Genomic DNA, 49,032 nt, shown 5'->3' on the forward strand with positions numbered 1-49,032 from the left:
CGATGTCGGCTCATCGCATCCTGGGGCTGTAGTCGGTCCCAAGGGTTGGGCTGTTCGCCCATTAAAGCGGTACGCGAGCTGGGTTCAGAACGTCGTGAGACAGTTCGGTCCCTATCCGTCGTGGGCGTAGGAAATTTGAGAGGAGCTGTCCTTAGTACGAGAGGACCGGGATGGACGCACCGCTGGTGTACCAGTTGTTCTGCCAAGGGCATAGCTGGGTAGCTATGTGCGGAAGGGATAAGTGCTGAAAGCATCTAAGCATGAAGCCCCCCTCAAGATGAGATTTCCCATAGCGTAAGCTAGTAAGATCCCTGAAAGATGATCAGGTTGATAGGTTCGAGGTGGAAGCATGGTGACATGTGGAGCTGACGAATACTAATAGATCGAGGACTTAACCATATAATATGTAGCAAATGTTATCTAGTTTTGAAGGAATATGCCTTCATAGTTTGGTGATGATGGCAGAGAGGTCACACCCGTTCCCATACCGAACACGGAAGTTAAGCTCTCTAGCGCCGATGGTAGTTGGGACCTTGTCCCTGTGAGAGTAGGACGTCGCCAAGCAACTAAAAACACAAGTCATTTGACTTGTGTTTTTTTGTATTGTTAAAAAGAATAGGAAAGAAGTAATGGTAATACAAACACGTTGCCCAAGAGTTAATCATATTATATAAAAGATGGGTGTATATTTTTCTGTAAATTGTTAAGGATTAGAAGTATAAAATAGGTTCACTTAAATAGGGAGGGAAGGTTATGAAATTACAAAGTGAAGTTTGTATTGTTTGTGAGACAAAAAGAAAAGAAGGTATATATGTTTATAATAATTTAATATGCTATGAATGTGAAAAGGATATGGTGAATACAGAGACAGATGATCCGAAATATATACATTATTTAAAGCAGCTTCGAAAATTAGAAGTATCATATTTTTAAATAGGCATATGCCTATTATTTTTTTTGTTCTGTATAATAGATAGAGAATGAATAATAAGGAAGAGATGTAGATGAATCAAAATCGTATGCCTTTATATGAGGCGTTAATAGAGTTTAAAGAAAGAGGGCCGTTATCCTTTCATGTTCCAGGTCATAAGAATGGTTTAAACTTCCCTCAGGAGGCAATAAGAGAGTTTAAAGATATTCTATCTATTGATGTAACTGAGTTAGCAGGACTAGATGATTTGCATAGTCCGTTTGAATGTATAGATGAGGCACAACAATTATTGGCTGAAGTTTATAATACAAAGAGGAGCTATTTTTTAATTAATGGTTCAACAGTCGGGAACTTAGCAATGATTTTGTCTTGTTGCGGGGAACATGATATTGTTCTTGTACAAAGAAATTGCCATAAATCAATTATTAATGCTTTAAAACTTGCGGGAGCAAATCCCATTTTTTTAGATCCATGGATTGATGAAGCTTATAACGTACCGGTGGGAGTTCGTAACGAAATTATTAAGAAAGCAATTGAAAAGTATCCAAATGCGAAAGCACTCATTTTAACGCATCCTAATTATTATGGTATGGGTATGGATCTAGAGGCAAGCATCGCTTTTGCACATGCACATAAAATCCCTGTTTTGGTAGATGAGGCACATGGGGCACATTTGTGCTTGGGAGAACCATTCCCGAAGTCAGCATTAACATATGGTGCAGATATTGTAGTTCATTCTGCACATAAAACATTACCCGCAATGACAATGGGTTCCTATTTACATATAAATAGTCACTTAGTAGACGAAGAGAAGGTTACTACTTATTTAAGTATGCTACAATCTAGTAGTCCATCGTATCCAATTATGGCTTCCTTGGATATAGCACGCTTTACAATGGCGCGTATAAAAGAAGAAGGTCACAGTGAAATTGTTGAGTTTTTACGAAGATTTAAGGAACAATTACGTTCTATTCCCCAAATCGCCATTTTAGAATATCCGTTGCAAGACGAGTTAAAGGTCACCGTACAAACTCGTTGTCAGTTATCAGGGTACGAATTACAGTCTGTATTTGAAAAGGTCGGTATATATACAGAGATGGCTGATCCGTACAATGTCCTATTTATTTTACCCTTACAAGTAAATGAGGGATATATGAAGGTTATAGAGATGATCCGAGTAGCATTGCAACATTATGAGGTGAAAGACAAGAGGGAATCTATTCGTTATACTTATAAAGGTGAATTCTCTCTTTTACCGTATACGTATAAACAACTAGACGGATATGAAACAAAGATAGTATCTATAGAAGAGGCTGTTGGAATGATAGCGGCGGAAATGGTGATTCCGTATCCACCTGGAATTCCATTGATTATGTATGGAGAGAGAATTACTTCAGAGCATAAAGAGCAAATTATGTATTTAGAGAGAGCAGGAGCTCGTTTTCAAGGGAATACGAAATATATGAAAGTGTATGATATAGAAAGTAGGTTTTAGGATGAAGGGATTATTTGTAACAATTGAGGGCCCAGAAGGTTCAGGTAAAACAACGTTAATTAAAAGCTTATTGCCATATTTTGAACAAAAAGCACAAAAGGTAATGGCGACAAGGGAACCAGGCGGTATTGCAATTTCTGAGGACATTAGGACGATTTTACATAAACAAGAATATACGATGATGGAAGCACGTACAGAAGCGCTTCTTTATGCTGCTGCGCGCAGACAACATTTAGTAGAAAAAGTTATGCCAGCACTTAATGAGAACTACCTCGTGTTATGTGATCGTTTTATAGATAGCTCTTTAGCATACCAAGGCTATGCAAGAGGATTGGGTATGGATAAGGTATTTGAAATAAATCGTTTCGCAACAGAGGACTGTATGCCTAGTTTAACAATTTATCTAGACATTGAGCCTGAGGTTGGTTTGGCTCGGATTGAAAAAGATGCAGGACGTGAAGTAAATCGACTAGATATGGAAGATATCTCTTTCCATAAACGTGTGCGCGAAGGGTATTTACAAGTTGTAGAACGTTTCTCGGATCGTATTGTATTGGTAAATGCTGATCAGCCGATGGAAAAACTTATAGAAGAAGTTGTTCAGCTTATAGAAGATAAATTGTTATAATAGAAGGAAAGAATGAAATAAGTGAGGTATGCATTATGACGAAGACGTGGGAGCAGCTTTCTGCTATACAACCCATCGGTGTAAAAATGTTGATGAATAGCATTGCAAAAGAGCGTATATCCCACGCTTACTTGTTAGAGGGAGGGAAAGGGACAGGAAAGTTTGCGACAGCAATTCAAATGGCAAAGAGTTTCCTCTGTTCTGAGCGAAATGGGGTAGAGCCCTGCCATGTATGTACAAACTGTAAGCGAATTGATTCAGGTAACCACCCTAACTTACATATTGTAAAACCAGACGGATTATCTATTAAGAAGCAGCAAATTCATGATTTACAAGAAGAGTTTTCAAAAACAGGATTAGAAGCAAATAAAAAATTATATATTATTGAGCATGCAGATCGTATGACAGCAAATGCGGCAAATACACTTTTGAAATTTTTAGAAGAACCAAGTACTGATACAACTGCTATTTTACTTACTGAACAAAGTCATCAAATTTTAAATACGATTTTATCTCGTTGCCAAGTTGTTACGTTTAGACCGTTACCTACGGAATCTTTAATTAGAAGATTACAGGATGAAGGGATTACAGCATCTTTATCGACACTTGCTGCTCAACTTACAAATAGTTTTGATGAAGCTTTAGCTTTATGTAGTGATGAATGGTTTGCACAAGCACGAGCTTTAGTGATAAAATTATGTGAAGCGCTCGAAAAAGATAAAACCTCTATTTTTTTTGTACAAGAAAAATGGGGAAAACACTTTGGAGAGAAAGAACAATTACAGCAAGGTTTAGATATGTTACTCCTTATTTATAAGGATTTATTATATGTTCAACTTGGAGAAGAAGATCGTCTTGTTTTTCATGAGCAGAAAGAGATGTTTGAATCGTTTTCCTATGCTCAGAAGCGCATTGTATCAGCTCTCTTTAATATATTAGAGGCAAAAAATAGAATCAACGCTAATGTAAATGCGCAGCTTGTGTTCGAACAGTTAGTGTTGCGGTTGCAGGAGGGATGACCGTTTTGTATGATGTAGTAGGTGTTCGCTTTAAGAAGGCCGGGAAGGTATATTACTTTGATCCAAATCAGTTCGATATCTCTGAAAATGAGTTTGTCATTGTAGAAACGGTAAGAGGTATTGAATACGGAAAAGTAGTTATTACCAAAAAACAAGTTGATGAAAACGACGTTGTATTACCGCTAAAAAAGGTTATTCGTATTGCAAATGAAAATGATCGTACCATTGTTGAAGAGAACAAACATGCTGCCAAAGAAGCATATCAAGTCTGTCAACAAAAGGTAGTAGAGCATAATCTTGATATGAAACTTGTAGATGTAGAGTATACATTCGATCGTAATAAGATTATTTTCTATTTTACTGCGGATGGTCGGATCGATTTCCGCGAACTAGTGAAGGACTTAGCCGCAATTTTTAGAACAAGAATTGAACTAAGACAAATTGGTGTTCGTGATGAAGCGAAGATGCTAGGTGGTATTGGTCCATGTGGTCGTATGCTTTGTTGTTCTACTTTTTTAGGGGATTTTGAACCTGTATCCATTAAAATGGCAAAGGATCAAAATTTATCATTAAATCCTGCAAAAATCTCTGGTTTATGTGGTCGCTTAATGTGTTGCTTAAAATATGAGAATGATGAATATGAGGCAGCAAAGGAACAACTTCCTGATTTAGATCAACGTATACAAACCCCGCATGGTACTGGCCGTGTTATCGGATTAAATATTTTAGAAAGATTAATTCAAGTGGAACTAGTAGACAAGGAACGGATAGTAGAATATACGTTAGATGAGTTAGTAAATAAAGGGGTCGTTTCGAGTCAAACCACAGATTAATGAGGTGGGTGCTTGTGGAGAAAAAAGATATTTTTGAATCGGTTTCTAGTATGGAAGAGCAAATTGGACATTTATACAAACAGTTGGGAGAGTTAAAACAGCATCTTGCAGAGTTGTTGGAAGAAAACCAGCATATAAAAATGGAAAATAACAATTTGCGACACCGTTTTGAAGAAGTGCAGAATAAAGAAAAACAAAAAACTCAAAAACGTAAAGAAGTGAAGCCAAAAACAGATATTGGTGAAGGCTATGACAATTTAGCGAGACTGTATCAAGAAGGTTTTCATATTTGCAATCTACATTATGGAAGTGTACGTAAAGAGGGAGATTGTTTATTCTGTCTGTCATTCTTAAATAAAAAGTGAAATTACCTTTCCAATTATAATTGGAAAGGTAATTTTTTATACATGAAATAGGGTAGGTTAAGGGTAAGAAAAGGAGCAGTATATGAATTTATATGAAGATGAACGTTTAGATTACTTATTAGCACAAGACATGAAGATTATACAAAGCCCATCAGTATTTAATTTTTCTTTAGATGCCGTTTTACTTGCAGATTTTGCATGGGTACCAATTCAAAAGGGGAATTTACTTGATTTGTGTACAGGTAACGCGGTTGTTCCCCTTCTATTAAGTACAAGAACAAAAGGAAATATTACTGGTGTGGAAATTCAAGAACGCTTATATGATATGGGAGTAAGAAGTGTTCAATACAATGGGTTGGAAGAAAGAATTCACCTCATACATGGAGATTTGAAAGATATGCCAGAGAAACTTGGGCGTCATCAATATGATGTTGTTACATGTAATCCACCATATTTTCAAACACCTCAAACTTCAGAGAAAAATATGAATGAACATTTAGCGATAGCTCGTCATGAAATTATGTGTACATTAGAAGATGTTGTATCTGCAAGTAGTCAGTTAGTAAAACAAGGTGGGAAAGTAGCGTTTGTACATCGTCCAGGGCGATTACTAGACATTGTCACATTAATGCGTAAATATAAAATTGAACCAAAGCGTGTGCAATTTGTTTATCCTAAGGTTGGAAAAGAAGCAAATACATTGTTAATTGAAGGAATTAAGGATGGAAATGCAGATTTAAAAATTTTACCACCTCTCGTTGTATATGAGAACAATAACGAATATACAAAGGAGCTACGTTCAATTTTATATGGAGAAGAATAAGCATTTTTTTTATGTGGTAGAGTGCTCTGATGGAAGTTATTATGCTGGATATACAAACCATATAGAAAAGAGAATTCAGACTCATAATAGCGGCAAAGGAGCTAGGTATACACGCGCCAGGCTTCCTGTCGTTTTAAAATATGTAGAGACCCACAATGATAAGCGTACAGCTATGCAAGCGGAGTATTACTTTAAGCAATTAACGAGAAAACAAAAAGAGGCATATATGCAAAAAGGAGAACGCTATGTGGCAACAAAAAAGCTTTCAACAAAATGAAAAGGGAGTTTTATATTTAGTACCAACTCCTATTGGAAATCTAGAAGATATGACATTTCGTGCAATCCGAATTTTAAAAGAAGTTGATTTAATTGCTGCTGAAGATACGAGACAAACGAAAAAACTTTGTAATTATTTTGAAATTGAAACACCTGTCACGAGTTATCATGAGCACAATAAAGAAGTAAGTGGGAAGAAACTATTAGAGAAATTAGAGGATGGAAAGAATATAGCACTTGTTAGTGACGCTGGTATGCCGTGTATTTCTGATCCAGGTTACGATATTGTTGTTGAGGCAGTAGCTGAGCAATACCATGTAATTCCGCTTCCTGGAGCAAATGCAGCCCTTACAGCATTAATTGCATCCGGCCTTGAAACACAGCAGTTTTATTTCTATGGTTTCTTGCAGAGAAACAAAAAGGAACGGAAGATGGAGTTAGAAAAGCTTCGTTATGTACAAACTACAATGATGTTTTATGAAGCGCCTCATCGTTTAGATGATACTTTAATTTCGATGCAGGAAGTGTTGGGAAATAGAGAGATTGTATTATGTCGAGAGTTAACGAAAAAATTTGAGGAATTTATTCGAGGAACAATCGAAGAAGCAATTGAGTGGACGAAGCAAAATGAAGTACGTGGTGAGTTTTGTATTTTAGTAGCAGGTTCAACAGAAGAACCAGCTCCAGAAGAACAATGGTGGGAATCTCTTTCGGTATATGATCATATTGAACACTATATAAATGAAAAAAGTATGAATTCAAAAGAAGCGATTAAAACAGTCGCTAAAGATCGAGATTTGTCGAAAAGAGATGTATATCAAATCTATCATGTCGATAAAAAATAAGCTTCTCATAATTGAGAAGCTTATTTTGCTGTTTCGATATAATCTTGAAGTTCGTTTAAGATTTGCTCAGCGCCTTCTTTGCTTAAGATGATTTTACCTTCAGCTAAAGAAAGGTTACCGTCAGATACTTCACCAGTTACTTGGCAAGTCATGTTTGGTTTATATTTCTTTAAGATGATTTTTTCGTCATCAACATAGATTTCAAGAGCGTCCTTTTCTGCAATACCTAAAGTACGGCGTAATTCGATTGGAATTACTACACGACCTAATTCATCAACTTTACGAACAATACCAGTAGATTTCATAATTTTTTTCCTCCTAAATAAATAGTTTATAAGTTTCGAGTCTATTTTTAGATTCGTCATTTTTCGACAAAATACCCTATGGACATATGATACCAATCATTTACATTTCCGTCAATTCTTAAATTCTATATTTTTTAAAAAGATTTATAGATTTCTTATTTCTTATATATAATAGATTGAGAGGAAATTCCACAATTATTTACGATATTTTCTGAAAAAATAATAAATTTAAAGTGGAGATTGTATATTTTTTTGAAATATGAGCAATAGATGATAAAGATATTGAGCATTAAGACCTAAATTTAAAATTAGGTTGGCGTAAAGAAGATAAATTAGATTTGGGCTGCTCGTAAAAGCCTAATTAATGTGGGCTAATAATTAGTGGGGAGGAACAAAAACCCTACTGATTAAAGTTTCACTTTATATATGAGTTTTTGATATACTGTTTATAAATACATATGAGGTTATTCGGGAGGTCCAAAACAATGACAGAGGAAAATAAGTCCTTTTATATTACTACCCCAATTTATTATCCAAGTGGAAAATTACACATTGGACATGCTTATACGACAGTAGCAGGAGATGCGATGGCACGATATAAGCGTATGCAAGGTTATAATGTGCATTATTTAACAGGAACTGATGAGCATGGACAGAAGATCCAAAAGAAAGCAGAAGAGTTAAATATTACGCCACAGGCATATGTTGATAACATTGTTTCAGGAATTAAAGAGCTTTGGGAGAAGATGGATATTTCTTATGATGATTTTATTCGTACAACTGAAGATCGTCATAAAGATGTTGTCGAAAAAATCTTTAAGCAATTAGTAGATCAAGGTGACATTTATCTTGATGAATATGAAGGTTGGTATTCTGTACAAGATGAGACGTTCTATACAGAGCATCAATTAGTAGATCCAATTATGGAAGGCGACAAAGTAGTTGGAGGAAAAAGCCCAGATAGTGGTCATGATGTAGAACTTGTTCGTGAAGAATCTTATTTCTTTAGAATGGGTAAATATGTCGACAGACTATTAAAATTCTATGAAGATAATCCACATTTCATTCAGCCGGAGTCTCGTAAAAATGAAATGATTAATAATTTTATTAAACCAGGATTAGAAGATTTAGCAGTTTCTCGTACTTCATTTGACTGGGGAGTTCGTGTTCCTGGTAACCCAAAACACGTTATTTACGTATGGGTTGACGCATTATCTAACTATATTACGGCGTTAGGTTATGGAACAGCAAATGAAGAGAAATATAAAAAATTCTGGCCTGCAGATGTGCATTTAGTTGGGAAAGAAATTGTTCGTTTCCATACAATTTATTGGCCGATAATTTTAATGGCATTAGATTTACCTCTTCCGAAGAAAGTCTTTGCTCATGGCTGGATTTTAATGAAGGATGGAAAGATGAGTAAGTCAAAAGGAAACGTAGTAGATCCAGTTACATTAATCGATCGTTACGGATTAGATGCATTACGTTATTACTTACTTCGTGAAGTTCCATTTGGATCTGATGGCGTATTCACACCAGAAGGATTTGTGGAGCGTATTAATTTCGACTTAGCAAATGACTTAGGTAATTTATTAAATCGTACAGTAGCTATGATTGATAAGTACTTTAACGGAGAAATCCCTGCATTTAAAGCAAATGTAACGGAATTTGATGAAACGTTAGTAGCGTTTGCACAAGATACTTTGAAAAAAGTAGAAGAAGCAATGGAGAATATGGAGTTCTCTGTAGCGTTAGGATCTATTTGGCAATTGGTTAGTCGTACGAATAAATATATTGATGAAACACAACCATGGGTATTAGCAAAAGATGAGAATGATCGTGAAAAGTTAGCTTCTGTAATGGCTCACTTAGCAGAAGTACTTCGTCAAACAGGTATTATGCTTATGCCATTCTTAACAGTAGCACCAAGCAAGATGTTTGCTCAGCTTGGCCTTACTGATGAAGCTCATAAATCTTGGGAAAGTCTATCTACAATTGGCTGCATTCCAGCTGGAACAAAAGTAGAAAAAGGAAACCCAATTTTCCCTCGTTTAGAAATGGAAGTGGAAGTAGAGTACATTAAAGAACAAATGAAAAGCTCTGCTCCTAAAGTAGAAGAGAAAAAAGAAGAAGAACCGAAGGCAGAAGAAATTACAATTGATGATTTCTTTAAAGTAGAATTACGCGTAGCTGAAGTACTATCTGCTGAACCTGTGAAAAAAGCAGACAAGTTGTTAAAAATTCAACTAGACTTAGGCACAGAAAAGCGTCAAGTTGTTTCTGGAATTGCAAAATTCTATTCACCGGAAGACTTAAAAGGTAAAAAGGTTATTTGTGTAACAAACTTAAAACCTGTAAAATTACGCGGTGAATTATCGCAAGGTATGATTTTAGCGGGTGAAGAGAATGGCGTATTGTCATTAGCATCAATTGACCAAAATCTACCAAATGGTACAAAAATCAAGTAATTAAGACAAGAAAAGAGATGTTTCACGTGTAACATGTGTGAAGCGTCTTTTTTCTTTTTACACTCTCTATTTTTGCATTAAGATTGTAGTATTGTTATCGTTAAGTTATTAAAGAACTTATTTTTGTAGAATAAACTTGATTTCAATATAAAAGGAGTTATGTATTATGTTGTTTGATACACATTCACATTTGAATGCAGAGCAATTCGAAGGAGATTTGCAAGAGGTTATTGCCCGAATGAAAGAAGCGGGAGTTACTTATACAGTTGTTGTTGGTTTTGATGAAGTAACGATAAAAAAGGCGATGGAATTAGCTGAAGCCTATGATTTTATTTACGCTGCGGTTGGGTGGCACCCAGTTGATGCAATCGACATGACAGAAGAACATTTAGCTTGGTTAGAAGAACTTGCTTCTCATCCTAAAGTCGTTGCACTTGGAGAAATGGGCTTAGATTATCACTGGGATAAGTCTCCAAAAGAAATACAGAAAGAAGTATTCCGTAAACAAATTGCATTAGCGAAAAAAGTAAAATTGCCGATTATTATACATAACCGCGATGCAACTCAAGATATTGTTGATATTCTAGAAGAAGAGAATGCAGCTGAAGTAGGAGGCATTATGCATTGCTTTAGCGGCAGTGTAGAGGTAGCAGAGCGATGTGTTGATATGAACTTTTTAATTTCGTTAGGTGGACCAGTTACATTTAAAAATGCTAAGAAGCCGAAAGAGGTTGCTACGGAGATTCCATTAGAGAAATTGTTAATAGAGACGGATTGTCCGTATTTAACGCCGCACCCATTTCGAGGGAAACGAAATGAACCGAGTTATGTAAAACTCGTAGCAGAAGAAATTGCGAATTTAAAAGGAATTTCTTATGAGGAAGTAGCAGAAATGACAACTAAAAATGCAAAAGTTTTATTTGGTGTTGAATAAAAAGAACGGGGGAACCTGTTCTTTTTTATTTTGAGAAAAACTAGTAGAAGTGATGAAGAAAATAAATGTGAATGATGAAGTGTTACAATAAGGACAGAGAACAAAGATTTTTCTATTCTATTTTTTAAAATATAAGAATGGGGAAAATAATAATGGAAAAGTCGTCATTTTTTTGTTTTACTAAGTAGAGACGAAATGAGTGTGGAGGCAAGCATGAAAATAAAAGAGATTATCGTTGTAGAAGGTAAAGATGATACAGTTGCGATTAAGCGTGCTGTTGATGCGGATACAATTGAAACGAACGGTTCAGCAATCGGTGATCATGTTATTGAGCAAGTTAAATTAGCGCAACAAAAAAGGGGCGTTATTATTTTTACAGATCCGGATTATCCTGGAGAGCGTATTCGAAAAATTATTTCTGACAAGGTTCCTGGCTGTAAGCATGCCTTTTTACCGAAGGAAGAAGCGCTTGCTAAAAGGAAAAAGGGTGTCGGGATTGAACATGCTTCTAATGAGTCGATTCGCCGTGCTCTAGAGAATATACATGAAGAAATGGAAGCTTACACAAGTGAAATTAGTTGGAGCGATTTAGTCGATGCAGGCTTAGTGGGCGGAGAAATGGCAAAGAGCCGCAGAGAAAGAATGGGTAAGCTATTAAAGATTGGTTATACAAATGCAAAACAGTTACATAAACGATTACAGATGTTTCAAGTTTCAAAGGAATCATTTGCAGAAGCTTATAAGCAAGTAATACAGGAGGAAAAAAAATGAAGGATATCGCAACGCCAAATCGTACAAAAGACATTGTTGAAAAGTATGGATTTTCATTCAAAAAAAGTTTAGGACAAAACTTTTTAATTGATACAAATGTATTAAATCGTATTGTCGATCATGCAGAAATTGGTTCAGAAAGTGGTGCAATTGAAATTGGACCAGGTATTGGTGCATTAACAGAGCAATTAGCGAAGCGTGCTAAAAAAGTAGTGGCTTTTGAAATTGATCAAAGACTATTACCAATTTTAGATGAGACGTTAGCGCCATATGGTAACGTTACAGTTATTAATAAAGACGTACTAAAAGCAGATGTACATGAAGTATTTAATGAGCAATTTGAAGAAGGACAAGATGTAATGGTAGTAGCTAACTTACCATACTATATTACAACGCCAATTTTATTTAAATTGCTTGAAGAAAAGTTACCAGTTCGTGGATTTGTTGTTATGATGCAAAAAGAAGTTGGAGATCGTTTAGCTGCTAAACCTGGAACGAAAGAGTATGGTTCTTTATCGATTGCCATTCAGTATTATACAGAGGTTGAAACAGTTATGACTGTACCGCGTACAGTGTTTGTACCACAGCCAAATGTTGATTCTGCAATTATCCGCCTTCTAAAGCGTCCTAAACCGGTTGTAGAGGTGAAAGATGAAACGTTCTTCTTTGAAGTAGTACGAGCAAGTTTCGCACAGCGCCGTAAAACTTTAATGAATAATTTATCAAATAATTTAAATGGTTTCCCGAAAGATAAGGAGTTATTGGATCGAATTTTAACAGAAGTAGGAATTGATCCAAAGCGAAGAGGCGAAACGCTATCTATTGAAGAGTTTGCAACATTAAGTAATGCATTAGTTCTTCATAAATTATCATAAGAATATGAAAGGGACAGTTCAAGTTGAACTGTCCCTTTTGTCACCTTTCTCTCTCTAAATTCATACTTTAAAAACAGGTAAGATGGCCTAATGAGTTTGGAGGTAGGAGAATGGTTTTACATGTTGGAGAATTAGTGGAACGATATTCTCATAAGAGGGATATTCTTTTTCGTATTATAGAAATAAAAGGCGAGATAGCTATATTGTTTGGAGAGGAAATTAGACTGGTGGCGGATGCGCCACTTGAAGATTTAATTAGTATAGATCAAAGAGAACATAAAAAAAGGGTGAAGCGTGAGAAAGAAACAATGGAGCGCACGTACCGTTTGTTTCAACAAGATTATGTGCTGATGAAACAAAGGCATGAACATACTTCAACTGGTGGATATACAAGTGAGGTGAATTATTTTCAAATGCCGGGACGTGTATTGCATATAGATGGAGACCCTTTATATTTGCGCAAGTGCTTAGATTTATATAATAAAATTGGCGTTCCTGTTCAAGGTATTCATTGTAAAGAAACGGAGATGCATGAAAAAGTAGTAGACTTAATAGATCACTTTCGCCCAGACATTCTCGTTATTACAGGGCATGATGCATATACAAAATCAAAAGGAGTGAAGGGAGATTTAGCGGCATATAGGCATTCAAGGCATTTTGTACAGGCTGTTCGTGAAGTGCGAAAAAAATATCCATCATTGGATCAACTTGTTATTTTTGCTGGGGCATGTCAATCACATTTTGAGGCACTAATTCGTGCAGGGGCCAATTTCGCTAGTTCACCATCTAGAATTAATATTCATGCACTAGATCCTGTATATGTAGTTGGTAAAATTAGTTTTACTTCATTTATGGAGAGAGTCAATGTATGGGATGTCGTACGTAATACAATTACTGGTGAAAAGGGACTAGGTGGAATTGAAACGAGAGGGATTTTACGAACGGGATTACCTTTTCAACATTATGAAGAGTAAGCAGGGTACATATGTATCTTGCTTTTTTGTATGGAAGGATTTAAATGAATTTGGATAAAAAGAGGCAAGAACGTACAGACTACGTAATGATACTTTTACAATATAGTATTTCTTCTATCTATTCAAACGCAGGATGATATTAGCTGTGAATCGCGGTTAATAATTAGGATAGATATATCGTGCTTTAAGTGTTCAATCTAAATTACAGCGAGGTGTAGCGAAGTATATGTCAAAACGTTTAGATGAAATTAAAAGCGAATTAGATCACCATCTTGGACAGCGACTTATGTTAAAAGCAAATAGTGGAAGAAGAAAAACTGTGGAGCAATCAGGTGTACTAGCAGAAACATACCGTTCCGTTTTTGTTGTACAATTGGATCAACAAGAAGATGCGTTGCAACGTGTATCTTATAGTTATGCAGATGTTTTAACAGAGACAGTAGAGTTAACATTTTATGGAGACCCTCATAATGAGGTCATTTTATAATCCGTATATCATTACATATATTCCCAGAAATGAAAAGCTATATTATTTTGCATACTAACTATACCGTAGCAAAATAAGGAGGGACTCTGCATTGAGTAGACGAAGAGGTGTCATGTCAAACCAATTTAAAGAAGAGCTAGCAAAAGAGCTTGGCTTTTATGATGTTGTTCAGAAAGAAGGATGGGGCGGAATTCGTGCGAAAGATGCTGGTAACATGGTGAAACGTGCTATAGAAATTGCAGAACAGCAATTAATGAAACGAAACCAGTAGTTGTAAGATACTTTCTATGCTACGGTAGCCGAGGAGACATTCCTCGGCTTTTTGTACTCTAAAAGGTGCCATCATTTTACATAAGTAGTTTCATTCTGAATGCTTTTCGTTATAATTAGGGAAGTGTCATCGTCTTACTATAAATTTATGGTAAAATAAACGATAAAAGATTGAGTACATAGAGTGGGTGAATAGATTGAAGCTACTAGTGAAAGCACCAGCAAAGATTAATCTGTCGTTAGATGTACTGGGAAAAAGACAAGACGGATATCATGAAGTGAAAATGATTATGACAACCATTGATTTAGCAGATCGTCTAGAACTAACGGAATTAGCAGAAGACCGTATTGAAATTTTATCCCATAATAGGTATGTCCCAGACGACCAACGAAATTTAGCTTATCAGGCAGCGAAATTATTAAAAGAGAAGTTTAATGTAAAAAAAGGTGTATCTATTACTATTGAAAAAACGATTCCAGTAGCAGCTGGATTAGCAGGTGGAAGTAGTGATGCAGCAGCGACATTACGTGGTCTTAATAAATTATGGAATTTAGGGCTTACAATTGATGAGTTAGCAGAGCTTGGCGCAGAAATTGGATCAGATGTATCGTTCTGTGTATACGGCGGCACAGCAATTGCCACTGGAAGAGGAGAGAAAATTGAGCATATAAAGACTCCGCCTTCTTGTTGGGTTATTTTAGCGAAACCACATATAGGTGTATCTACTGCTGATGTGTATGGAAATTTAAAGTTAAATCGAGTTACACATCCAAATGTAGATAAAATGGTTGATGTCATAAATTCTGGTGATTATAAAGGAATTTGTGATACTGTTGGTAACGTTTTAGAAGATGTAACATTTGGAATGCATCCTGAAGTTGCCCGTATTAAATCACAGATGAAGCGATTTGGAGCGGATGCTGTATTAATGAGTGGAAGTGGTCCAACTGTATTTGGACTTGTACACCATGATTCACGAATGCATCGCATTTATAACGGATTAAAAGGATTTTGTGAACAAGTCTATGCGGTACGTTTATTAGGAGAGCGAGAAACGCTTGAATAAAGACGTATAATACGTTATGATTTGTTTAGAATATTCGTGATTTGAGGTGAGAGTATGAAAATTAGAAGAAGTACAAGATTAGTCGATATGACTTATTACTTGCTACAAAACCCTCGTCAGCTAGTATCTCTCACTTTTTTTGCTGAAAGGTATCAATCGGCTAAGTCTTCCATTAGTGAAGATTTAGTTATTATTAAGCAAACGTTTGAACAACAAGGGGTCGGCACATTGCAAACGATACCAGGAGCAGCAGGAGGAGTGAAATATATACCGTATATAAGTGAAGAAGAGGCAGATCTAATTATTGATGAGCTTTGTGGCTTATTTGAAAACCCAGATCGTATTTTGCCTGGTGGTTACTTATACATGACAGATTTATTGAGTAATCCTCGCCATATTAATGGCGCAGGTCGTTTGTTTGCTTCTGTTTTTGCTAGGCAACCAATTGATGCAGTTATGACGGTGGCAACGAAGGGGATTCCACTTGCTTATGCAGTGGCAAATTACTTAGATGTACCAGTTGTAATTGCAAGAAAAGATAATAAGGTAACAGAAGGTCCGACTGTTAGTATTAACTATGTGTCGGGTTCTTCTAAACGAATTCAAACAATGACGTTAGCAAAACGCAGTCTTCCAGAAGGGTCGAATGTTTTAATTATTGATGACTTCATGAAAGCTGGCGGAACAATTCAAGGTATGATGAGTATGTTAGAAGAGTTCAAGGCTAATGTTGTTGGTATTGGTGTATTAGTAGAATCCACAGATATTGAAGAACGACTAATTAATAATTTTGTATCATTAATTCGTCTATCGGAAGTTGATGTGAAAGAAAAAACGATTCAAGTGGAAAAAGGGAATTATTCTCTTGCACCATTTGATGAAGGGCTTGTAGAGGCGGAATAAAAGATAGAGCAGATAGCTCTATCTTTTTTTATTTTATTTATAGATTATAAAATAGATGGACAAACTGCCTTTCGTACACTATTTTTAAAGAGTAAAATAAATAATAAAAGGGTGAAAAGTATGAAAGTTGTTCAAACAAGCAAGGCACCACAAGCAATTGGACCTTATTCACAGGGGATTATTGTAAATAACATGTTCTATAGCTCAGGACAAATCCCATTGACGGCAAATGGGGAGCTTGTAACAGGAGATGTAACAGTACAAACAGAACAAGTATTTCAAAATTTACAAGCGGTATTAGAGGAAGCAGGTGCTTCATTTGATACAGTCGTAAAAACAACAGTATTTTTAAAGGACATGGATGATTTTAATGCTGTAAATGAAGTGTATAGCTCTTATTTCTCTACTCATAAACCAGCTCGATCTTGTGTGCAAGTAGCAAAATTACCGAAAGATGTTTCCGTTGAAATTGAAGTAATTGCCCTAGTTAAGTAACCTTTTGTAAGCGATAACCTCCGCTAATCTCTATATTCAACTACATTAAAAATTTTTATCTTAAAAATTTTTAAAAAATTAAAGGGAAAATAGAAAATTTGTGGAATTTATACAAATATATCGCTTATTTAGAAAAGGGTGGTGAACACAAGATGGAAGTGACTGACGTAAGATTACGCCGCGTAAACACAGAAGGCCGCATGAGAGCAATTGCCTCTATTACTCTAGACCATGAATTTGTTGTTCATGATATTCGTGTAATTGATGGTAATAATGGATTATTTGTAGCAATGCCAAGTAAACGTACTCCAGATGGAGAGTTCCGTGACATTGCACATCCAATTAATTCTGGTACACGCTCTAAAATTCAAGATGCGGTTTTAACAGAGTATCATCGTTTAGGCGAGTTAGAAGAGGTTGAGTTTGAAGAAGCAGGTGCTTCGTAAAATTCGAATGAAAAGGGCTTTTAACAAAAAGCCTTATAATTTTGTAGCAAACTCCTGTAAGCATTTACAGGGGTTTGTTTTTTTTGTTTTATATTTGGAAACTTCATAATTTATTAACATAAAAAGAAGAAACTACTAATTTTTTCAAAATCATTTTAAATAGTATAGCTTATTTCTTAAAAAAGATACTAAAGAGTAAAACATCTTATAAGAATTATGGTAAAATTTAATAGTTAAAATGTGTTTCTTGAAATATATGATGATTTAGGATAATATCTTTAATGGATAAATAGGTTGCGATGGAGGGTCTATATGTCAAACAGATTTGCAGTGATTCTAGCTGCAGGTAAAGGCACACGTATGAAGTCAAAGCTATACAAAGTGCTGCATCCTGTATGTGGAAAACCTATGGTACAACACGTAGTCGATCAAGTATCTCAATTAGGATTGCAGAAACTTGTAACGGTTGTTGGACATGGTGCTGAAATGGTACAAGAACAGCTAGGGAACGTAAGTGAATTTGCATTACAAGCAGAACAACTTGGTACAGCACATGCTGTAGATCAAGCTGCAAGTGTACTTGCAAATGAAGAAGGAACAACTTTAGTTATTTGTGGTGATACGCCTCTAATAACTGCTGAAACAATGGAAGCATTACTTCAGCAACATAAAGAAGCAGGAGCAATGGCGACGGTGCTAACAGCATACATAGAAGAGCCTGCTGGATATGGCCGTATTGTTCGTAATGAGAATGGTCATGTTGAAAAGATTGTTGAGCATAAAGATGCAAATGAGAAAGAATTAGCTATTAAAGAAATCAATACAGGTACGTATTGTTTTGATAATAAGGCTTTATTTGCTTCACTTTCTAAAGTTTCAAATGATAACGTGCAAGGTGAATATTACCTTCCAGATGTTATTGAGATTTTAAAAAATGAAGGTCATATCGTATCAGCTTATCAAACAGAGCAGTTCGATGAAACGTTAGGTGTTAACGACAGAGTCGCTCTATCGCAAGCGGAAATTATTATGAAAAACCGTATCAACCGAAAGAACATGGTAAATGGTGTTACAATTATTGATCCAAGTAACACTTATATTTCTGCTGATGCAATTATCGGTAGCGATACAGTTCTTCATCCAGGAACAATTATTGAGGGGAACACTGTAATTGGTTCTGATTGTGAAATTGGACCGCATACAGTAATTCGCGATAGTGAAATTGGAGATCGTACGACAATTCGACAATCTACTGTACATGATAGTAAGCTTGGTACGGAAGTATCGGTTGGTCCATTTGCACATATTCGCCCAGATTCAGTTATTGGAGACGAAGTACGCGTTGGAAACTTCGTGGAAATCAAAAAAACTGTCTTTGGTAATAGAAGTAAAGCTTCACACTTGAGTTATATCGGGGATGCACAAGTTGGAGAAGACGTGAATCTTGGTTGTGGTTCAATTACGGTGAACTATGACGGTAAGAATAAATTCAAAACTGTGATTGGTAATGGGGTATTTATTGGATGTAATTCAAACCTTGTTGCTCCAGTAACAGTTGAAGATGGTGCTTATGTGGCGGCAGGCTCTACAATTACAGAGAATGTTCCATCAAAAGCATTATCGGTAGCACGTGCACGTCAAGTTAACAAAGAAGACTATGTTGATCAATTGCTGAATAAGAAAAAATCATAATAATGTGGAGGGTTAATCTAGATGTCGACTCAATATCTAAATTCTAATTTGAAAGTATTCTCTTTAAACTCTAATAAGGAACTTGCTGAGCAGATTGCAAAGCATATTGGAGTAGGACTAGGAAAATGTTCTGTTGATCGTTTTAGTGATGGAGAAGTTCAAATTAACATTGAAGAAAGTATCCGTGGTTGCGATGTATTCATTATTCAATCTACAAGCTTCCCAGTAAACGAACATATCATGGAATTACTTATTATGATCGATGCATTAAAACGTGCATCTGCGAAAACAATTAATATTGTTATTCCTTACTATGGTTATGCGCGTCAAGACCGTAAAGCGCGTTCTCGTGAACCAATTACATCGAAACTTGTAGCAAACTTGCTTGAAACAGCAGGTGCAACTCGTGTAATCACTCTAGATTTACATGCTCCACAAATTCAAGGGTTCTTTGATATCCCAATCGACCACTTAATGGGTGTACCGATTCTTTCTGATTACTTTGAAACAAAAGGTCTTAAAGATATCGTAATCGTGTCTCCTGATCATGGTGGTGTAACTCGTGCAAGAAAAATGGCAGATCGTCTAAAAGCGCCAATCGCTATTATTGATAAGCGTCGTCCTCGCCCGAACGTTTCAGAGGTAATGAACATTATCGGTAATATTGAAGGCAAAACAGCGATTTTAATTGATGACATCATTGATACAGCTGGTACAATTACATTAGCAGCAAACGCTCTTGTTGAGAACGGTGCTTCTGAAGTATATGCTTGCTGTACACACCCAGTATTATCTGGTCCAGCAATTGAGCGTATTCAAAATTCAAACATTAAAGAGTTAGTTGTAACGAACTCTATTGTATTACCAGAAGAGAAGAAAATCGACAAAGTACATGAACTTTCAGTTGCTCCATTAATCGGAGAAGCAATCATTCGTGTATACGAAGAAGAATCCGTGAGTGTATTATTCAATTAATTGGATAGGATGAGACGTAACCAAAATTGGTTACGTCTTTTCGTATCGAAAAAAGAAAGTAGTGGTACAAGAATGAAATTGATAGTAGGACTTGGGAACCCAGGTAGAGAATATGAATTAACAAGGCATAATATTGGATTTATGGCCATTGATGAACTTGCGAAGCGTTGGAACATTTCTTTGAATGAACAAAAATTTAAAGGTGTATTTGGTGCAGGGTTTGTTAATGGAGAAAAGGTAATCTTATTAAAGCCGCTAACATACATGAATTTATCTGGGGAAAGTATTCGTCTACTCATGGATTATTATAAAATTGATGTTGAGGACTTCGTTGTTATGTACGACGATTTAGACATTCCTGTAGGTAAATTGCGTCTTCGCATGAAAGGTAGTGCCGGTGGACATAATGGTGTAAAGTCAACGATTTCGCACTTAGGAACACAAGAATTTCAACGTATCCGTATGGGAATTGATCGCCCGAAAAATGGAATGAAGGTAGTCGATTATGTATTGGGACGCTTTACATCTGAAGAGATTCCGGATGTTAACCATTCTATTGAAAAAGCAGCGGATGCATGTGAAGAGTGGCTAAATAAGCCTTTTCTTCAAATCATGAATACTTTCAATAGTTAAAAATGAGATTGGGAATATTTCTCTTTTGTTTTACCCATACTAGTAGTAATTGAATTTTTAGGAGGCTAGTATGGAAGGGTATTATTATTGCAGACACTGCGGAGGTAATGTAGGCTTCATTAACGCAGAAAAAGTATATAGCGACGTTTTATTTCAACTAACGGAGCAAGAAGTAGTAGAAATGATTCATTTTCATGAGAATGGAAATATATATATAAAAACGATTTGTGAATCGTGTCAAGAAACGCTCGCATCTTATCCTGAGTATTATGAGTATGAAAAATTTCTGCAATAAAATGTTGTCGCTTTGGCATGTCCAAAGCATTTTTCTGTTTTCCTTTTCCAAAATATTTGCATAAAATAGAATGACTTGCTCTTTATGTTGAGAGGAGTTTTAAAAATGATAGGTTTATTAGAGCAATTTTATAAAAATGAAGAGATACAATCGGTTATTAATGGGTTAGAAGATGGGTTAAAAGAACAACTTATATCAGGGATGGCAACGTCTTCTCGTTCATTATTAATGGCGGCTTTATATAAAAAAACAAAAAAATCACAATTAATCGTGACACATAACTTATACCAAGCACAAAAAGTACATGAAGATTTAGTGGCGTTACTTGGTGAAAAAGATGTGTGGTTATATCCAGTGAATGAACTGATAGCATCGGAAATTGGAGTTGCAAGTCCAGAATTGAAGGCGCAACGTATAGAAGTGTTAAATCGCTTGGCTGCGGGAGAGAATGGAATCATTGTAGCGCCAGTGGCAGGATTGCGTAGATTTTTACCAATAAAAGAATTGTGGAAGCAAAAGCAAGTTGAAATCAATCTAGGGCAAGAGATTGATTTAGATGCGCTCTTGCATACTTTACATCATATTGGCTATGAACGTAAGTCGATGGTAGAAGTTCCAGGAGAGTTCAGTTTGCGTGGGGGAATATTAGATATTTATCCTTTAACTGAAGAACTACCATTTCGTATTGAATTCTTTGATACAGAAGTCGATTCTATTCGATTATTTGATGTGGATGAACAGCGTTCTCAAGGTAAAAAAGAAAGCGTTAGGTTTGGTCCGGCAACAGAGTTTTTATTTTCACAGGAAGAATTAAAATCAGGAATTCAGCATCTTGAAGAAGGCTTGACTAAGACGATGCAAAAACTTTCTGATGATAAACTAAAGACTAAAGTGCTTGAGACGGTAAGTCATGAAATTGAGATGTTGAAAAACGGGCAAAGTATAGAACAGATGTTTAAATACTTATCTATTTTCTATAAAGAACCTGCTAGTCTGATAGATTATTTACCAGAAGATGGTGTTGTAATTTTAGATGAGATTTCCCGTATTCAAGAGACAGCATCACATCTTGAAACAGAAGAGGCGGAATGGTATATATCACTTCTTGGTGAAGGAACAATTATTCAAGATTTATCTTTCTCTCACCCATTCGAGGGGTTTCTTCATCATAAAAAAAGAAGTTTTGTATATTTAACGTTATTCTTGCGTCATATCGCACACACACATCCGCAAAATATTGTTAATGTAACATGTAAAACAATGCAAGATTTCCATGGACAGATGAATTTGTTAAAAACAGAAATTGATAGATGGAATGAAGGGCATTTTACGACTGTTGTACTTGGAACAGATGATGAACGTGTGAAAAAATTACAACATATTTTAAGTGATTATGATATTGAGGCAGATATTGTAGAAGGTACAGATATTTTATTGCCTGGAAGGTTACAGATTGCTGTAGGTGATTTACATACAGGATTTGAAATGCCGATGCAAAAGCTTGTTGTCATTACTGAAAAGGAGCTTTTTCATAAGAAAGTTAAAAAATCACAACGTAAACAAAAGTTATCGAATGCTGAACGTATTAAAAGTTATTCAGAATTAAAAGTTGGAGATTATGTAGTTCACGTAAATCATGGTATAGGTAAATTTTTAGGTATTGAGACATTAGAGATTAATGGTGTTCATAAAGATTATTTAAATATTAAATATCAAGGTAATGATAAGCTATACGTTCCAATTGAACAAATTGATCAAGTTCAAAAATATGTAGGATCTGAAGGTAAGGATCCGAAAGTTTATAAATTAGGTGGTAATGATTGGAAGAAGGTTAAAACGAAAGTTGAAAAATCTGTACAAGACATTGCGGATGACCTAATTAAACTATATGCTGAGCGCGAAGCTTCAAAAGGCTATGCATATACGCCAGATACGGCAGAACAACAAGAGTTCGAATCATCTTTCCCGTATCAAGAGACAGAGGATCAGTTACGTTCTATTGACGAGATTAAAAAAGATATGGAACGCGGACGCCCGATGGATAGGCTCCTTTGTGGTGACGTAGGGTATGGAAAGACTGAAGTGGCTATTCGTGCGGCATTTAAAGCAATTATGGATGAAAAACAAGTTGCAATTTTAGTACCGACAACGATTCTTGCGCAGCAACACTATGAAACAATTCGAGAGCGTTTTCAAGATTATCCGATCAATATAGGCTTATTAAGTAGATTCCGTACGAGAAAACAACAAAATGAAACAATTAAGGGCTTAAAGGATGGAACAGTAGATATTGTAATCGGAACACATCGTATTTTATCTAAAGATGTTACGTATAAAGATTTAGGGCTTCTTATTATTGATGAAGAACAAAGATTTGGTGTAACACATAAAGAAAAAATTAAACAATTGAAGGCGAATGTTGACGTATTAACATTAACGGCAACTCCGATTCCGCGGACGCTTCATATGTCTATGCTTGGTGTGCGCGACTTATCTGTTATTGAGACACCACCAGAAAATCGTTTCCCAGTCCAAACGTATGTAGTCGAGTATAATCCAGCGTTAATGCGAGAGGCGATAGAGCGAGAGCTTGCAAGAGGTGGTCAAGTTTACTTCCTATATAACCGTGTAGAGGATATTGAAAGAAAAGCAGATGAAATTTCGATGTTAGTTCCAGATGCCCGCGTAACGTACGCACATGGGAAAATGAACGAAAGCGAATTAGAGTCTGTTATGCTATCATTTTTAGAAGGACAGCATGATGTTCTTGTAAGTACAACAATTATTGAGACGGGTGTAGATATTCCGAATGTAAATACGTTAATTGTATTTGATGCAGATCGTATGGGATTATCACAGTTGTATCAGCTTCGTGGGCGTGTTGGACGTTCTAATCGTGTTGCATATGCATACTTTGCATATAAACGTGACAAAGTGCTGTCAGAGGTTGCAGAGAAGCGTCTACAAGCAATTAAAGAGTTCACGGAACTTGGATCTGGTTTCAAAATTGCGATGAGAGATTTATCTATTCGTGGAGCAGGTAATTTGTTAGGGGCAGAACAGCATGGATTTATTGATTCTGTCGGATTTGATCTATATTCTCAAATGTTAAAAGATGCAATTGAACAGCGTAGAGGAACAGATGGGGCTGAAAATATAGTTAATGTTGAAATTGACTTAGAGGTAGATGCATACTTACCAGATGCTTATATTTCAGATAGTAAGCAAAAAATTATGATGTATAAACAATTTAGAGGTGTTTCTGCAATTGAGGATATTGAAGAATTGCAGGAAGAAATGATCGACAGATTTGGCGATTATCCACAAGAAGTTGGTTATTTATTACAAATTGCAAATATTAAAGTGTTGGCAATGAAAGAACAAATTGAATTAATTAAGCAGAATAAATTTGAAGTAACATTTCTGTTTTCTGAACAAGCAAGTCAAAATATTGATGGTGGAAAATTATTCATGCTCGGAAATAGTTTTGGACGTATGATCGGTTTAGGAATGGAAGGATCACAATTGAAAATTGTTATGAAAACAAATGGCTTAGAGACATCGAAGTGGTTAACAATTGCTGAAAATTTATTAAAAGGCTTACCAGATGTAAAAAAAGAAGTAATAAATGCCTAAAATAAGATAAAAAAATACAATTCGACGTGCATAGAAGAACTAATGTGTAAAATACTATATCTAACAGTTGGTGATTTTTACATGAACAGGTAAATTCACCACTTTGATCATCAGTAGAAAGTGAGGCAGCATTAGAATGAAAGCAACTGGAATCGTACGTCGAATTGATGATTTAGGCAGGGTCGTAATCCCGAAGGAAATTCGTAGAACTTTACGTATTCGAGAAGGAGACCCACTAGAAATATTTGTTGATCGCGATGGAGAGGTAATTTTAAAGAAGTATTCTCCAATTAGTGAGCTAGGTGATTTTGCAAAAGAATATGCTGATGCTTTATATGACAGCTTAGGACATAATGTGCTTGTGTGTGATCGAGATTCTATCATCGCAGTATCAGGCGTATCGAAAAAAGAATACTTAAATAAAAGTGTTGGCGATTTAATTGAAAAAACGATGGAAGAACGAAAGTCTGTTATTATGACGGATGAAAGTGATATTTCCATTATTGATGGTGTAACAGAAAAGGTTCATTCTTATACAGTTGGACCAATTGTTGCAAACGGAGATCCGATTGGAGCCGTCATTATTTTTTCAAAAGAAGCTATTATAAGCGAGATCGAGCATAAAGCGGTTAATACTGCTGCCAGTTTCTTAGCGAAACAAATGGAACAGTAAGGGTATATTGATTTTAGAAGTAGCAATCTTTCCTAATTATGATCTTTCTTTTTGAGAAATCAATTATTTGGAGATATATGTATATTGAATGAAGGTAGCACTTTGCTACCTTTTTTCGTTGAATATTTTTAACGTGTAGGAACTCATTATTACCCGTGTTGGTAAGGGAGTTTGTTCTTTTCTTTATGATATAATACGAGAGGTGAGAATAGAAAAAGGAGTTTTCTTGTATGGAAGCGAAGAAGTATCAAGCCTTTTGGCGTGGGGCTATTATATTAACGATTGCAAGTTTTGTTACAAAAGTATTAAGCGCTTTTTACCGTATTCCATATCAAAATATAGCGGGGGATATTGGGTTTTATATTTACCAACAAATTTACCCGTTTTATGGATTTTGTTTAATTTTAGCTACTTATGGATTTCCTGTTATCATTTCGAAAATGGTTGCAGAACGACTAGAGCGGGGAAAACAAAAAGAAGCAGAAGAAATTATTTGTGTATCTTTTTGGTTCTTATTAGGAATTGGTTTTATAGGCTTCTTTACATTGTTTTTTGGGGCTGAAACAATTGCGGTAGCTATGGGCGATATACACTTAGATAAGTTACTACGTGTTATTTCATTTTCATTCTTATTGATGCCATTTTTGTCTGTAGCAAGAGGGTATTTTCAAGGATTTAATAATATGATGCCAACGGCTGTTTCGCAAGTAATAGAACAAACAATTCGAGTTTCTATTATTGTATTTTTATCGCTATTCCTAATTGCTCACGGATTTGATTTATATACAGTTGGTGCAGGGGCTATGTTAGGCTCAATTGCGGGTGGACTTATTGGGATTATTGTACTTATATTGTATATGCGTCAAGATTTTCGTTCTATATTTTTCAAAAGTGCAGCGAGAATTAAGGGTAAAAGGAAGATAGTTAAAATCCTTTTTTGGCAGGGGTTAGCGATTTGTGTTAGTAATTTAGTGCTTATTTTTATACAGATGGCTGATTCAGTGTCCTTTTACAGCTTACTTATTGGTGCTGGAGAACAGGCTGAAAATGCAAAGGTATTAAAGGGTGTTTATGATAGAAGTATTCCGCTAATGCAATTAGGTACTGTTGTGACGACTTCTTTCTCGTTGTCACTTATTCCGATTATTACAGCGGCGAAGGAAAGAGGAGATCTTTCCTTTATTCAAGAAAAGGTAAAGTTAGCAATGAAAATAACATTTGTTATTGGACTTGCAGCAGCTATTGGACTAACTTGTATTATTCAACCTACCAATATTATGTTGTTTGAAAACAGTGATGGATCAGATGTTTTATCTATTTTATCGTTATCTATTTTATTTAGTTCATTGTCAATTACGACAGCTTCTATTTTACAAGGATTAGGGCAAACGTTTAAGCCAGCATTATTTGTTGTATTTGGAGGTTGCTTAAAGTTAGCGTTAAATTATATATTCATGCCTTATTTTGGTGTGAAAGGTGCAGCCTTTGCGACTTTATGTGCGTTAATTATAATCTCTGGACTAAATAGTTTGTTGCTTACGAGAGCTGTATCAGGGGCACTTATCAATAAGCGAAATATGTTAGGGATAGTAATTAGTGGCATTTGTATGGGATTTGTATTAATGATGTTCACACGTGTGTTACATATGTCTGGATTAGTAATTAATACGGAACATAGAGGAAGCGCGACGCTTGAAGCGTTGTTAGGTGTAGCCATCGGCGGATTGACATATATGTTTTTTATTTTGAAATTACGTGTATTTACAAAAAAAGAATTAGGAACCGTTATGAAACAAGAGGAAAAAGAAGGTTCATTGAAGAAGAGTGGATAGAGGTGACTGGTTGTGAGTGGAATCATTACTATTTTAGGTTTAGGAGCTGGTGAATTAGATCAGCTAACGATGGGTGTATATCGAAAAATAAAAGAAGCAGACCACCTGTTTGTTAGAACGAAAGAACATCCAGTTATAGAAGAATTGGAGAAAGAAGGCGTACAATATACGTCTTTTGATGCTGTATATGAAGCACATGATACGTTTGAAATTGTATATGAAACAATTGCGAATAAATTGCTAGAACAAGCTGAAGGTACAGAAATTATCTATGCTGTTCCCGGGCATCCACTTGTAGCAGAAAGAACAGTTCAGCTACTGTTGGAAAAAGGAGAAGTTTCAAATGTTGAAGTGCGAATTGAGGGTGGACAAAGTTTCCTTGATCCTATGTTTGCAAGTCTAAAGATTGATCCGATTGAAGGATTCCAATTACTTGATGCTACATCATTTGAAAGAGGGCAATTAGAACTGCGTCAACATTTAATCTTTTGCCAAGTATATGATGCATTCGTTGCATCTGATGTGAAATTAACATTAATGGAGATGTTACCAGATGATTATGAAGTGTATATCGTAACAGCTGCAGGAACTTCATTTGAACAAGTAAAGAAGGTACCGTTGTACATGTTAGATCATGAAACGGAATTGAATAATTTAACGAGTGTGTACGTGCCGCCAGTTCAGGAGCGTGCGTCCTTGTATCAACAGTTTGATGTTCTTAGAGAAATTATTGCGGAACTTCGTGGTCCAAATGGTTGTCCGTGGGATAAAAAGCAAACACATCAATCATTAAAGAAATATTTAATTGAGGAAGCTTATGAAGTGTTGGAAGCAATCGATGAAGAGGATGATGATCACTTAGTAGAAGAATTAGGTGATATATTATTACAAGTTATGCTTCATGCTCAAATCGGAGAAGATGAAGGTTGGTTCTCTATAGATGATATCATTCGAACTCTATCTGAGAAAATGGTTCGTCGCCATCCGCATGTGTTTGGAAATACGGATGTAAACAGCGCTGATGAAGTGATTGCAAATTGGGAAGAGATTAAAAAACAAGAAAAAGGATTCGTGAAAGAATCTGTTTTAAATGGCGTTCCAAAAAGTTTGCCGCAGTTACTACGCGCCTATGAAATTCAGAAGAAAGCTGGTAAGGTTGGATTTGATTGGGTTGATGTGCAACCGATGATAGAGAAAGCCTTGGAAGAATGGCAAGAGTTCCAACAAGAAGTTACAAATATGGATGAGGAAAAGATGCTAGGTGAGTTTGGTGATTTACTCTTTGCGTTTGTTAATATAGCTCGTCATTACAAAATAGATCCAGAAGAGGCGTTACGTTCAACTAATGAGAAATTCACTGGTCGTTTTTTATACATGGAGGCAAAAGTAGCTGAAATGAATAAAGAGATGAAAGATTTATCATTAGAACAGTTAGATGTTTTATGGGAAGAAGCGAAACAGACAGAGCGTTAATAGGGGGATTTGATATGCGTCTAGATAAGTTTTTAAAAGTATCACGTTTAATTAAAAGAAGAACATTAGCGAAAGAAGTAGCTGATCAAGGAAGAATATCTATTAATGGTCAGGTGGCAAAAGCGAGTTCTGATGTGAAAGTAGCTGACGAATTAACAATTCGTTTTGGTCAAAAAATAGTGACTGTGAAAATAAATGAATTAAAAGAAACAACTAAAAAAGAAGATGCAGCAAATATGTATAGCTTAGTTCGTGAAGAAAAAGTAAAAGCGGAAGAAGGCTTGTTCTAAAATCATTTATCCCCTCATACATTACTATTAGCTAGTAAAAACCTATGGGGGGATTTACGTGAATAATGGTTACTCACCTACGTCTTCTAATCAACAAAATGTTTCTGTAGAGCATGACATTATTATGCGTGGCAGGCGTATAATTGATATTACCGGTGTAAAGCAGGTAGAGAGTTTTGATAGCGAAGAGTTTTTACTAGAGACCGTAATGGGTTTTTTAACGATTCGTGGTCAAAATTTACAAATGAAAAATTTAGATGTGGAAAAAGGTATTGTGTCGATTAAAGGGAAAGTTAATGAGATGCTGTATATTGATGAAAATCAAGGGGAAAAAACTAAAGGTTTCTTTAGTAAGTTGTTTAAATGAGCTTAACAATTCAGTTGTATACAATGCTTTCAATGATTGGAATGGGTGCTTGGATTGGAGCGTCTTTAGATACATATCAACGTTTTTTAAAGCGCCAAGAACGTAAACGTTGGCTTGTATTTATACATGATATATTATTTTGGATTGTCCAAGCATTATTCGTCTTTTATGTATTGCTTCTCGTAAATGAAGCTGAGCTACGTATATATGTGTTTTTGGCATTATTATGTGGTTTTGCGGCATATCAAAGCTTACTGAAGGCACTATACATGAAGCTGTTAAATTTTCTCATCTATATTTTTATGCAAACAACATATTTTTTTGTTCGAATTATACAGCTACTCATGATAAAACCTGTTATTATTATAGCGCAGCTATTTATTGCATTTATATTATTCTTATTTCGTATACTGCTTTCAATTGGACATGTGTTATGGAAAATGGTGATTTGGATATTACTTTTCATATGGAAAGTTTTTTTCTGGCCTGTTCGATTTATTGCTTCGCTCATATGGAAACTTCTCCCTAATCGTGTTAAACTTTTTATAGTGAAACATATAGGGTTCCTGCAATATATAGCAAAATTGAAGGGACATATCTTCCAATTATGGGAGCGTATAAAAAAGAAGTTAGGGGGACCTCGGAAATGAGGGAACTGAGACAAAGAACAATCGAAAAACAGAGTCCAAATCCTGTTAAAGAGCATATAATACAAACGGATGAGAACAGGAAGCGACTTTATCGCCGTTTAGCGGTTTTTCTTGTCTTTACTTTTACAATTATTGCGAGTATTAGTGTAACGTTTTATCAACAAAACAGTTCCATTAAAGCAAAAGAAGCAAAAGTTAAGGACATGAAAAAAGAACTGGATTCATTAACGAATAAAGAAAAAAGTCTAAAAGACGAAGTTCAAAAGTTAAATGATGAAGAGTACGTATTAAAGATTGCTAGAAGGGATTATTTCTTCTCTGGTAAAGGGGAGATAATTTTTCCTGTTTCTAAGTAGAGTATGTCTTATTGACACTATATTTTAGGATTATATATAATAAAGTAAAATTTGACTTTTTAACCACTAAGGAGGAGCATTTTTTTTATGTCAATCGAGGTAGGCAGCAAGTTACAGGGTAAAGTAACAGGTATTACAAATTTTGGGGCTTTTGTGGAGCTGCCAGAGGGCTTAACGGGTCTTGTTCATATTAGTGAAGTTGCTGATAACTATGTAAAAGATATTAACGATCACTTAAAAGTGGGCGACCAAGTAGAAGTAAAAGTTATTAATGTTGAAAAAGATGGAAAGATTGGTTTATCTATCAAAAAAGCGAAAGAACGTGAAAAAACAGAAGGAGATCGTCCACGCGGTGAATACCAACGCGGTGGTGATCAACAACGTTCTGGACGTCCACAACGTAATAATCGCTCTTTCAACAGAGATAATCGCGGTGGCGGTAACGACCGAGCTCCGAAAGAAACATTTGAGCAAAAGATGGCACGCTTCTTAAAAGATAGCGAAGATCGCTTAACTTCTTTAAAGCGTAACACAGAGTCTAAACGTGGTGGCCGTGGCGCGCGTCGCGGATAATAAGAACGTTTAGTTTTTAACATATAGAGAGGTACCCAGGGTGATGGCTCAGGGTGCTTTTTTATATGTAAAAATATATTTTTAAAAAAGTTTTTGAGATGTGTTGACTTTAATTAGTATCTGATGTAAGATACTAATTGTCCGTTAAATAAGACGACATGGCGGTGTAGCTCAGCTGGCTAGAGCGTACGGTTCATACCCGTGAGGTCGGGGGTTCGATCCCCTCCGCCGCTATATTTAATTTAACGGCCCGTTGGTCAAGTGGTTAAGACACCGCCCTTTCACGGCGGTAACACGGGTTCGAATCCCGTACGGGTCATCAAAAAAGATCATGCAAATTTGCATGATCTTTTTTTGTTAAATAAATTAAGATATACAACACTTCTACAAAATCACCCTATATTTTCTGAATATTTAATTAAAATATCAAAAATAACTTACATACCGTGTATATCTGTAGAGTTATTTCGAATAAAAAGTCGAACGATTATAAAAGTGAAAACTGTTGTTTTGACAAAAAAACCAACAATCGTCTTTTATAATGACAGTAATTAAACTATGCAGGTGGTGTTAAAAATATGCCTAAAGCAGGAAGGAATACTATGAATACAAGTGCATTGGCAATGAATGAGAGTCAGCTTGGAGGAATAAAGTGGACGAGTAAGTTGCGAATGAAATTTGAGCAAGTTTTCTTTAGATGGGGATTTATTATTGTTGTTATTGGTTTTCTTTTGGGACGAGCATATATATTAACAAATATTTTACCGTTTGCACTGCCATTTTTTGCTGCTGTTTATGTTATGAAGCGGGATAAGATGCCGCTAGCATTTTTAGCTCTAATGGGAGGAGCTCTTTCAGTATCGATAGATAATTTGTTTTTTACCTTTGCATCCATCTTTACCTTCTTCATTTATAATATCTTCTTTAGTCGATTTACACGTAAAACTGTTGGACTTGTTCCATTTCAAGTATTTATCTCCGCATTAACAGCACACTTAGTTGTTGTATATTTTGCGCAACAAACTGTCACCATGTACGATTTACTCGTTAGTACTATCGAGGCTGGACTTAGTTTCGTATTAACTATGATATTTTTACAAAGTGTCCCGCTTTTAGTGGAAAGGAAAGGAAAACAACAGGCATTAGAGACGGAAGAAATTGTTTGTTTGATTATATTACTAGCATCTGTTTTAACAGGTACAACAGATTGGTTTGTATATGATGCTTCTATTCAACATATTTTTACAAGGTATTTAGTGCTAGTATTTGCATTTATTGCGGGTGCTGCCACAGGATCTACAGTGGGGGTTGTAACAGGACTAATATTAAGTTTAGCAAATGTGTCTAGCTTGTCTCAGCTTAGCCTTCTTGCTTTTTCTGGATTGCTTGGTGGATTGTTAAAAGAAGGGAAGCGTTTAGGTGTTAGTTTAGGTTTATTAATTGGGACAAGCTTAATTACATTATATGTAGACAAACAGACAAATATTGTAACAACTTTAATTGAGTCAGGTGTAGCGATTGTTATCTTCTTATTAACACCGCAGCTTGTTTTGGATCGTATTGCTAAATTTATGCCAGGTACACAAGAGCATTCGCAAGATCAACAACAATATTTAAGAAGGATGCGTGATGTTACAGCAAATAAAATCAACCAATTTGCAAATGTATTTGCTGCTTTATCTAATAGCTTTTCTGTATATGGGTATGTAGAGGAAGAAGATAAAGAGACAGAAGCAGATTTGTTTTTGAGTACAATTACTGCGAAAACATGTCAAACATGCTTTAAAAAGGATCAATGCTGGGTAGTGAATTTTGATAAAACGTACGATTATATGAAACAAATAATGAATGAAACGGAAGAAGGAACCCTGCAACATAATCGTAAATTAGTTCGTGAGTGGGACAAGCATTGTGTGAGAGGGAAAAAAGTGACGGATTTAGTAGCAGGTGAATTAGATCACTTCTATGAGGGTCAAAAATTACGAAAACAAATGAAGGAAAATCGTAGAATAGTAGCCGAGCAACTATTAGGTGTATCAAAGGTTATGGAGGATTTTGCTAAGGAGATACAACGAGAGCGTGAAAATCATCAAGTGCAGGAAGAACAGATTATGCAAGCGTTCCGTGATTTTGGTGTCGAAGTAGAGCATGTTGATATTTATTGTTTAGATAGAGGAAGTATTGATATTGAAATGTTAATTCCAGTTGCATCTAATGAACATGGTGAGTGTGAAAAATTAGTTGCACCGATGCTTTCGGATATCCTTAAAGAAAATATTGTCGTTAAACATGAAGAAAAGTCTTCTTATCCAAATGGCCATAGTTTAATATCATTTGGTTCGGCAAAGACGTATTCTCTTGATACAGGATTGGCTACAGCTGCAAAAGGCGGTGGATTTGTTTCGGGTGACTCTTATGCGATGATGGATTTAAGTGTTGGTAAATATGCACTTGCAATTAGTGATGGTATGGGTAATGGGCAAAGAGCTCATATGGAAAGTAAGGAAACGGTGAAATTATTACAAAAAATACTCCAATCAGGCATTGATGAAGAAATAGCAATTAAGTCTATCAATTCAATTCTTTCTTTGAGAACGACAGAAGAAATGTTTACGACATTAGATTTAGCTATGGTAGATTTGCGGGATGCGAGTGCAAGGTTTTTAAAGATTGGATCGACGCCGAGTTTTGTTAAACGTGCAAATAATATTTTGAAAATTGAAGCAAGTAATTTACCGATGGGAATCATCGAAGATGTTGAAGTTGATGTGGTGGGTGAACAATTAAAAACGGGCGATATTCTTATTATGATGAGCGATGGGATTTTTGAAGGAGCGCAGCATGTGGAGAATCATGAATTGTGGATGAAACGAAAAATTAAAGAATTGCAAACCGAAGACCCGCAAGAAATTGCTGATATCATTATGGAAGAAGTGATTCGCTCTTGTGACGGTTATATAAATGATGATATGACTATTGTAGTGGCAAAAGTGAAGAAAAATATGCCCAAGTGGGCTACGATTCCGATTGTAGGAATGCAGGCGCAGTAAAATGTAGTGGAATGTTTATCTATAATTTGATTTTAAAAACCTAGGTGTATACCTAGGTTTTTTTGTGGAAAAAGGTAATGTTATTAATTTTGTGAATATACACGGAGGATGTAAGATAAAAATGTAATTTTTGTATATCTTTTTTTTGCACAATGTTTGTAAAAGTTGTACCATTGTAGACAAGGCGACTAAGGTTGCTGTTCTTGTTTAATGAAAGGTGATTGCGAAGTTGAAAGATACATTTGTTGAAAAAGTAGATGACTTTGTAAAGCAGCATGATGTATTAAAGAATGATTCAACAATTGTTGTGGGAGTTTCTGGTGGTCCTGACTCGTTAGCGCTTTTATATTATTTATTAGAAAAAAGAGCGGAAAAACAGTTGAAAATTGTAGTTGCTCATGTGGATCATATGTTTAGAGGTGATGAATCTTATGAGGATTTACAATTTGTGCAGGGCCTTTGTGAAGAACTGGGAATTATTTGTGAAACGATAAGGATTAATGTATCACAATATCAACAGCAATACGGAATGAATGCACAGGTTGCTGCTAGAGAATGCAGATATGCATTTTTGGAAAGAATAATGAAGAAATATGATGCAAGATATGTTGCTCTTGGACATCATGGAGATGATCAAGTCGAGACAATTTTAATGCGTCTCGTAAGAGGGAGTACTCCGAAAGGATATGCAGGAATTGCAGTGAAGCGTCCTTTTCATAATGGATATTTAATTAGGCCGTTACTTGGCGTAACAAAGGAAGAAATTGTTGATTACTGTAATAAGCTAAATTTAATGCCACGTATAGATCCGAGTAATAAAAAGGAAGTATATACAAGGAATCGATTACGTAAATATGTTCTTCCTCATTTGAAAGAAGAAAATCCACAAGTGCATGAGAAATTCCAAAAATTTAGCGTGCAGATGCAAGAGGATGAGGCTTATTTGCAGGAATTAGCTTTTGAGAAAATGAATAAAGTAATTACAAAAAAAAGTGATAAACAAATTAGCTTATCAATTCCTGCCTTTGAATCCATGTCTATGCCTTTACAAAGAAGAGGGATTCAACTAATATTAAACTATCTTTATGAATATAAGATTCCATCTTCTCTTTCTTCCATACATATTGACAAGGTGATTGAGTTTTTTAAGCGGACACAACCTTCAGGTTCACTTGATTTTCCGGGTGATTTGAAAATTGTTCGTACATACGAGGAGTGTAGCTTTAGATTTAAACAAGAAATTGTTTCTCCTTTTTTACAAGATTTATCAGTACCCGGGACCATTACGCTATTGAACGGGGATGAATTTGTAACAGAGGTGAGCGAAGATATACCAAGTAACATGAATGAAACAGTATTTGTTGCTAAGTATAATGATATATCATATCCACTTCGTATTCGTTCTAGGGAAAATGGAGATCGCATGTCAATACAAGGTATGAATGGCACGAAAAAGATAAAAGCTATTTTTATCGAAGCAAAAGTACCGAAAGAAAAAAGAGAAGAATGGCCGGTCGTTTGTGATGCAAGTGGGACCATTATTTGGGTACCCTTGTTGAAGCGATCTGCATTTGCAATTTCGAAAGAGATGGCAAAGAAGGATAAATATATGATTATTCACTACAAAAGCAAGGAGTCTTCCGGGAGGATAATGAAATGATGAATCAAGATATCGAAAAAGTATTAATTTCTGAAGAGCAAATACAAGAAAAGGTGCGCGAACTAGGTGCAATTGTTGCAGAGGATTATAAAAACACAGTACCTCTTGCAATTGGTGTATTAAAAGGCGCAATGCCATTCATGGCAGATTTATTAAAGAGAACAGATACATATCTTGAAATGGATTTTATGGCTGTATCTAGTTACGGTCACTCTACAGTTTCAACAGGCGAAGTGAAAATTTTAAAAGATCTTGACACTTCTGTAGAAGGTCGCGATATTTTAATCGTCGAAGATATTATTGATAGTGGTCTTACACTAAGCTACTTAGTAGACTTATTCAAATATCGTAAAGCGAAGTCTGTAAAAATTGTTACATTATTAGATAAGCCAACAGGCCGTAAGGTTGATCTGAAAGCGGATTATGTTGGATTTACTGTTCCACATGAATTTGTAGTAGGATATGGATTAGATTATAAAGAGCAGTACCGTAATCTTCCTTATGTAGGCGTATTAAAACCAAGCGTTTACTCAAATTAATTAAATATAGGCTTCACAATTGTATAGGAAAGTTTTTCTATGTTACGATTTACTATAGTGTTTATGCCGTGAGAGGAGGTTAGGAATGAATCGTATCTTCCGTAATACCATCTTTTATTTACTGATATTCTTAGTAGTAATTGGAATCGTGAGCTATTTTAATGGTTCGACACAAAAAACGACATCAGTTAGCTACGACAAATTCATTACTAAACTAGAAAGCGGTGAAGTGCGTAATGTGCAACTTCAACCGAAAAATGGTGTATTTGAGGTAAAAGGACAATTTAATAACTCTAGCCAAGGAGAACAATTTGTTACTTATGCACCAAATACTGAGGAATTACAAAAGAAAATTAATGATAAAGCGAAAGGTGCCGAAGTTAAGTATCAACCAGCAGAAGAAACAAGTGCTTGGGTAACATTCTTTACTTCAATCATTCCATTTGTCATCATCTTCATTTTATTCTTCTTCTTATTAAACCAAGCTCAAGGCGGCGGTAGCCGTGTTATGAACTTCGGGAAAAGTAAGGCGAAGTTATATAATGATGAAAAGAAAAAAGTTCGTTTCAGAGATGTTGCTGGAGCGGATGAAGAGAAACAAGAACTTGTTGAGGTAGTTGAATTCTTGAAAGACCCTCGTAAGTTCTCTGAAGTTGGTGCTCGTATTCCAAAGGGTGTCCTATTAGTTGGACCTCCAGGTACAGGTAAAACTTTATTAGCGCGTGCTGTTGCAGGTGAGGCTGGCGTTCCATTCTTCTCTATCAGTGGTTCTGACTTCGTAGAGATGTTTGTCGGTGTCGGTGCATCACGTGTACGTGATTTATTTGAAAATGCAAAGAAAAATGCTCCTTGTATCATTTTCATTGATGAAATTGATGCAGTAGGTCGTCAACGTGGCGCAGGTCTTGGTGGTGGTCATGATGAGCGTGAGCAAACATTGAACCAATTACTTGTTGAAATGGATGGATTCGGTGCAAACGAAGGTATTATTATCGTTGCTGCGACAAACCGTCCAGACATTCTTGACCCAGCGTTATTACGTCCAGGTCGTTTTGACCGTCAAATTACAGTAGATCGTCCAGATGTAAATGGCCGTGAAGCTGTATTGAAAGTACATGCGCGTAATAAACCACTTGATGAGCATATTAATTTAAGAGCGATTGCGACTCGTACACCAGGATTCTCTGGTGCGGATCTTGAAAACTTATTAAACGAAGCTGCTTTAGTAGCTGCACGTCAAGATAAGAAGAAAATTGATATGAGTGATATCGATGAAGCGACGGATCGTGTTATTGCAGGTCCAGCTAAGAAAAGTCGTGTTATCTCTGAAAAAGAACGTAATATCGTTGCTTTCCATGAAGCAGGTCATACTGTAATTGGTGTTGTTCTCGATGAAGCTGATGTCGTTCATAAAGTAACAATTGTCCCTCGTGGTCAGGCTGGTGGATATGCGGTAATGCTTCCGAAAGAAGATCGTTACTTCATGACAAAGCCAGAGTTACTTGATAAAATCACTGGTTTACTTGGTGGCCGAGTAGCTGAGGAGATTGTATTTGGTGAAGTGAGTACAGGTGCTCATAATGACTTCCAACGTGCGACTGGTATTGCAAGACGCATGGTTACGGAATTTGGTATGAGTGACAAACTTGGACCGATGCAATTTGGTGGCTCGCAAGGTGGTCAAGTGTTCTTAGGAAGAGACTTCCACTCAGAACAAAACTATAGTGATGCGATTGCACATGAAATCGATATGGAAATGCAATCAATTATGAAAGAATGTTATGCTCGTGCAAAACAAATTCTTACTGAAAACCGTGATAAACTAGATATTATCGCGCAAACGTTACTTGAAGTAGAAACGTTAGATGCAGAGCAAATCAATCATTTATGTGATTACGGCAGATTGCCAGAACGTCCAACATCTTCAGATGATGTGAAAGTAAACATCAACATGAAGAAAGACGATGAAGATAAAGAAGATAAGTAAGAAAAGAAGGAGTGACTATCGTCACTCCTTTTTTGTTTGTTAAAACCTTTGTTAATTACTATTGAGAACTTAGTGGATAAAGTAATTTAAGTAAAACTAGTATTAAAAATTGAAATAGAGAGCAATCTTTTTGTAAAATGATGAGGATAGGAAAGCTGATTATATAAGTATGTGTGATATGATGTTTTTATAAGTTTTATACATACTGCACAAATATAGATTAAATAAGATAAGTGGTGAGAATATGATTTTTGTATTGGATGTAGGGAACACAAATGCTGTACTAGGTGTGTTTGAAGAGGGGGAACTTCGTCAGCATTGGCGCATGGAAACAGATCGACATAAGACAGAAGATGAATATGGAATGCTTGTAAAGCAATTGCTTGAGCATGAGGGTCTTTCGTTTGAAGATGTGAAAGGTATTATTGTGTCTTCAGTTGTACCACCAATTATGTTTGCTTTAGAGCGCATGTGTGAAAAATATTTTAAAATTAAACCGCTTGTAGTAGGGCCTGGGATAAAAACAGGACTAAATATTAAATATGAAAATCCGCGTGAAGTAGGCGCAGACCGAATTGTAAATGCAGTAGCAGGAATCCACTTATATGGAAGTCCGCTTATTATCGTTGATTTTGGTACGGCTACTACATATTGTTATATTAACGAAGAAAAGCATTATATGGGTGGAGTTATTACACCAGGAATTATGATTTCAGCAGAGGCTTTATATAGCAGAGCAGCAAAACTTCCTCGTATCGAAATTACAAAACCAAGCAGTGTTGTTGGGAAAAATACAGTAAGTGCGATGCAATCTGGTATTCTTTATGGTTATGTTGGACAAGTGGAAGGTATTGTTAAGCGTATGAAAGAAGAAGCTAGACAAGAACCTAAAGTTATTGCAACAGGTGGATTGGCAAAATTAATTTCCGAAGAATCGAATGTAATTGATATTGTAGATCCGTTTTTAACGTTAAAAGGTTTGTATATGTTATATGAACGTAATGCAAATTTACAGCATGAGAAAGGTGAATAAATACGTATGAAAGATTATTTAGTAAAAGCGTTAGCGTTTGATGGAGAAGTGCGTGCGTATAGTGTGCGTACAACAAATACAGTAAGTGAGGCGCAAAGACGTCATGATACATGGAGAACAGCTTCAGCGGCACTAGGGCGTTCTTTAACTGCGGGTACAATGATGGGTGCAATGTTAAAAGGTGAGCAAAAGTTAACAATTAAGGTAGAAGGTAACGGTCCAATTGGCCCTATCTTAGTAGATGCTCATGCAAATGGAGATGTACGTGGTTATGTAACGAATCCGCATGTTGATTTTGAAGGAACAGAACAAGGGAAGTTACGTGTATATCAAGCGGTAGGTACAGAGGGGTTTGTAACTGTAATTAAAGATATTGGAATGCGTGAGCCGTTTATTGGTCAATCTCCAATCGTTTCAGGAGAATTAGGAGAAGACTTTACGTATTATTTTGCAGTTTCTGAACAAACGCCTTCTTCTGTAGGTGTTGGTGTTCTTGTAAATGGAGATGATAGCATATTAGCGGCAGGTGGATTTATCCTTCAAATTATGCCGGGTGCGCAAGATGAAACGATTTCATTTATTGAAGACCGTTTACAAAAGATTCCGCCTGTATCAACGTTGATTGAACAAGGCCTTTCTCCGGAAGAGCTACTATATGCAGTTCTTGGAGAAGATAAAGTAAAAGTATTAGAAACAATGGATGTTCAATTTAATTGCACATGCTCACGCGAGCGTATTGAGAGTGTATTAATTAGTTTAGGTAAAACAGAGTTAGAGCAAGTTCGTGAAGAAGAGGAAGAGACGGAAGTTCACTGTCATTTCTGTAATGAACGATACAAGTTCTCTAAAGAAGATATTACAAATTTAATCGAGAATTTGTAATAAGGGAATTAAGAGGAGCAATCCTCCAAATGAATTGACAAACAGGGAATTTTCTGACAAAATCTAAATATAGATAAAACCAATAAAAATACTCGGTGTTAGGAGTGACAGGAATGCGAGTGGCACAATCAGTTTCAGAATTAATCGGGAAAACGCCGATCGTTAAGTTGAACCGCATCGTAGAATCAGACAGCGCAGATATATACTTAAAATTAGAATTTATGAATCCGGGGAGTAGCGTTAAAGATCGTATTGCATTAGCTATGATTGAAGATGCTGAAAAAAAGGGATTATTAAAAGAAGGCGATACAATCATTGAGCCGACAAGTGGTAACACAGGAATTGGTTTAGCGATGGTAGCGGCTGCTAAAGGATATAATGCAATCTTAGTAATGCCAGAAACAATGAGTATTGAGCGTCGTAATTTATTACGTGCTTACGGTGCGGAATTAGTATTGACTCCAGGGCCTGAAGGAATGGGTGGAGCAATTCGTAAAGCGACTGAATTAGCAAAAGAGCATGGCTACTTTATACCACAACAGTTCAAAAACCAATCGAATCCAGAAATTCACCGTTTAACAACGGGTCCAGAAATTATTGAACAAATGGGCGACCAATTAGATGCGTTTATTGCAGGTATTGGTACAGGTGGAACGATCACTGGTGCTGGTGAAGTACTGAAGGAAGCGTATAAGGATATTAAAATTTATGCGGTAGAACCTGCAGATTCACCAGTATTATCTGGTGGGAAACCAGGTCCACATAAAATCCAAGGAATTGGGGCGGGATTTGTTCCGGAGACGTTGGATGTAGAAGTATATGATGAAATTATTCAAGTGAAAACAGAGCAAGCATTTGAATATGCGAGAAGAGTGGCTAAAGAGGAAGGTATTTTAGTTGGTATCTCTTCAGGCGCGGTTATTTATGCAGCAACAGAAGTTGCGAAAAAGTTAGGTAAAGGGAAAAAGGTACTTGTTATTATCCCGAGTAATGGTGAACGTTATTTAAGTACACCACTTTATCAATTTGAATCATAATTAAATGCGATTGAAAAAGCATCCTTGAAAAAGGGTGCTTTTTCTTTTGGGATTGGAAATAGGAAAAGAGTGAATGACTAGAAAACTTCATGTAAAATAAGAGGTAGTATAATTAAATTATTTTCACTAGCCTTCGAGTATAATCAATCTCTATATAAATAACTTATGTAGTTTGAGCTGGTTTATCTAAGAGGGTGGGATAAAAGAAGACGGGGTGTTGATATGCAACGAAGAAAATCTTTAGCGCTTTCTATTCCATATCAGTTAGATTTCTTTAAGCAATATAAATTTCTTTCTCAGGGTAAATCGCAACATATTTTGTTAGAAAGTGGCCGTGGCGGTCGTTATAACATTGTAGGGCTGAACCCAGTAGCGGTAATCCAAGGGAAGGATGAAACGTTACATATAAGTGAAAGTGGTAAGGAAACAATAAAACGAGGGAATCCGTTAGATTTAATGCAAGAATATATGGAACAATGGAAGACGGACTATAACCCAGAGTATCCGCCTTTTCAAGGTGGTGCAATTGGCTATTTCAGTTATGACTGTATCCGTTATATTGAAAAGCTGCCTTCTCTTGCGGAAGATGATATTAATATACCTGACATCTTCTTTTTATTATTTGATGACGTATTTGTCTATGATCAAAAAGAACAAGTGTTATGGATTATTACGCATTATGTAGATAAATATGAAGAGGCAAAAGAACGGCTAAATGAGTGGAAGGGTCTTTGGATGACAGAAGCGCCTGAAGTGACAGTGCCCTTTGAAAGTCCTGAAAAGAAAAGTGAAGCGGTTGCTTTTACTGAAGCCAGCTTTATGAAGGCAGTTGAATGTATTCAAGAATATATTGGGGCGGGTGATGTGTTCCAAGTAAACTTGTCGACGAGACAAGAAAGAACGTTACAGACACACCCACTAGAAATTTATACAAGTCTTCGTGAAATTAATCCATCTCCATATATGGGTTACCTGGAGCTTGGGGATTTTCAAATTGTTAGTGGATCGCCAGAGTTGTTAATTAAGAAACAAGGAACTGAAGTAAGTACAAGACCAATTGCTGGAACGAGATCTAGAGGCGCGGATGAGCAAGAGGATGAAGAATTAGCAAGAGAATTAATTGAGAACGAAAAAGAAAGAGCAGAGCATGTAATGCTTGTGGATTTAGAAAGAAATGATTTAGGACGTGTTTGTAAATATGGCACTGTAGAAGTAGATGAATTTATGGTAATTGAGAAATACTCACATGTTATGCATATTGTTTCTAATGTGCGTGGTGAGGTGGAAGAAGATAAAGATGCTTTTGATTTAGTGAAGGCTGTATTCCCTGGGGGAACAATTACTGGTGCCCCGAAAATACGTACGATGGAAATTATTGAGGAATTAGAACCTATTCGAAGAGGGATTTATACAGGTTCAATCGGTTGGATTGGTTATTCTGGAGATACAGAATTGAATATTGTAATTAGAACACTTCTTGCTAAAGATGGAAAAGCTCATGTACAAGCAGGGGCGGGAATTGTAATTGATTCAAATCCAGAAAATGAATATAAAGAGTCGTTAAAAAAGGCGATTGCTTTATGGCGTGCAAAAGAACGTAGCGAAGAAACGGTTAGGTGAGAGAAATGATATTAATGATTGATAATTATGATTCTTTTACATTTAATTTAGTGCAGTTTCTTGGAGAACTTGGACAAGAGCTCGTTGTTAAACGTAACGATGAAGTGACCATTTCAGATATTGAGAATATGAAACCAGATTTTCTAATGATTTCTCCAGGTCCATGTAGTCCTAATGAAGCGGGGATTAGTATGGAAGTTATTAAATACTTTGCTGGAAAGATTCCGATTTTTGGAGTTTGTCTTGGGCATCAATCCATTGCACAAGTGTTTGGTGGAGAGGTTGTCCGTGCAGAACGATTAATGCATGGGAAAACGTCGCTTATGCATCATGATGGAAAGACGATTTTTTCGGATATTCCTAATCCGTTTACTGCGACGCGCTATCATTCCCTTATTGTTAAGAAAGAAACGTTACCCGATTGCTTAGAGATAACATCTTGGACAGAGGAAGGAGAAATTATGGCACTTCGTCATAAGACATTGCCGATAGAGGGTGTGCAATTCCATCCGGAATCTATTATGACTTCTCATGGGAAAGAGTTGTTACAGAATTTCATTTGTAAATACAGGCCAAGTGCAACATTATGTTAATTTACGTAAATGGTCAGTATGTAGAAGCAAGTGAAGCGAAAATTTCTCCTTATGATCATGGTTATTTATATGGTCTTGGAGTTTTTGAAACGTTTCGTATTTATAATGGTCATCCTTTCTTATTGGATGATCATTATGATCGTTTAATAGAAGCGCTGGATACATTGCAAATTAAATGGACAATGACAAAAAATGATGTGATGCTTATTTTAAAAAATTTACTCGCTAAGAATGAATTGGAGCATGCATATGTACGTTTTAATGTATCAGCGGGTATAGATGAAATAGGATTACAAACGGAAATGTATGAAGAGCCTTCGGTTATTGTTTTTATAAAACCTTTAACAGCGCCGGGGGATGTAGCGGAAAAAGAAGGTGTTATTCTAAAACAAGTGCGAAATACACCGGAAGGAACATTTCGCCTGAAGTCTCATCACTATTTAAATAATATTTTAGGGAAGCGTGAAATTGGAAATGTTGTGAGTAAGGAAGGTATTTTCCTTACTGAAGCAGGTTATGTTGCAGAGGGTATTGTTTCGAATCTATTTTTTGTGAAAGGTGATGTTTTATATACGCCTTCGTTAGAGACAGGGATTTTAAATGGTATCACTCGTGCGTTTATTATAAAGAGTGCTGAACAATTAAATATAGAAGTAAAGGAAGGTTTCTTTACAAAAGATGAGCTACTTTCAGCGGATGAAGTCTTCGTAACAAACTCCATTCAAGAAATTGTTCCGCTTTATCGTATAGAAGCGCAGGATTTCCCGGGTAAAGTAGGAGTGGTTACAAAAAGTTTAATGTACCTTTATGGAATGCAAAGAGAGAAATTATGGAGCAGAAATGAATTACGAAGAGGAGATGCGTAGTTTGAAGTGGGATTATGATTTACGCTGCGGCGAATATACATTGAATTTAAATGAAAAAACATTAATCATGGGAATTTTAAATGTAACACCAGATTCGTTTTCTGATGGTGGGAGTTACAACGAGGTAGATGCTGCGGTACGTCACGCAAAAGAAATGCAAGGTGAAGGTGCTCATATTATTGATATTGGTGGCGAATCTACTCGCCCAGGTTTTGCTAAAGTATCAGTAGAAGAAGAAATAAAGCGAGTTGTCCCGATGATTCAAGCAGTTTCAAAAGAAGTAAAATTGCCTATATCTATCGATACATATAAAGCTGAAGTTGCAAAGCAAGCAATTGAGGCTGGTGCTCATATTATTAATGATATTTGGGGAGCGAAGGCGGAGCCAAAAATTGCTGAAGTCGCAGCTCATTATGATGTACCCATCATTTTAATGCATAACCGCGATAATATGAATTATCGTAATTTAATGGCGGATATGATTGCTGATTTGTATGACAGTATTAAAATTGTTAAAAATGCTGGTGTGCGAGATGAGAATATTATTTTAGATCCAGGTATCGGTTTTGCTAAAACACCTGAGCAGAACTTAGAGGCGATGCGTAATTTAGAACAGTTAAATGTGCTAGGTTATCCGGTTCTCTTAGGTACTTCGAGAAAGTCCTTTATTGGGCACGTATTAGATTTGCCAGTAGAGGAACGCCTTGAGGGAACGGGAGCTACTGTTTGTCTTGGTATTGAAAAGGGCTGTGAGTTTGTTCGTGTCCATGATGTGAAAGAAATGGCGCGTATGGCTAAAATGATGGATGCAATGATTGGTAAGGGGGTAAGGTAATTGGATAAAATTTATATCCATGATATGGAGTTTTATGGTTATCATGGTGTGTTCCCAGAGGAGAATAAATTAGGTCAGAGATTTAAAGTTGACTTAACGGTGGAGTTGGATTTAAAGTGTGCAGGGGAAAGTGATGACTTAGAGCATTCGGTCAATTATGGAGAGCTTTTCGAATTATGTAGAAAAGTTGTTGAGGATAGAAAGTATAAGCTTGTGGAGAGTATCGCTGAAAATATTGCTGCAGATATATTAAAACAATATGAAAGTATTTCGCGCTGTACAATTAAGGTAATTAAGCCGGATCCACCGATACCGGGTCATTATCGTGCTGTAGCAGTAGAAATTACGAGAGGACGTCCATGAACAATATAGCTTACATTGCATTAGGGTCAAATATTGGAGAGCGTTATACGTATCTAACTGAAGCGATTCAGTTTTTAAATAAAAATCCTTATATTCAGGTTGATGATATTTCATCTGTATATGAAACTGAGCCAGTTGGCTATACTGACCAAAGTTGCTTTTTAAATTTAGTTATAAAAATTTCTACCAATTTATCACCACAAGAATTATTGAAAGTAACACAAAAAGTAGAAAATGACCTAGGAAGAAAAAGGGAAATTAGGTGGGGGCCGAGGACTATCGACCTTGACATTTTACTTTATAATCAAGAGAATATTGAAGCAGAGAATCTTATTGTTCCGCATCCGCGGATGTTTGAAAGAGCTTTTGTTATCGTTCCGTTGTTAGAGATTAATCAAGACATAAAACAAAACATTTCACGTTCACAAGTAGAAGAAATGAAAAGGCGAGAGGGAGTAACGGTATGGAAGCAGAAAAATGGGGAAGACGCATTCGTGCTTTTCGAAAGCTAAAAGGCTATACACAAGAAGGTTTTGCTAAAGAACTAGGGGTATCTGTATCTGTTTTAGGTGAGGTTGAGAGAGGGAATAGGTCGCCTTCTCAAGATTTTGTAGTAGAAGTTGCCAAGGCATTAAATGTTTCAATAGAGGAATTAATGCCAAAGTGATTGTACAGGAAGGAGTAGATTGATTGTTAAAGATTGCAAATATCGAGATGAAAAATCCGGTTGTACTAGCACCGATGGCGGGAGTGTGTAACTCTGCATTCCGTTTAACAGTAAAAGAATTTGGTGCCGGCTTAGTTTGTGCTGAAATGGTAAGTGATAAGGCAATATTGCTTAATAATAAAAGAACATTAGATATGTTATATATCGACGAGAGAGAAAAGCCATTAAGTTTACAAATTTTTGGTGGAGAGAAAGAAACTCTTGTAGATGCTGCGAAATATGTAGATAAATATACGACAGCAGACATAATTGATATTAATATGGGTTGTCCAGTGCCGAAAATCGTTAAATGTGATGCGGGGGCAAGGTGGCTTTTAGACCCGAATAAAATATATGAAATGGTAGCAGCGGTTGTAGATGCTGTTGAAAAGCCGGTTACAGTTAAAATGCGTATCGGTTGGGATGAAGAACATATTTTCGCAATAGAAAATGCTAGGGCTGTTGAGCGTGCTGGTGGCCAAGCTGTGGCGGTTCACGGACGTACACGAGTGCAAATGTATGAAGGAAAAGCGGATTGGGATATTATTAAACAAGTAAAACAATCTGTAAATATCCCGGTTATCGGAAATGGTGATGTCGCAACGCCGCAAGATGCAAAGCGTATGCTTGATGAAATTGGTGTAGATGGTGTTATGATTGGTCGTGCTGCTCTTGGAGATCCGTGGATGATTTATCGTACGGTAAAGTATTTGGAGACGGGTGAATTAATGCCGGAACCAACAGTGCGCGAGAAAATTGATGTATGTATGTTGCATCTAGATCGTCTTATCGACTTAAAGAATGAAAGTGTCGCTGTAAGAGAGATGAGAAAACATGCAGCTTGGTATTTAAAAGGTGTTCGTGGTAATGCGAGTGTACGTAATGGTATTAATGCTTGTAACACACGGGAAGACCTTGCGAATGTGTTAGGTACATTTGTAGAAGAAGTGGAAGCGAAACAACAAACAATTTACGTTGGTTAATAATGGACATAGGAGATTGACATTCTTCTATACACTTCCTATAATTACGTGAAAGAAAGAAGAGCTGCCAGTTAGTTGCTGGCAGTTTTTCTAGTTGAGTAGAAAATGCTATACTGTATATATTGTAAAATTAAATAGAGCTGGAGTGATATCAATATCATGGATAACATGAACCACGAAGAATTAAACGACCAATTGATTGTTCGTCGTGAAAAGCTACATAATTTACGTGAACAAGGAATTGACCCGTTCGGTAAAAGATTTGAACGCACAAATTCAACAACTGACTTAGTGAGTCTATATGGAGAGTTCTCTAAGGAAGAATTAGAGGAGAAGGAAATCGCTGTTTCTATCGCTGGTCGTATTATGACAAAACGCGGAAAAGGGAAAGCTGGATTTGCACACGTTCAAGATTTACATGGACAAGTTCAAATTTATGTTCGTAAAGATGCTGTTGGAGATGACGAGTACGAATTATTTAAAACAGCAGATTTAGGTGATTTAGTAGGTATTGAAGGTAAAGTGTTCAAAACAAACGTTGGAGAACTTTCAGTAAAAGCAACAGGCTTTACGCTATTAACGAAATCTCTTCGTCCATTACCAGATAAATACCATGGATTAAAAGATGTTGAACAACGCTACCGTCAACGTTACTTAGACTTGATTACAAGTATGGAAAGTCGTGAAACGTTCGTTACTCGTAGTAAAATCATTCGTGAGATGAGAAGATACCTAGATGACAACGGTTATCTTGAAGTGGAAACACCTATGATGCATGCAATTGCAGGTGGAGCTTCTGCGCGTCCTTTCACTACACACCATAATGCGTTAGATATGGAATTATATATGCGTATCGCAATTGAGCTACATTTAAAGCGTCTTATTGTGGGTGGTTTAGAAAAAGTATATGAGATCGGCCGTGTATTCCGTAATGAGGGTGTATCAACTCGTCATAACCCTGAGTTTACGATGATTGAATTATATGAAGCATACGCTGATTATAAAGATATTATGAAGTTAACAGAAGATATGGTTGCTCATATCGCGAAAAAGGTACTGGGTACAACAACAATCCAGTATGGTGATTATGAAATTAATCTAGAACCAGAATGGACACGTCTTCATATGGTAGATGCGATTAAGCAATACTCTGGAGCTGATTTCTGGAATCCGATGAGTGTAGAAGAAGCGCGTGAACTTGCAAAAGAACATAATGTAGAAATTAAAGATACAATGGAAGTTGGTCATATTATAAATGAATTCTTCGAACAAAAAGTAGAAGATAAATTAATCCAACCAACATTTATTTACGGTCATCCGGTAGAAATCTCGCCGCTTGCGAAAAAGAATGATGAAGATCCACGATTCACAGATCGTTTCGAATTATTTATCGTTGCACGTGAACATGCAAATGCATTCACTGAATTAAATGATCCAATCGATCAAAAAGAACGTTTTGAAGCGCAATTAAAAGAGCGCGAACAAGGTAATGACGAAGCTCATATGATGGATGATGATTATATTGAAGCTCTTGAGTACGGTATGCCTCCTACGGGTGGATTAGGAATTGGTATTGATCGTCTAGTTATGTTATTAACAAATGCACCATCTATTCGTGATGTATTATTATTCCCTGCTATGCGCCATAAACAAGACTAAGCTTTGGAGATTTCTCCAAAGCTTTTTTTTATTTGAGCATGAGTTGCGTGGGTATAGTAAATCTTGATAGTGCGAGAAATTATATTTATATAGAAGAAATGTGCTGTTTTTATACTTTTTTACTAAGTTAAAAATTTTATTAGAAAAACTATTGCATTTTAATAATCAAACTGGTATATTTATATTCGTTGCCACGAAAGGTAACAAACAAAACAAACGAAAAACAACTTATTGAAAAAAGTTGTTGACGAAAATATAACGAAATGTTATATTGATAAAGTCGCTTCCGAGCGACGAAGTAGTTCTTTGAAAACTGAACGAAACAAACAACGTGAAACGTCAATTTTTATTTTAGATGCTAGACAAACTAACTTTATTGGAGAGTTTGATCCTGGCTCAGGATGAACGCTGGCGGCGTGCCTAATACATGCAAGTCGAGCGAATGGATTAAGAGCTTGCTCTTATGAAGTTAGCGGCGGACGGGTGAGTAACACGTGGGTAACCTGCCCATAAGACTGGGATAACTCCGGGAAACCGGGGCTAATACCGGATAACATTTTGAAC

Annotated in this window: 50 protein-coding genes, 2 tRNA genes, 1 rRNA gene and 2 other annotated features; of the genes, 52 read left to right on the top strand and 1 reads right to left on the bottom strand. The window is 36.2% G+C overall.

Annotated features, from left to right (window positions below; translation table 11 throughout):
* Window positions 1–106: a sequence feature (23S ribosomal RNA rRNA prediction is too short), on the top strand.
* Between the two features lie 19 nt (window positions 107–125).
* Window positions 126–387, top strand: a sequence feature (23S ribosomal RNA rRNA prediction is too short).
* Between the two features lie 61 nt (window positions 388–448).
* From rrf to rsmI, 10 genes are all read left to right on the top strand, one after another.
* Window positions 449–564: ribosomal RNA gene (gene rrf / locus BAQ53_RS00100) — 5S ribosomal RNA — on the top strand.
* 189 nt (window positions 565–753) lie between these two features.
* Window positions 754–933, top strand: a complete 180-nt coding sequence (locus BAQ53_RS00105) for a sigma factor G inhibitor Gin (protein WP_000776279.1) — start codon at window positions 754–756, stop codon at window positions 931–933.
* Window positions 934–1,004: 71 nt separating this feature from the next.
* Window positions 1,005–2,426, top strand: coding sequence for an aminotransferase class I/II-fold pyridoxal phosphate-dependent enzyme (locus BAQ53_RS00110; protein WP_001075296.1), 1,422 nt, complete (start codon window positions 1,005–1,007; stop codon window positions 2,424–2,426).
* Between the two features lies 1 nt (window position 2,427).
* On the top strand, window positions 2,428–3,054 hold the full coding sequence (gene tmk / locus BAQ53_RS00115; protein ID WP_000677219.1) for a dTMP kinase: 627 nt from the start codon (window positions 2,428–2,430) through the stop codon (window positions 3,052–3,054).
* A 35-nt stretch (window positions 3,055–3,089) separates the two neighbouring features.
* Complete coding sequence (gene holB, locus BAQ53_RS00120) at window positions 3,090–4,073, top strand: DNA polymerase III subunit delta' (RefSeq protein ID WP_208906413.1); 984 nt, start codon at window positions 3,090–3,092, stop codon at window positions 4,071–4,073.
* Between the two features lie 5 nt (window positions 4,074–4,078).
* Window positions 4,079–4,906: a PSP1 domain-containing protein gene (locus BAQ53_RS00125; protein WP_000272429.1), complete on the top strand. Its 828-nt coding sequence runs from the start codon at window positions 4,079–4,081 to the stop codon at window positions 4,904–4,906.
* A 14-nt stretch (window positions 4,907–4,920) separates the two neighbouring features.
* Window positions 4,921–5,271 (top strand): DNA replication initiation control protein YabA, encoded by a 351-nt coding sequence (gene yabA, locus BAQ53_RS00130; protein WP_000412063.1) that lies wholly within the window; start codon window positions 4,921–4,923, stop codon window positions 5,269–5,271.
* An 82-nt stretch (window positions 5,272–5,353) separates the two neighbouring features.
* Window positions 5,354–6,094, top strand: coding sequence for a tRNA1(Val) (adenine(37)-N6)-methyltransferase (locus BAQ53_RS00135; protein ID WP_001055366.1), 741 nt, complete (start codon window positions 5,354–5,356; stop codon window positions 6,092–6,094).
* On the top strand, window positions 6,081–6,371 hold the full coding sequence (locus BAQ53_RS00140) for a GIY-YIG nuclease family protein (protein WP_000414352.1): 291 nt from the start codon (window positions 6,081–6,083) through the stop codon (window positions 6,369–6,371). The genes BAQ53_RS00135 and BAQ53_RS00140 overlap by 14 nt, the downstream gene beginning before the upstream one ends.
* Window positions 6,340–7,215, top strand: a complete 876-nt coding sequence (gene rsmI, locus BAQ53_RS00145) for a 16S rRNA (cytidine(1402)-2'-O)-methyltransferase (protein WP_000267817.1) — start codon at window positions 6,340–6,342, stop codon at window positions 7,213–7,215. The genes BAQ53_RS00140 and rsmI overlap by 32 nt, the downstream gene beginning before the upstream one ends.
* A gap of 20 nt (window positions 7,216–7,235) precedes the next feature.
* Here the strand turns inward: rsmI and BAQ53_RS00150 are convergent, their stop codons facing one another.
* Window positions 7,236–7,520: a transition state genes transcriptional regulator AbrB gene (locus tag BAQ53_RS00150; protein WP_000843036.1), complete on the bottom strand. Its 285-nt coding sequence runs from the start codon at window positions 7,518–7,520 to the stop codon at window positions 7,236–7,238.
* A 485-nt stretch (window positions 7,521–8,005) separates the two neighbouring features.
* Between BAQ53_RS00150 and metG the strand changes: the two genes are divergently transcribed.
* The 42 genes from metG (at window position 8,006) to lysS (ending at window position 48,468) form a co-directional block, all read left to right on the top strand.
* The gene (gene metG, locus BAQ53_RS00155; protein WP_000134143.1) at window positions 8,006–9,988 is read left to right on the top strand and encodes a methionine--tRNA ligase; all 1,983 of its coding nucleotides are present in this window, start codon (window positions 8,006–8,008) and stop codon (window positions 9,986–9,988) included.
* Between the two features lie 166 nt (window positions 9,989–10,154).
* Entirely contained in the window at window positions 10,155–10,922 is a 768-nt protein-coding gene (locus BAQ53_RS00160) for a TatD family hydrolase (protein WP_000895851.1), read from the top strand.
* 213 nt (window positions 10,923–11,135) lie between these two features.
* The gene (rnmV, locus tag BAQ53_RS00165; protein ID WP_000692835.1) at window positions 11,136–11,693 is read left to right on the top strand and encodes a ribonuclease M5; all 558 of its coding nucleotides are present in this window, start codon (window positions 11,136–11,138) and stop codon (window positions 11,691–11,693) included.
* Window positions 11,690–12,568 (top strand): 16S rRNA (adenine(1518)-N(6)/adenine(1519)-N(6))-dimethyltransferase RsmA, encoded by an 879-nt coding sequence (gene rsmA, locus BAQ53_RS00170; RefSeq protein ID WP_000651547.1) that lies wholly within the window; start codon window positions 11,690–11,692, stop codon window positions 12,566–12,568. Before rnmV ends, rsmA begins: the two co-directional genes overlap by 4 nt.
* A 110-nt stretch (window positions 12,569–12,678) precedes the next feature.
* Window positions 12,679–13,542, top strand: coding sequence for a sporulation peptidase YabG (gene yabG, locus BAQ53_RS00175; protein WP_000242868.1), 864 nt, complete (start codon window positions 12,679–12,681; stop codon window positions 13,540–13,542).
* A gap of 226 nt (window positions 13,543–13,768) precedes the next feature.
* Window positions 13,769–14,029 (top strand): biofilm formation stimulator Veg, encoded by a 261-nt coding sequence (gene veg, locus BAQ53_RS00180; protein WP_000044347.1) that lies wholly within the window; start codon window positions 13,769–13,771, stop codon window positions 14,027–14,029.
* Window positions 14,030–14,120: 91 nt separating this feature from the next.
* A complete protein-coding gene (sspF, locus tag BAQ53_RS00185; protein WP_002094215.1) occupies window positions 14,121–14,300 on the top strand; it encodes an acid-soluble spore protein SspF in 180 nt (59 codons plus the stop codon).
* Window positions 14,301–14,496: 196 nt separating this feature from the next.
* Complete coding sequence (gene ispE, locus BAQ53_RS00190; protein ID WP_000772104.1) at window positions 14,497–15,366, top strand: 4-(cytidine 5'-diphospho)-2-C-methyl-D-erythritol kinase; 870 nt, start codon at window positions 14,497–14,499, stop codon at window positions 15,364–15,366.
* Window positions 15,367–15,420: 54 nt separating this feature from the next.
* Window positions 15,421–16,269, top strand: coding sequence for a pur operon repressor (purR, locus tag BAQ53_RS00195; protein WP_000702466.1), 849 nt, complete (start codon window positions 15,421–15,423; stop codon window positions 16,267–16,269).
* 120 nt (window positions 16,270–16,389) lie between these two features.
* The gene (locus BAQ53_RS00200) at window positions 16,390–16,764 is read left to right on the top strand and encodes a RidA family protein (RefSeq protein ID WP_000869815.1); all 375 of its coding nucleotides are present in this window, start codon (window positions 16,390–16,392) and stop codon (window positions 16,762–16,764) included.
* Between the two features lie 152 nt (window positions 16,765–16,916).
* Window positions 16,917–17,210: a septation regulator SpoVG gene (gene spoVG, locus BAQ53_RS00205; RefSeq protein WP_000454041.1), complete on the top strand. Its 294-nt coding sequence runs from the start codon at window positions 16,917–16,919 to the stop codon at window positions 17,208–17,210.
* A 312-nt stretch (window positions 17,211–17,522) separates the two neighbouring features.
* Complete coding sequence (gene glmU / locus BAQ53_RS00210; protein WP_000071039.1) at window positions 17,523–18,902, top strand: bifunctional UDP-N-acetylglucosamine diphosphorylase/glucosamine-1-phosphate N-acetyltransferase GlmU; 1,380 nt, start codon at window positions 17,523–17,525, stop codon at window positions 18,900–18,902.
* A 21-nt stretch (window positions 18,903–18,923) separates the two neighbouring features.
* Window positions 18,924–19,877, top strand: coding sequence for a ribose-phosphate diphosphokinase (locus tag BAQ53_RS00215; RefSeq protein ID WP_000107420.1), 954 nt, complete (start codon window positions 18,924–18,926; stop codon window positions 19,875–19,877).
* Between the two features lie 72 nt (window positions 19,878–19,949).
* A complete protein-coding gene (pth, locus tag BAQ53_RS00220; protein WP_279615940.1) occupies window positions 19,950–20,510 on the top strand; it encodes an aminoacyl-tRNA hydrolase in 561 nt (186 codons plus the stop codon).
* 70 nt (window positions 20,511–20,580) lie between these two features.
* The gene (locus BAQ53_RS00225) at window positions 20,581–20,805 is read left to right on the top strand and encodes an anti-sigma-F factor Fin (protein ID WP_208906415.1); all 225 of its coding nucleotides are present in this window, start codon (window positions 20,581–20,583) and stop codon (window positions 20,803–20,805) included.
* Between the two features lie 105 nt (window positions 20,806–20,910).
* On the top strand, window positions 20,911–24,441 hold the full coding sequence (gene mfd, locus BAQ53_RS00230; protein WP_208906416.1) for a transcription-repair coupling factor: 3,531 nt from the start codon (window positions 20,911–20,913) through the stop codon (window positions 24,439–24,441).
* A 136-nt stretch (window positions 24,442–24,577) separates the two neighbouring features.
* Entirely contained in the window at window positions 24,578–25,114 is a 537-nt protein-coding gene (gene spoVT / locus BAQ53_RS00235; RefSeq protein ID WP_000648302.1) for a stage V sporulation protein T, read from the top strand.
* A 230-nt stretch (window positions 25,115–25,344) separates the two neighbouring features.
* A complete protein-coding gene (locus tag BAQ53_RS00240) occupies window positions 25,345–26,946 on the top strand; it encodes a putative polysaccharide biosynthesis protein (protein WP_000387584.1) in 1,602 nt (533 codons plus the stop codon).
* A gap of 12 nt (window positions 26,947–26,958) precedes the next feature.
* Window positions 26,959–28,419, top strand: a complete 1,461-nt coding sequence (gene yabN / locus BAQ53_RS00245; RefSeq protein ID WP_000014239.1) for a bifunctional methyltransferase/pyrophosphohydrolase YabN — start codon at window positions 26,959–26,961, stop codon at window positions 28,417–28,419.
* A gap of 14 nt (window positions 28,420–28,433) precedes the next feature.
* A complete protein-coding gene (locus BAQ53_RS00250; RefSeq protein WP_001234876.1) occupies window positions 28,434–28,709 on the top strand; it encodes an RNA-binding S4 domain-containing protein in 276 nt (91 codons plus the stop codon).
* A gap of 58 nt (window positions 28,710–28,767) precedes the next feature.
* Window positions 28,768–29,076 carry a sporulation protein YabP gene (gene yabP / locus BAQ53_RS00255; protein WP_001059104.1) on the top strand — a complete coding sequence of 103 codons (309 nt, stop codon included), beginning with the start codon at window positions 28,768–28,770 and terminating at the stop codon, window positions 29,074–29,076.
* A complete protein-coding gene (gene yabQ / locus BAQ53_RS00260) occupies window positions 29,073–29,726 on the top strand; it encodes a spore cortex biosynthesis protein YabQ (RefSeq protein WP_000059773.1) in 654 nt (217 codons plus the stop codon). The genes yabP and yabQ overlap by 4 nt, the downstream gene beginning before the upstream one ends.
* Window positions 29,723–30,082, top strand: coding sequence for a cell division protein DivIC (gene divIC, locus BAQ53_RS00265; protein ID WP_001208739.1), 360 nt, complete (start codon window positions 29,723–29,725; stop codon window positions 30,080–30,082). The genes yabQ and divIC overlap by 4 nt, the downstream gene beginning before the upstream one ends.
* Window positions 30,083–30,169: 87 nt before the next feature.
* On the top strand, window positions 30,170–30,655 hold the full coding sequence (locus BAQ53_RS00270; RefSeq protein ID WP_000021451.1) for a S1 domain-containing RNA-binding protein: 486 nt from the start codon (window positions 30,170–30,172) through the stop codon (window positions 30,653–30,655).
* Window positions 30,656–30,815: 160 nt separating this feature from the next.
* A tRNA-Met gene (locus tag BAQ53_RS00275) sits at window positions 30,816–30,889 on the top strand.
* Window positions 30,890–30,902: 13 nt separating this feature from the next.
* Window positions 30,903–30,974: transfer RNA gene (locus BAQ53_RS00280), tRNA-Glu, on the top strand.
* 259 nt (window positions 30,975–31,233) lie between these two features.
* Complete coding sequence (gene spoIIE / locus BAQ53_RS00285; protein ID WP_001123553.1) at window positions 31,234–33,705, top strand: stage II sporulation protein E; 2,472 nt, start codon at window positions 31,234–31,236, stop codon at window positions 33,703–33,705.
* Between the two features lie 229 nt (window positions 33,706–33,934).
* Window positions 33,935–35,365: a tRNA lysidine(34) synthetase TilS gene (gene tilS, locus BAQ53_RS00290; RefSeq protein WP_000655468.1), complete on the top strand. Its 1,431-nt coding sequence runs from the start codon at window positions 33,935–33,937 to the stop codon at window positions 35,363–35,365.
* A complete protein-coding gene (hpt, locus tag BAQ53_RS00295) occupies window positions 35,362–35,904 on the top strand; it encodes a hypoxanthine phosphoribosyltransferase (RefSeq protein WP_000981844.1) in 543 nt (180 codons plus the stop codon). The genes tilS and hpt overlap by 4 nt, the downstream gene beginning before the upstream one ends.
* An 85-nt stretch (window positions 35,905–35,989) precedes the next feature.
* Window positions 35,990–37,891, top strand: coding sequence for an ATP-dependent zinc metalloprotease FtsH (ftsH, locus tag BAQ53_RS00300; protein WP_163050746.1), 1,902 nt, complete (start codon window positions 35,990–35,992; stop codon window positions 37,889–37,891).
* A 244-nt stretch (window positions 37,892–38,135) separates the two neighbouring features.
* Window positions 38,136–38,924 carry a type III pantothenate kinase gene (locus BAQ53_RS00305; RefSeq protein WP_000578368.1) on the top strand — a complete coding sequence of 263 codons (789 nt, stop codon included), beginning with the start codon at window positions 38,136–38,138 and terminating at the stop codon, window positions 38,922–38,924.
* Between the two features lie 6 nt (window positions 38,925–38,930).
* Window positions 38,931–39,806, top strand: a complete 876-nt coding sequence (gene hslO, locus BAQ53_RS00310; protein ID WP_000656372.1) for a redox-regulated molecular chaperone HslO — start codon at window positions 38,931–38,933, stop codon at window positions 39,804–39,806.
* Window positions 39,807–39,919: 113 nt separating this feature from the next.
* A complete protein-coding gene (cysK, locus tag BAQ53_RS00315) occupies window positions 39,920–40,843 on the top strand; it encodes a cysteine synthase A (protein ID WP_001261712.1) in 924 nt (307 codons plus the stop codon).
* 222 nt (window positions 40,844–41,065) lie between these two features.
* Window positions 41,066–42,463: an aminodeoxychorismate synthase component I gene (gene pabB / locus BAQ53_RS00320; protein WP_208906417.1), complete on the top strand. Its 1,398-nt coding sequence runs from the start codon at window positions 41,066–41,068 to the stop codon at window positions 42,461–42,463.
* Window positions 42,464–42,468: 5 nt separating this feature from the next.
* Window positions 42,469–43,056: an aminodeoxychorismate/anthranilate synthase component II gene (gene pabA, locus BAQ53_RS00325; RefSeq protein ID WP_000602295.1), complete on the top strand. Its 588-nt coding sequence runs from the start codon at window positions 42,469–42,471 to the stop codon at window positions 43,054–43,056.
* Complete coding sequence (gene pabC / locus BAQ53_RS00330; RefSeq protein ID WP_000909875.1) at window positions 43,050–43,922, top strand: aminodeoxychorismate lyase; 873 nt, start codon at window positions 43,050–43,052, stop codon at window positions 43,920–43,922. Before pabA ends, pabC begins: the two co-directional genes overlap by 7 nt.
* A complete protein-coding gene (gene folP / locus BAQ53_RS00335) occupies window positions 43,897–44,757 on the top strand; it encodes a dihydropteroate synthase (protein WP_002164271.1) in 861 nt (286 codons plus the stop codon). Before pabC ends, folP begins: the two co-directional genes overlap by 26 nt.
* Window positions 44,758–45,120 (top strand): dihydroneopterin aldolase, encoded by a 363-nt coding sequence (gene folB, locus BAQ53_RS00340; protein ID WP_000358055.1) that lies wholly within the window; start codon window positions 44,758–44,760, stop codon window positions 45,118–45,120.
* Window positions 45,117–45,632 carry a 2-amino-4-hydroxy-6-hydroxymethyldihydropteridine diphosphokinase gene (folK, locus tag BAQ53_RS00345; RefSeq protein ID WP_001059450.1) on the top strand — a complete coding sequence of 172 codons (516 nt, stop codon included), beginning with the start codon at window positions 45,117–45,119 and terminating at the stop codon, window positions 45,630–45,632. Before folB ends, folK begins: the two co-directional genes overlap by 4 nt.
* Window positions 45,584–45,787 carry a helix-turn-helix domain-containing protein gene (locus BAQ53_RS00350; protein WP_000387031.1) on the top strand — a complete coding sequence of 68 codons (204 nt, stop codon included), beginning with the start codon at window positions 45,584–45,586 and terminating at the stop codon, window positions 45,785–45,787. The genes folK and BAQ53_RS00350 overlap by 49 nt, the downstream gene beginning before the upstream one ends.
* A gap of 23 nt (window positions 45,788–45,810) precedes the next feature.
* Entirely contained in the window at window positions 45,811–46,809 is a 999-nt protein-coding gene (dusB, locus tag BAQ53_RS00355; protein WP_000912251.1) for a tRNA dihydrouridine synthase DusB, read from the top strand.
* A gap of 159 nt (window positions 46,810–46,968) precedes the next feature.
* Window positions 46,969–48,468 carry a lysine--tRNA ligase gene (lysS, locus tag BAQ53_RS00360; RefSeq protein ID WP_000369668.1) on the top strand — a complete coding sequence of 500 codons (1,500 nt, stop codon included), beginning with the start codon at window positions 46,969–46,971 and terminating at the stop codon, window positions 48,466–48,468.
* Window positions 48,469–49,032: the final 564 nt, after the last annotated feature.

Source organism: Bacillus sp. B25(2016b), assembly GCF_001679765.1.
In the GTDB taxonomy this organism is placed as follows: Bacteria; Bacillota; Bacilli; order Bacillales; family Bacillaceae_G; genus Bacillus_A; species Bacillus_A thuringiensis_K.

Coding starts and splice junctions, on each gene's coding strand:
- BAQ53_RS00250 (WP_001234876.1), top strand. CDS start 28,434: ATGCGTCTAGATAAGTTTTTAAAAGTATCACGTTTAATTAAAAGAAGA.
- pabB (WP_208906417.1), top strand. CDS start 41,066: ATGCAACGAAGAAAATCTTTAGCGCTTTCTATTCCATATCAGTTAGAT.
- hpt (WP_000981844.1), top strand. CDS start 35,362: ATGATGAATCAAGATATCGAAAAAGTATTAATTTCTGAAGAGCAAATA.
- BAQ53_RS00270 (WP_000021451.1), top strand. CDS start 30,170: ATGTCAATCGAGGTAGGCAGCAAGTTACAGGGTAAAGTAACAGGTATT.
- rnmV (WP_000692835.1), top strand. CDS start 11,136: ATGAAAATAAAAGAGATTATCGTTGTAGAAGGTAAAGATGATACAGTT.
- BAQ53_RS00110 (WP_001075296.1), top strand. CDS start 1,005: ATGAATCAAAATCGTATGCCTTTATATGAGGCGTTAATAGAGTTTAAA.
- BAQ53_RS00150 (WP_000843036.1), bottom strand. CDS start 7,520: ATGAAATCTACTGGTATTGTTCGTAAAGTTGATGAATTAGGTCGTGTA.
- pabA (WP_000602295.1), top strand. CDS start 42,469: ATGATATTAATGATTGATAATTATGATTCTTTTACATTTAATTTAGTG.
- spoVG (WP_000454041.1), top strand. CDS start 16,917: ATGGAAGTGACTGACGTAAGATTACGCCGCGTAAACACAGAAGGCCGC.
- BAQ53_RS00200 (WP_000869815.1), top strand. CDS start 16,390: ATGAAAGTTGTTCAAACAAGCAAGGCACCACAAGCAATTGGACCTTAT.
- folK (WP_001059450.1), top strand. CDS start 45,117: ATGAACAATATAGCTTACATTGCATTAGGGTCAAATATTGGAGAGCGT.
- BAQ53_RS00160 (WP_000895851.1), top strand. CDS start 10,155: ATGTTGTTTGATACACATTCACATTTGAATGCAGAGCAATTCGAAGGA.
- mfd (WP_208906416.1), top strand. CDS start 20,911: ATGATAGGTTTATTAGAGCAATTTTATAAAAATGAAGAGATACAATCG.
- hslO (WP_000656372.1), top strand. CDS start 38,931: ATGAAAGATTATTTAGTAAAAGCGTTAGCGTTTGATGGAGAAGTGCGT.
- folP (WP_002164271.1), top strand. CDS start 43,897: ATGAATTACGAAGAGGAGATGCGTAGTTTGAAGTGGGATTATGATTTA.
- pth (WP_279615940.1), top strand. CDS start 19,950: ATGAAATTGATAGTAGGACTTGGGAACCCAGGTAGAGAATATGAATTA.
- BAQ53_RS00215 (WP_000107420.1), top strand. CDS start 18,924: ATGTCGACTCAATATCTAAATTCTAATTTGAAAGTATTCTCTTTAAAC.
- BAQ53_RS00350 (WP_000387031.1), top strand. CDS start 45,584: ATGGAAGCAGAAAAATGGGGAAGACGCATTCGTGCTTTTCGAAAGCTA.
- yabQ (WP_000059773.1), top strand. CDS start 29,073: ATGAGCTTAACAATTCAGTTGTATACAATGCTTTCAATGATTGGAATG.
- rsmA (WP_000651547.1), top strand. CDS start 11,690: ATGAAGGATATCGCAACGCCAAATCGTACAAAAGACATTGTTGAAAAG.
- holB (WP_208906413.1), top strand. CDS start 3,090: ATGACGAAGACGTGGGAGCAGCTTTCTGCTATACAACCCATCGGTGTA.
- BAQ53_RS00140 (WP_000414352.1), top strand. CDS start 6,081: ATGGAGAAGAATAAGCATTTTTTTTATGTGGTAGAGTGCTCTGATGGA.
- cysK (WP_001261712.1), top strand. CDS start 39,920: ATGCGAGTGGCACAATCAGTTTCAGAATTAATCGGGAAAACGCCGATC.
- glmU (WP_000071039.1), top strand. CDS start 17,523: ATGTCAAACAGATTTGCAGTGATTCTAGCTGCAGGTAAAGGCACACGT.
- rsmI (WP_000267817.1), top strand. CDS start 6,340: ATGTGGCAACAAAAAAGCTTTCAACAAAATGAAAAGGGAGTTTTATAT.
- purR (WP_000702466.1), top strand. CDS start 15,421: ATGAAAATTAGAAGAAGTACAAGATTAGTCGATATGACTTATTACTTG.
- divIC (WP_001208739.1), top strand. CDS start 29,723: ATGAGGGAACTGAGACAAAGAACAATCGAAAAACAGAGTCCAAATCCT.
- BAQ53_RS00135 (WP_001055366.1), top strand. CDS start 5,354: ATGAATTTATATGAAGATGAACGTTTAGATTACTTATTAGCACAAGAC.
- spoIIE (WP_001123553.1), top strand. CDS start 31,234: ATGCCTAAAGCAGGAAGGAATACTATGAATACAAGTGCATTGGCAATG.
- BAQ53_RS00105 (WP_000776279.1), top strand. CDS start 754: ATGAAATTACAAAGTGAAGTTTGTATTGTTTGTGAGACAAAAAGAAAA.
- spoVT (WP_000648302.1), top strand. CDS start 24,578: ATGAAAGCAACTGGAATCGTACGTCGAATTGATGATTTAGGCAGGGTC.
- BAQ53_RS00225 (WP_208906415.1), top strand. CDS start 20,581: ATGGAAGGGTATTATTATTGCAGACACTGCGGAGGTAATGTAGGCTTC.
- tmk (WP_000677219.1), top strand. CDS start 2,428: ATGAAGGGATTATTTGTAACAATTGAGGGCCCAGAAGGTTCAGGTAAA.
- veg (WP_000044347.1), top strand. CDS start 13,769: ATGTCAAAACGTTTAGATGAAATTAAAAGCGAATTAGATCACCATCTT.
- BAQ53_RS00240 (WP_000387584.1), top strand. CDS start 25,345: ATGGAAGCGAAGAAGTATCAAGCCTTTTGGCGTGGGGCTATTATATTA.
- BAQ53_RS00305 (WP_000578368.1), top strand. CDS start 38,136: ATGATTTTTGTATTGGATGTAGGGAACACAAATGCTGTACTAGGTGTG.
- lysS (WP_000369668.1), top strand. CDS start 46,969: ATGGATAACATGAACCACGAAGAATTAAACGACCAATTGATTGTTCGT.
- metG (WP_000134143.1), top strand. CDS start 8,006: ATGACAGAGGAAAATAAGTCCTTTTATATTACTACCCCAATTTATTAT.
- ftsH (WP_163050746.1), top strand. CDS start 35,990: ATGAATCGTATCTTCCGTAATACCATCTTTTATTTACTGATATTCTTA.
- yabG (WP_000242868.1), top strand. CDS start 12,679: ATGGTTTTACATGTTGGAGAATTAGTGGAACGATATTCTCATAAGAGG.
- pabC (WP_000909875.1), top strand. CDS start 43,050: ATGTTAATTTACGTAAATGGTCAGTATGTAGAAGCAAGTGAAGCGAAA.